At 53.9% G+C, this 57,671-nt stretch carries 52 protein-coding genes and 1 pseudogene (2 of these 53 only partly in view); 23 read left to right on the top strand and 30 right to left on the bottom strand.

The features are described from left to right. Together ACRDCA_RS22110 and ACRDCA_RS22115 are read right to left on the bottom strand one after the other, a co-directional pair. Nucleotides 1-256 carry the start of a fimbrial protein gene (locus tag ACRDCA_RS22110; protein ID WP_438691443.1) on the bottom strand. Its footprint begins 278 nt before the window's first position, so only the first 256 of its 534 coding nucleotides appear in the window; its start codon is at nt 254-256; the stop codon falls past the left edge of the window. Between the two features lie 69 nt (nt 257-325). Next, complete coding sequence (locus ACRDCA_RS22115) at nt 326-862, bottom strand: fimbrial protein (protein WP_024482986.1); 537 nt, start codon at nt 860-862, stop codon at nt 326-328. 759 nt (nt 863-1,621) lie between these two features. On the opposite strand from ACRDCA_RS22115, the gene ACRDCA_RS22120 reads away from it, so the two are divergent. Next, on the top strand, nt 1,622-1,942 hold the full coding sequence (locus tag ACRDCA_RS22120; protein WP_438691444.1) for a FaeA/PapI family transcriptional regulator: 321 nt from the start codon (nt 1,622-1,624) through the stop codon (nt 1,940-1,942). A 109-nt stretch (nt 1,943-2,051) separates the two neighbouring features. Next, on the top strand, nt 2,052-2,822 hold the full coding sequence (locus ACRDCA_RS22125; RefSeq protein ID WP_438691445.1) for a LuxR C-terminal-related transcriptional regulator: 771 nt from the start codon (nt 2,052-2,054) through the stop codon (nt 2,820-2,822). 32 nt (nt 2,823-2,854) lie between these two features. Here ACRDCA_RS22125 and ACRDCA_RS22130 read toward each other — a convergent pair whose 3' ends face one another. The 5 genes from ACRDCA_RS22130 to ACRDCA_RS22150 all read right to left on the bottom strand — a co-directional run bounded on the left by ACRDCA_RS22130 (nt 2,855) and on the right by ACRDCA_RS22150 (nt 7,174). Further along, a complete protein-coding gene (locus ACRDCA_RS22130; protein WP_438691446.1) occupies nt 2,855-3,427 on the bottom strand; it encodes a type 1 glutamine amidotransferase family protein in 573 nt (190 codons plus the stop codon). A 174-nt stretch (nt 3,428-3,601) separates the two neighbouring features. After that, a complete protein-coding gene (locus tag ACRDCA_RS22135; RefSeq protein ID WP_438691447.1) occupies nt 3,602-3,907 on the bottom strand; it encodes a type II toxin-antitoxin system RelE/ParE family toxin in 306 nt (101 codons plus the stop codon). Then, nucleotides 3,907-4,161: a type II toxin-antitoxin system Phd/YefM family antitoxin gene (locus ACRDCA_RS22140; protein ID WP_438691448.1), complete on the bottom strand. Its 255-nt coding sequence runs from the start codon at nt 4,159-4,161 to the stop codon at nt 3,907-3,909. The genes ACRDCA_RS22135 and ACRDCA_RS22140 overlap by 1 nt, the downstream gene beginning before the upstream one ends. A gap of 131 nt (nt 4,162-4,292) precedes the next feature. After that, nucleotides 4,293-5,027: a DUF3142 domain-containing protein gene (locus ACRDCA_RS22145; protein ID WP_438691449.1), complete on the bottom strand. Its 735-nt coding sequence runs from the start codon at nt 5,025-5,027 to the stop codon at nt 4,293-4,295. Further along, nucleotides 4,997-7,174: a hypothetical protein gene (locus ACRDCA_RS22150; RefSeq protein WP_438691450.1), complete on the bottom strand. Its 2,178-nt coding sequence runs from the start codon at nt 7,172-7,174 to the stop codon at nt 4,997-4,999. The genes ACRDCA_RS22145 and ACRDCA_RS22150 overlap by 31 nt, the downstream gene beginning before the upstream one ends. 166 nt (nt 7,175-7,340) lie before the next feature. On the opposite strand from ACRDCA_RS22150, the pseudogene ACRDCA_RS22155 reads away from it, so the two are divergent. Further along, nucleotides 7,341-7,607: pseudogene (locus ACRDCA_RS22155) on the top strand (oligo-beta-mannoside permease IIC protein); the annotation flags it as partial. A gap of 39 nt (nt 7,608-7,646) precedes the next feature. Here the strand turns inward: ACRDCA_RS22155 and ACRDCA_RS22160 are convergent. Then, nucleotides 7,647-8,258, bottom strand: coding sequence for a response regulator transcription factor (locus tag ACRDCA_RS22160; protein ID WP_438691451.1), 612 nt, complete (start codon nt 8,256-8,258; stop codon nt 7,647-7,649). A gap of 377 nt (nt 8,259-8,635) precedes the next feature. On the opposite strand from ACRDCA_RS22160, the gene ACRDCA_RS22165 reads away from it, so the two are divergent. Both ACRDCA_RS22165 and ACRDCA_RS22170 read left to right on the top strand, forming a co-directional pair. Beyond that, a complete protein-coding gene (locus ACRDCA_RS22165; RefSeq protein ID WP_438691452.1) occupies nt 8,636-9,445 on the top strand; it encodes a winged helix-turn-helix domain-containing protein in 810 nt (269 codons plus the stop codon). A 4-nt stretch (nt 9,446-9,449) separates the two neighbouring features. Then, a complete protein-coding gene (locus ACRDCA_RS22170; RefSeq protein ID WP_438691453.1) occupies nt 9,450-9,926 on the top strand; it encodes a hypothetical protein in 477 nt (158 codons plus the stop codon). A gap of 28 nt (nt 9,927-9,954) precedes the next feature. On the opposite strand, the gene ACRDCA_RS22175 is transcribed toward ACRDCA_RS22170, so the two are convergent. Beyond that, entirely contained in the window at nt 9,955-10,851 is an 897-nt protein-coding gene (locus ACRDCA_RS22175) for a LysR family transcriptional regulator (protein ID WP_438691454.1), read from the bottom strand. Nucleotides 10,852-11,124: 273 nt separating this feature from the next. Here ACRDCA_RS22175 and ACRDCA_RS22180 point away from each other — a divergent pair, with 273 nt between their 5' ends. The 4 genes from ACRDCA_RS22180 (at nt 11,125) to ACRDCA_RS22195 (ending at nt 16,600) form a co-directional block, all read left to right on the top strand. After that, nucleotides 11,125-12,441 (top strand): M20 family metallo-hydrolase, encoded by a 1,317-nt coding sequence (locus tag ACRDCA_RS22180; RefSeq protein WP_438691455.1) that lies wholly within the window; start codon nt 11,125-11,127, stop codon nt 12,439-12,441. Continuing rightward, entirely contained in the window at nt 12,438-13,889 is a 1,452-nt protein-coding gene (locus ACRDCA_RS22185; protein ID WP_438691456.1) for a M20 family metallopeptidase, read from the top strand. Before ACRDCA_RS22180 ends, ACRDCA_RS22185 begins: the two co-directional genes overlap by 4 nt. Nucleotides 13,890-13,978: 89 nt before the next feature. Then, entirely contained in the window at nt 13,979-15,505 is a 1,527-nt protein-coding gene (gene abgT / locus ACRDCA_RS22190) for a p-aminobenzoyl-glutamate transporter (protein WP_438691457.1), read from the top strand. 276 nt (nt 15,506-15,781) lie between these two features. Next, nucleotides 15,782-16,600, top strand: coding sequence for a shikimate 5-dehydrogenase (locus tag ACRDCA_RS22195; RefSeq protein WP_438691458.1), 819 nt, complete (start codon nt 15,782-15,784; stop codon nt 16,598-16,600). Between the two features lie 35 nt (nt 16,601-16,635). Here the strand turns inward: ACRDCA_RS22195 and ACRDCA_RS22200 are convergent, their stop codons facing one another. Beyond that, the gene (locus tag ACRDCA_RS22200) at nt 16,636-18,825 is read right to left on the bottom strand and encodes a TonB-dependent siderophore receptor (protein ID WP_438691459.1); all 2,190 of its coding nucleotides are present in this window, start codon (nt 18,823-18,825) and stop codon (nt 16,636-16,638) included. A 412-nt stretch (nt 18,826-19,237) separates the two neighbouring features. On the opposite strand from ACRDCA_RS22200, the gene ACRDCA_RS22205 reads away from it, so the two are divergent. Further along, on the top strand, nt 19,238-20,221 hold the full coding sequence (locus ACRDCA_RS22205; protein ID WP_438691460.1) for a colicin-like pore-forming protein: 984 nt from the start codon (nt 19,238-19,240) through the stop codon (nt 20,219-20,221). A 16-nt stretch (nt 20,222-20,237) separates the two neighbouring features. On the opposite strand, the gene cui is transcribed toward ACRDCA_RS22205, so the two are convergent. The 3 genes from cui to exbB all read right to left on the bottom strand — a co-directional run bounded on the left by cui (nt 20,238) and on the right by exbB (nt 22,474). Beyond that, on the bottom strand, nt 20,238-20,765 hold the full coding sequence (gene cui / locus ACRDCA_RS22210; RefSeq protein ID WP_438691461.1) for a colicin immunity protein Cui: 528 nt from the start codon (nt 20,763-20,765) through the stop codon (nt 20,238-20,240). Between the two features lie 290 nt (nt 20,766-21,055). After that, entirely contained in the window at nt 21,056-21,478 is a 423-nt protein-coding gene (gene exbD, locus ACRDCA_RS22215) for a TonB system transport protein ExbD (RefSeq protein ID WP_025119906.1), read from the bottom strand. A 3-nt stretch (nt 21,479-21,481) separates the two neighbouring features. After that, nucleotides 21,482-22,474 carry a tol-pal system-associated acyl-CoA thioesterase gene (gene exbB / locus ACRDCA_RS22220; protein WP_438691462.1) on the bottom strand — a complete coding sequence of 331 codons (993 nt, stop codon included), beginning with the start codon at nt 22,472-22,474 and terminating at the stop codon, nt 21,482-21,484. A gap of 591 nt (nt 22,475-23,065) precedes the next feature. On the opposite strand from exbB, the gene ACRDCA_RS22225 reads away from it, so the two are divergent. Continuing rightward, nucleotides 23,066-23,722 carry a DedA family protein gene (locus ACRDCA_RS22225; protein WP_438691463.1) on the top strand — a complete coding sequence of 219 codons (657 nt, stop codon included), beginning with the start codon at nt 23,066-23,068 and terminating at the stop codon, nt 23,720-23,722. Nucleotides 23,723-23,736: 14 nt separating this feature from the next. Here ACRDCA_RS22225 and ACRDCA_RS22230 read toward each other — a convergent pair whose 3' ends face one another. Then, nucleotides 23,737-24,642 carry a LysR substrate-binding domain-containing protein gene (locus tag ACRDCA_RS22230; protein WP_438691464.1) on the bottom strand — a complete coding sequence of 302 codons (906 nt, stop codon included), beginning with the start codon at nt 24,640-24,642 and terminating at the stop codon, nt 23,737-23,739. A 105-nt stretch (nt 24,643-24,747) separates the two neighbouring features. On the opposite strand from ACRDCA_RS22230, the gene ACRDCA_RS22235 reads away from it, so the two are divergent. Continuing rightward, complete coding sequence (locus ACRDCA_RS22235) at nt 24,748-25,770, top strand: zinc-dependent alcohol dehydrogenase family protein (RefSeq protein WP_438691465.1); 1,023 nt, start codon at nt 24,748-24,750, stop codon at nt 25,768-25,770. Here ACRDCA_RS22235 and ACRDCA_RS22240 read toward each other — a convergent pair. Next, the gene (locus tag ACRDCA_RS22240; RefSeq protein WP_438691570.1) at nt 25,767-26,651 is read right to left on the bottom strand and encodes an AraC family transcriptional regulator; all 885 of its coding nucleotides are present in this window, start codon (nt 26,649-26,651) and stop codon (nt 25,767-25,769) included. The genes ACRDCA_RS22235 and ACRDCA_RS22240 overlap by 4 nt on opposite strands. A gap of 221 nt (nt 26,652-26,872) precedes the next feature. Between ACRDCA_RS22240 and yqhD the strand changes: the two genes are divergently transcribed. The 4 genes from yqhD to ACRDCA_RS22260 all read left to right on the top strand — a co-directional run bounded on the left by yqhD (nt 26,873) and on the right by ACRDCA_RS22260 (nt 30,891). After that, nucleotides 26,873-28,036: an alcohol dehydrogenase gene (yqhD, locus tag ACRDCA_RS22245; protein WP_438691466.1), complete on the top strand. Its 1,164-nt coding sequence runs from the start codon at nt 26,873-26,875 to the stop codon at nt 28,034-28,036. A gap of 141 nt (nt 28,037-28,177) precedes the next feature. Then, nucleotides 28,178-29,224 (top strand): NADPH-dependent aldehyde reductase Ahr, encoded by a 1,047-nt coding sequence (ahr, locus tag ACRDCA_RS22250; protein WP_438691467.1) that lies wholly within the window; start codon nt 28,178-28,180, stop codon nt 29,222-29,224. An 87-nt stretch (nt 29,225-29,311) separates the two neighbouring features. Continuing rightward, nucleotides 29,312-30,127 carry a 2,5-didehydrogluconate reductase DkgA gene (gene dkgA / locus ACRDCA_RS22255; RefSeq protein ID WP_438691468.1) on the top strand — a complete coding sequence of 272 codons (816 nt, stop codon included), beginning with the start codon at nt 29,312-29,314 and terminating at the stop codon, nt 30,125-30,127. A gap of 158 nt (nt 30,128-30,285) precedes the next feature. Further along, complete coding sequence (locus tag ACRDCA_RS22260; RefSeq protein ID WP_438691469.1) at nt 30,286-30,891, top strand: transglycosylase SLT domain-containing protein; 606 nt, start codon at nt 30,286-30,288, stop codon at nt 30,889-30,891. Nucleotides 30,892-31,022: 131 nt separating this feature from the next. On the opposite strand, the gene ACRDCA_RS22265 is transcribed toward ACRDCA_RS22260, so the two are convergent. Continuing rightward, entirely contained in the window at nt 31,023-33,188 is a 2,166-nt protein-coding gene (locus ACRDCA_RS22265; protein WP_438691470.1) for a YgiQ family radical SAM protein, read from the bottom strand. 87 nt (nt 33,189-33,275) lie between these two features. After that, nucleotides 33,276-34,010 (bottom strand): GntR family transcriptional regulator, encoded by a 735-nt coding sequence (locus tag ACRDCA_RS22270; protein ID WP_438691471.1) that lies wholly within the window; start codon nt 34,008-34,010, stop codon nt 33,276-33,278. A 222-nt stretch (nt 34,011-34,232) separates the two neighbouring features. Between ACRDCA_RS22270 and ACRDCA_RS22275 the strand changes: the two genes are divergently transcribed. The 3 genes from ACRDCA_RS22275 to ACRDCA_RS22285 are packed head-to-tail and all read left to right on the top strand — an operon-like array spanning nt 34,233 to nt 37,581. Beyond that, entirely contained in the window at nt 34,233-35,249 is a 1,017-nt protein-coding gene (locus tag ACRDCA_RS22275; protein WP_438691472.1) for an ADP-ribosylglycohydrolase family protein, read from the top strand. An 8-nt stretch (nt 35,250-35,257) separates the two neighbouring features. Then, complete coding sequence (locus tag ACRDCA_RS22280) at nt 35,258-36,655, top strand: purine-cytosine permease family protein (protein WP_438691473.1); 1,398 nt, start codon at nt 35,258-35,260, stop codon at nt 36,653-36,655. After that, complete coding sequence (locus tag ACRDCA_RS22285) at nt 36,652-37,581, top strand: PfkB family carbohydrate kinase (RefSeq protein WP_438691474.1); 930 nt, start codon at nt 36,652-36,654, stop codon at nt 37,579-37,581. Before ACRDCA_RS22280 ends, ACRDCA_RS22285 begins: the two co-directional genes overlap by 4 nt. A gap of 36 nt (nt 37,582-37,617) precedes the next feature. Here the strand turns inward: ACRDCA_RS22285 and ACRDCA_RS22290 are convergent, their stop codons facing one another. Both ACRDCA_RS22290 and xapA read right to left on the bottom strand, forming a co-directional pair. Further along, nucleotides 37,618-38,877 (bottom strand): nucleoside permease, encoded by a 1,260-nt coding sequence (locus tag ACRDCA_RS22290; protein ID WP_438691475.1) that lies wholly within the window; start codon nt 38,875-38,877, stop codon nt 37,618-37,620. Between the two features lie 72 nt (nt 38,878-38,949). Beyond that, nucleotides 38,950-39,771 (bottom strand): xanthosine phosphorylase, encoded by an 822-nt coding sequence (gene xapA / locus ACRDCA_RS22295; RefSeq protein ID WP_024529143.1) that lies wholly within the window; start codon nt 39,769-39,771, stop codon nt 38,950-38,952. 128 nt (nt 39,772-39,899) lie between these two features. Between xapA and ACRDCA_RS22300 the strand changes: the two genes are divergently transcribed. Then, entirely contained in the window at nt 39,900-40,814 is a 915-nt protein-coding gene (locus tag ACRDCA_RS22300; RefSeq protein ID WP_438691476.1) for a LysR family transcriptional regulator, read from the top strand. Here ACRDCA_RS22300 and ftsP read toward each other — a convergent pair. The 3 genes from ftsP to parC form a co-directional block, all read right to left on the bottom strand. Continuing rightward, on the bottom strand, nt 40,811-42,226 hold the full coding sequence (gene ftsP, locus ACRDCA_RS22305) for a cell division protein FtsP (protein WP_438691477.1): 1,416 nt from the start codon (nt 42,224-42,226) through the stop codon (nt 40,811-40,813). The two genes, ACRDCA_RS22300 and ftsP, sit on opposite strands and share 4 nt — an antisense overlap. Nucleotides 42,227-42,452: 226 nt before the next feature. Beyond that, nucleotides 42,453-43,184 (bottom strand): 1-acylglycerol-3-phosphate O-acyltransferase, encoded by a 732-nt coding sequence (locus ACRDCA_RS22310; RefSeq protein WP_438691478.1) that lies wholly within the window; start codon nt 43,182-43,184, stop codon nt 42,453-42,455. Between the two features lie 233 nt (nt 43,185-43,417). Then, nucleotides 43,418-45,691: a DNA topoisomerase IV subunit A gene (gene parC, locus ACRDCA_RS22315; RefSeq protein ID WP_438691479.1), complete on the bottom strand. Its 2,274-nt coding sequence runs from the start codon at nt 45,689-45,691 to the stop codon at nt 43,418-43,420. Between the two features lie 284 nt (nt 45,692-45,975). Here parC and ACRDCA_RS22320 point away from each other — a divergent pair, with 284 nt between their 5' ends. Continuing rightward, on the top strand, nt 45,976-46,557 hold the full coding sequence (locus ACRDCA_RS22320) for an NAD(P)H-dependent oxidoreductase (protein WP_025119932.1): 582 nt from the start codon (nt 45,976-45,978) through the stop codon (nt 46,555-46,557). Between the two features lie 45 nt (nt 46,558-46,602). Then, nucleotides 46,603-46,908, top strand: coding sequence for a putative quinol monooxygenase (locus ACRDCA_RS22325; protein WP_438691480.1), 306 nt, complete (start codon nt 46,603-46,605; stop codon nt 46,906-46,908). Nucleotides 46,909-47,094: 186 nt separating this feature from the next. Here the strand turns inward: ACRDCA_RS22325 and ACRDCA_RS22330 are convergent, their stop codons facing one another. The 8 genes from ACRDCA_RS22330 to nudF form a co-directional block, all read right to left on the bottom strand. After that, a complete protein-coding gene (locus tag ACRDCA_RS22330) occupies nt 47,095-48,753 on the bottom strand; it encodes a ShlB/FhaC/HecB family hemolysin secretion/activation protein (protein WP_438691481.1) in 1,659 nt (552 codons plus the stop codon). Between the two features lie 71 nt (nt 48,754-48,824). Next, nucleotides 48,825-50,969, bottom strand: coding sequence for a two-partner secretion domain-containing protein (locus ACRDCA_RS22335; RefSeq protein ID WP_438691482.1), 2,145 nt, complete (start codon nt 50,967-50,969; stop codon nt 48,825-48,827). Between the two features lie 385 nt (nt 50,970-51,354). After that, entirely contained in the window at nt 51,355-52,254 is a 900-nt protein-coding gene (locus ACRDCA_RS22340) for a LysR substrate-binding domain-containing protein (protein WP_438691483.1), read from the bottom strand. A gap of 92 nt (nt 52,255-52,346) precedes the next feature. Further along, a complete protein-coding gene (parE, locus tag ACRDCA_RS22345) occupies nt 52,347-54,242 on the bottom strand; it encodes a DNA topoisomerase IV subunit B (RefSeq protein WP_438691484.1) in 1,896 nt (631 codons plus the stop codon). Nucleotides 54,243-54,331: 89 nt separating this feature from the next. Continuing rightward, nucleotides 54,332-54,907 carry an esterase YqiA gene (gene yqiA, locus ACRDCA_RS22350; protein WP_438691485.1) on the bottom strand — a complete coding sequence of 192 codons (576 nt, stop codon included), beginning with the start codon at nt 54,905-54,907 and terminating at the stop codon, nt 54,332-54,334. Beyond that, complete coding sequence (gene cpdA / locus ACRDCA_RS22355; RefSeq protein WP_438691486.1) at nt 54,907-55,734, bottom strand: 3',5'-cyclic-AMP phosphodiesterase; 828 nt, start codon at nt 55,732-55,734, stop codon at nt 54,907-54,909. Before cpdA ends, yqiA begins: the two co-directional genes overlap by 1 nt. A gap of 27 nt (nt 55,735-55,761) precedes the next feature. Next, nucleotides 55,762-56,187 carry a DUF1249 family protein gene (locus tag ACRDCA_RS22360; RefSeq protein WP_021179514.1) on the bottom strand — a complete coding sequence of 142 codons (426 nt, stop codon included), beginning with the start codon at nt 56,185-56,187 and terminating at the stop codon, nt 55,762-55,764. Next, on the bottom strand, nt 56,188-56,820 hold the full coding sequence (gene nudF / locus ACRDCA_RS22365) for an ADP-ribose diphosphatase (RefSeq protein ID WP_438691487.1): 633 nt from the start codon (nt 56,818-56,820) through the stop codon (nt 56,188-56,190). It lies immediately after the preceding gene. 283 nt (nt 56,821-57,103) lie between these two features. Between nudF and tolC the strand changes: the two genes are divergently transcribed. Then, nucleotides 57,104-57,671 carry the 5' portion of an outer membrane channel protein TolC gene (tolC, locus tag ACRDCA_RS22370; protein WP_438691488.1) on the top strand. 842 nt of this gene lie beyond the right edge of the window, so the window shows 568 of its 1,410 coding nt (coding positions 1-568); it begins with the start codon at nt 57,104-57,106; the stop codon falls past the right edge of the window.

A 57,671-nucleotide genomic window follows, 5' to 3' on the forward strand; every position in this document is an offset into this window, starting at 1 on the left:
CGTTGCTGTGCTTGAGCGTGCAGTTCACCAGCCGGATACTGAATGGCCGTGCCAATGCCTGACTGTCATTGACAATCCGATCGAAGGGCAGCGTGCCCATATCAACGGTCTGGTCGCGGCTGGTAGTATCAATATCGCAAGCGGTGGCGACTATCGCCCCATTCATACTGAGTTGGCTTCCCCCCCAAACCGGCAGCGCAGTGATGGCACCCACCAGTAAAAACAACGAGGTTGCCGTATAAATATTCACCGACATCCCTGGCTCCCATAATCAACAAGGACAGCAAAAACTGCATGCGGGATCCGCATGCAGTCAAACCGACTATTAGTTGTATGCCAGGGTAAAGTTAGTGGTCGAGGTGAAGTCACCTTCCTCGATATCCGCCAATGTAGTACCTGCATGGCCCTGCAGATAGGCGGAGAAGCTCAGAGTGTTGTTACCCGCGATCAGGTTCTGGACGGTAGTCGCAGTACCCAGGGTGATCGGTTGGTTAGAACCATCAAACATCGCGATGCTGGCACCTTTTGCCACACCAGTGATAGCCAACAGGGTGTTAGTGGTACCCGTTGCGCCGCCATTAGGACCTGCGAAGGTGACCTGTACTTTGTTCTTGCTGGAGATATCGCAACCTTGCAGTTTGATATCAAAGTTCAGCACGCTGGATTTGCCACCATTAACCAGAGCCACATTCGCTACCTGGCCAAAACTCTTGGTCTGGTCAAGGCTTTCTGGAGCGATAGAGCAAGGCGCATCAATGATTTTACCTTCGAAATTTACCTTGCCAGAACCTGCATCAGCGTTAGCCAGAGATACCATACCCAGAGACAGAACCGTAGCCAGCGCAATGTTAGTCAGTTTCATGTTTTCTTTATCCTTAAAACGTTAATTTAACGAGAAATCCAGATATATCTATCCGCCCAATAAAGCCGGTGCCCATCAGCACAACGCTGTTTTATTTTGACGGTTATTGATATAGCAGGCAGCATCCTTTCATTTGGTTTAAAAGAAGGCATCCTTTTCCTTCCCCTTATTTGCGAAGGGGTAGCTCGCCAGAAAAGACAACACTTTCCCGGCGCTTCATCCGATGAATAAAGCGAATTATTAAAATACAACTTTATACGACAGCCTTGAATAGATAGAATCGCAATCACAAACCAGCCACGCATCAATTAAAATATTGATCAAGAGCCTTTATGATAGGGAAATTCTTAGGCCACTCCATCGGACAACCTCATCTCCTGTCGCCAAAAAATTATTGCAAATACCTTTAAAATTTGAAAGCGTTGTTTCTCGAATGGCGCAATTTCGCCATAAAAAACTTAAATATATACAAGAATATTCTTATTGCGACGACTTTGGTCGCAAAAACGATTTACCCAGTATTTTATGCTACAAAATGCCATATTTGCGAACTCATTGATCGTAAATTTGATTTTCACGAAACAATAGTCCGTGATAGCTTAGAATGGTAAACTGACGCCTCAGCAGGAAGAACTGGGGGTTGTGATTCTGACAGTATTCCCCTGTGATCGCCTAGAAAAAGTAGTAAGAAAAACCAGCAGCGTAAGATTATTCCATTTCGAATCGCCCCATCAAGACACATTAAAAGGAGGTAGTGACATGTCTTATCGCACCAATAAAGAAAGGGAAAATCAACTTAATAATGTTTTTAGTGCTCTACAAGCCCTTTGCAAGCGAGACATTCATCACACAGGCGTTCCGCCACAAACTCAATGGCCAAAAACACGGGAAATAGCAGAATATTCAGAAACAACAATATACCTTGCTCGTTACTATCTGCTGCGATTAGTTGAAAACAAAAAAGCTTATGTTACCTCCGGCGCTCTGAATAACAGTTTACGCTGGTATATTGCTGAACCCTCTCTATCACCTAAACATCCAGCCAAAAGGGAAAAAGAATCCGTTGCAGCAGAAGGTTAAACAGGCCCTCTAGTGACCACCGTTTGACATTTTTCCACTGACATTTATCTCTGTGTCTGTCACTGCGACTTACGTAGGGCGGACACGTTGGTTGAAAGGAACTCAGGCCATGAAACAAGCTCTTTCCATTATGATCATCGACGCTGACCGATATTTTACCTATGGTCTGGGCCTGGGGCTGCAAGCCTTTTTTCAAGCCCGCCAGCAGGAAATCCGTCTGCTTGAGGAAACCCAGAGTGACAGCGATATCGATATCCTGTTTTTAGGCGATCTGGTTACCAGCTACCCATGGCATTATCGCTTACATCAGCGGAAAAACTACCCGCTGGTGTTCTTTATCACCGAGCAGGGACGCAACAAGAACCAACTCAAGCCAAGGGTGAATTGCGAAAGATGCAATACCAGGGCGCTGTACCGTCATCAGTCTCTTGCCACATTATACCAACGGTTGGATAGCGTGCTGTTTTCGTCCGGCGAGTCACCAGCAGCGCCCAACCACGGCTGCTCATGTATGTATCCGTTGACCTCACGGGAAGAAGAAGTGTTGCGGTGTATACATAGGGGTATGAACGGGCAGGATACCGGCAACTATCTGCACATCAGCAATAAAACCGCCAATGCACACAAGCAGAACGCCATGCGCAAGCTGAATTTCAGATGCAATCAGGAGCTGTATCAATGGCTGCTGCAGGGAGGAGGACACTATCTGAACGAACGCTCTTCGGCCAATCAGCCGGATTTGCCGCAGCAACCCAAGGTGCCCGCAGAGTCCAGCCTCATCTCTGCGGTACAACTAGTAGGACGGCCCCGCTCTTATGCAGCCTTGTCGGCACATAAACAACCCGACCTCCTCGGCCAGCGAGAGTCAATCTCCACGTGAGGTGGCGCCTGGACACTCTTTATCACAGCGGTTTAACCTGGCTTGCGGTGCTCTGCGGCATGCATCGCAAGGTAGGCAGCAAGATTTTCATCCCCTATTGCCAAAGTACGCAATATTGCGGCCATAAAGCTGACCGGTGCGGTACCGGGTGCCGTAATAACCCGCCGATCGGCGACGGCATAAGGCACATCCTGGTAATACGCCGCCCCGCCATAGTTCAAGCTCGACAGGTTCTGTGCCGAATTGGAGGTATGGCGAACCGCATCAAGCACCCCGGCCTGCGCCAATACTCGAGTGCCATCACATATCCCTGCAACGACGGCCTGATTTTGATAGGCCGCAGCCACCAAAGCGGTGACATCCGGCGCTTGGTCGGTTTGCCAGATAGTGCCCCCGCAGACAATCAGCAGGTCGATATCATTGGGTTGGATGGCTTCTATTGCCAGATGAGGAGAAACCCGCATACCGCCGGAAGAGGTAACAACGGTGCCGCCAGGGGTAGCAAAACGGCAATCAAAGCCGTAATAGCCGCGCCCCGCCGAGTTGATTAAAGCGGTTTCCCAATCGGAAAAATTTTCGGTAAGCAGAGTCATCGCACGTATCATCGCGGTTTCCTTGTCAGTGTTTTTCAGGATTGTCCTACCCGTAAAAACCAACAATAACCTGCGCTAATGACAGTTTCTGGCAGTAAGCTGCTGGATAATGGGTGCTGATTACATCGTGTTTTTAGACAAGAGTATGAGCAATAGAATGATACCGGGTAATGTTACACCCTATGCTCATATACGGCGATTTAATAACAGCTTAGGTAGGCGACTCTGGTGGACAACGCCGATGATAGCAATCCCATCAGCGGCGCTTTGATAATAGATCGTATGGCTCATATACGGAAAACTCCATATATCCAGCTCTAAGCTTTCCACTTCATTCGTGCCCATACCCGGCATATTAGCCAGATGTTGCATAGTGACACGCATGCCAGCCAAGTATTCCCGTGTTGTCAACGTACCAAACTGCCTCAGAGAAAATGCCTTTAATTCGCGCAAATCCTCTCGCGCATCGTCAGTCAGTTTGTAGTTAGCCATTAGAGATCCTTCATCAGTTCATCAAAAACTTGATCACCCTCATGCAACTGGCCAGCCTGAGCCTGAGCAATGGAATGTGCAAGCTTGGCGCGCAGGCTTTGCATCTTAAGCTCTTCAAATGCGTTGTAGTCCTCAACAGACATGACCACCACGGAAGGTTTACCGTTTTTGGTAATGCTGATCGGCTCACGTTGAGCTTTAGTAATCATTTCGCCAAACTGGGTTTTGGCCTGGTTGGCCGTAAAACTAATCATGGCAATCTCCTCAGTCGCTCAAATAGGTATTAATCGAACGATTCATACCTATTTTAGACCAGTTAACATCCTCATGCTAGTCTAAGCAAATAATTGTATTATCCATTTGATATTTTTATGTAAAATAAATTTTACTGGTTGGTATTCAACAGGAAAACCACCTCGCCGCGATAATAAGGCGATGCGGCCAACCGCTGTTGCCACTTGGGGTTCCAGTCCCCCTGCTGCACCAGACCGATTTTGAAGGGGATTTGTAGCTTAAGCAGTGCTGGGAGATAGCGTTCATACTCCGTGACAGTACGCCGCCCTTGATAGGTTTGGATCACCAGCTCATCGATCGGCAACGCATTCAACTGGCCGACGTTGCCAGTCTTGGCCCAATCGAGCAGGCCGGTGACTCCCAGTGCATATTCTTTCGGTAACTGGCCGCGCAGTTGGTCGAGAAACGCCGCGTACTTGTCCAGTTGGTAGGTTGCCGCATCAAAGTCGATCTGTAGCCCCACTACCCGATTGCCTGCCGCAGCCCAACGCGCAGGCAAACGCACCGCCGAGGCCAACACCTCGTCGGACATATCCAGGGTAGCGACACGTACGGTGATCCAGACGGCAGGAGCCTGGAGCTTGCTCAGCGGCAGCCCTAACTTCAGGAAACGAGCGCCCTGGCGGCCAGTGACAATCTCACCCTGATGAAGATAGAGCAGCTCGGCCTGCTGCAACGCAGGCTGTGCCAATACGCCGGACCACAGCCAGAATGCGCGGTAATCATGTGCGTTCACCGACGACGCCGCTGCGGTGGTTGCAGCAAACGGCAACCACAGCAGCAGCCATAACCGCATCACCAATAGTATTTGAGCCTTTGTTCCCATTGGTTACCTTTATACTGGCTCTTCAACAGGCTGAACCAACGCTGGCGGGTTTTCTGTGAAATCTCCTGCCGATCGCAGCTGTTGTAGCCTGAAGGAGAGAAACACATCACCGCCCGGTAGAGCGCATAGGTTTTATCTTCCGGCTCGGCCTTGGGATCGGCGATCACTTGCTGATAATATTTTAATCGGCCATGGGCTTTATCTTTATCCAGCTCGGCCCGTGCCAGCACATCCAACTGTTCATTGGCCCCCATTTCCGCTTCGGTATTAATATCGGCAAAGGTGGTACGCAAGAACTCTGCCACGCAGTTCATGGCGTGCGGATCGGTCTTGTTCTTCGCCAATACGGCAACGTTAGAGTCCAGGGATGCACAGAAATACCCAGGTTCGGTCTGACTGCCGTTCCAATCGAACACACTCAGCGCTACGTCGCCAAATACCTGCGGGTCTGGCGTTTGCTTGATATTTTTTTTCAGCTGACTGTCGTCAATAAACCCTTGATAGTCGCCCACCATCAAATCCTTGAACAACAGCGTATGCAGAGCGATGGTCTTTTCTTCATCGTTGGGCGCACTAGCGGCTTGCTGTTGCAATAACGCTTTGTTCGCCAGGGTCTTGAGCACCACGGAGCGGTAACGCAGGTTGTTGATTGGGCTGTCTGACGTAAAAATAGCGGCAGCTTTATTTTCATGCACCAGGGCGGTGGCCAACATCAGCTGCATATACTGTTGCTGATAAGGGGAAAGCTTCAGGCTGAGCAGATGACGCCAATGGGCTTCAGCACCCGACCAATTCTCCTGCATCACCAGGGCATCGCCATAAAGGATCTGCTGGCTGAACGCGATGAGATCGTTTGCTGCCAGTTGCGCCGCTGGCTGGATCGCCGTGATTACCGCCGCATAATCCTTTTGCTGATAGAACAGCCAGGCGTTATGCATATATTCCCAGAGCGGCAGCTGATTGGCGGCCACAAACATCGGCTTGTAGCCTTGCAGCAGTTCATCGGTCACTTTCGGCATCGCCGGGTTGTCGAGATTATATTGGCGCAGCCACTTCATGGTCTGGATAAAGGTTAACAACGGGGCATCGGCGCTGCTGATAAAGGGTTGCTCTGCGCTGTCATAGGGAATATAGCGGCTCAGCAGGATTTGATCCCCTTCATCAACCATCGCACCAAGCGTATTGATCTCGGTGACAGCGGTTATCTCACTTTCATAGAGCTGCGCCAGGCGCGGCCAGTCAGACAGATACCAATTCACCCGGCGCTGTAATCCCTGTACGGAATCCACATATTCGCCTTGAGGATAAGCGGCCAGATAGGCCTGTGCGCGTTGCAATGCCTGAGCGCCCGCTTCTTTATTGGCCCGCTGCGGATCGAACATGCCGTACTGATCGTCGGCATTTTCGGTGATCTGGTTCAAGGCGACTCGGAACAACATGTAAGTGGCGGTTTCTGCCACCCACTGTTGATCCGACTCTTTCAGCCGCTGGAATCCGGTATCCGCGTCGGTAAATTGCCCGTGGTAAAACTGTTCCGCGCTGCTCAGGTAGTCTCTGAACGCCGCTGCATGAGAACCTGCGGCATAGTTCTCCATCAGCGGTAAAAATTGCTCCGGCTGTGCCTCACCCCGGTAAATTTTGGCTCGGCGTAGCGCCAGCAAATCGCGTTCGGCCTGATCCAACTGCCGATCGTCCAGTAACGCCTGGAAAAATTGGCTGAGTGACAGCGGATTATTGGAGATCCAGCGGCCTTCGTTCTCGGCTGAAAAACCGCTTAGTCCCGACGGTTTAATGCCCAGGCTTAATGCCTGCGCATCGAGCGGATTATCCTGTGTAACGGTGGTTTGGCCTGGTGAGGTGGCCTGATCGGCTGCAGGCGTGGCTTCACCAGAGAACACACCAAAAGTGTATCCTCTGCTGCGGCCAATCTCTTGCGGTACTGACGACAGCACCATGGGCAAATTACGCATTCCCGCCGCCAACATCAGCAGATTGATACGAGTATCATTTTCGGCAGCCAGATAAGGCACGCCACTCATTGCGCAGTAGTCGCTCCAGCGGCAGCTGATTTCATCAAAAGAGGCCATGACGGTGGGGCTGGTGCCAGCGGTGGCGGCAACCAGCACAGCCAAGAGGAGTTTTTTCAAAGAATGTCCCTACCTGTATCCGGTACTCACTCCGATCCTGAGTGAATTTTGCCTGAGATAGTGTCGCAAGCATGCGGAAAAAACAAGCGGGTGAAAAACCGAAATTAGCTGCGCGGCTCCTTAAGGCAGCGAAGGTTACATACTGTCAGCCACGGCTTCGCATAACAGCGCTATGGCAACCGGGTTGGTGGCGCCACCTGCCGGGATCGCCCTGCCGTTTACTACGCTGATCGTGATTAGCGGCTATCTGACCACCGGCGGCCATATCTCCGGTGCGATCCTGCAGATCGTCAACCTGGCGATTTCGCTGGTGATGTACTATCCGTTCTTCCGCGTATGGGACAACCTGAAGTTCCGTGAGGAACAGGCCAGCCGCGCTGCCAGTACGCAACAAGAAGCACTGGTTTCCAGCCGTTTAGCCGCAGGGGATTAATTTTAACTCCCGGGGTCTGCTATGCAGGCTCCGGTATTTTTATCGCGTACTCTTTTCCAGCTCCAGCCTCCCTTGCCGCAACCAGTAATATAATTCACTATTTCGTTTGAAGCCCAACTTACGCATCGCCGTGAGTTTATGGGTGCTGACGGTCTTAACGCTAAGCGACAGTTTATTGGCGATTTGGCTGGGCGTAAGTTCCTTGCTAATCCCCTGCAAAATATCCCGCTCACGCGCTGTCAGTTGCAGTCTAAAACGCGCTCTTTCCTTTATCGCCTGCAAATGCAGCAAGCACGCCCGGTCAAACATCTGCTCTAGCAAATGCACCACCGCCTCGACCCTTTCCCTGCGGCCTAATACACTGGAACCATTATGCTCAGGCTTGTCGGGCTTTATCCCCTTAATGACGCTTTCCCGTACCACAATCGTGCCAAATAGCCCGCCCATTTTTTGATCCCATAGGCGGTTGGCCAGCATAGGCCCATGGTGGGATTCGGCCCAAACCATCAGATCAATCGTCGCCTCTGAGGCAAGCGACACAAAACCTAACGTACAGCCTTTTGCCTGGAAATAGGCCTGCAAGATATGTTGGATGCCGAAGGCAAAAAAACGATTGGTATCCTGAATGGCAATAACAATATGTGGTTTCATTTTATTCCCTTAAAGCAAGCCAAGTTCATTGAACTCATTTATCTACCACCAAGAATCCCATTTCTGACGGCGAAACCATGCTATAGACCAAAAGAAAATAAAGCAAAATAACCCAAATAATGGCAATTAATTAGCATTTAATTTTAAAAATTACAAAATAACACCTCATTAACTCTTAATTGCATAAGATAACACCAGTTGATAAGCAGGTAATTCTGGCTAATTTTCAGTAGATTAATTTGGCTTAAAAAATTATTCAGACAAAGGTTGACTCTGGGTGCAGATCCCAACTAAATTCCCCTTAAATTGATTTAACAAGACTATTCTTATTGTTGAGCACAACACATAGCCAGTACCAAGGACGTTAGACTATTACCATGAAATATATAATAAATCTTACAGTGACGTTTGATCCGGACAATAGATTATTAATCTTAAAAAGCGATACGCAGCAGTCTGTTGAATTATCCAAACCGGCTACCCGACTGTTAAATGAGCTGATAAATAACAATAGGGTCAATCTGGTTCGCGATGACATCCTGAAAAACGTGTGGGAGGACTATGGCTTTTCACCGTCCAATGCCAGCCTGAACAACCATATTAGTGAGCTAAGAAAGGCCTTCAGCAACCTTGGCATTAATAAGGATATTATTTTCACCGTACCCCGAGTGGGGTTTAGAATGGACGCGGAGATCCACCCGATCCAAAAAGGTATCACCGAGCAAACGCCAAATGATAATGTACCCGCCCTTAATGAAGGGTTAACTGTTTCACCAGAAGGTACGTCACCTGACATCGACGAGCACAAGGATGGCAGTTCAATCTATCGGTCGCTAAAAAAACACCGCATGCTCTCTTTCGTGCTGGCCCTGTTACTGTTATTGACCACGCTGATCGGCATGACGACACTGATACACACCAAAAAGGAGAGCATCAGCTTCCTGCTGACCCATGAAAAGTGCAGTATCTATAACTTAAATGACAATAAGCCAAATAAAGCTTATACGGCTAAAATCATTAAAGAGATGGCAGAGGAAGGCATAGACTGCTCGCGGGAAGATCTGGATATATTTTATGCCGAGGCGCACCCTGATAACGAACGCCTCAGAGTCCGGCTGCTCGCAGCCTGTAGTAAAATTGACACTACCAGGTATAAAAATTGTTTAAATTACAAAACAGTAGAGTAATAACATGAAAAAGATCATCCTCGCCCTGCTGTTAATTATCAGCCTATGCGCCATTCTTTTTTATGTGTATCAGTATGCCTCCCGTAAGCCGTTCCATTGTGATGCTCAGATGTTCGCGCACCTGAAAGTCAGCGACAATAACTCAGTTGAGGTCAATACCCATGTCGACGTCATATTAATTTCGCCGCATGATGGGATCATGAAGTTTTCAGGTTCGGTCAAAAATAACGGGGCTAGCTATGTCCTGAGAAGAACCGTCTACTTTACCATCACTCCATCCGAGTTGGAAAACGTGAACAAAGTCGTCTTTACCCGTACAGAAAGCCACCCCGTGGATAACACGCCAACAGACCTTTGGCAGAACAGAGTGTTACCGCAAACCCCGGGCATCGGGTTCTATTCAAAGATCAGAGCATTAGATAAAGATGCCATTATTATCAAAGGCTTCTCCAATCCATTGCTGGTCTGCATCCGCCGCTAACGACACTCATGGCACCATGGATGGGCCACTATCGGCAATACTGCCGGAACAGGCGGGCCAGATAAGTCCCCATCGGCGTCAGCGTCGTGTCCTTACGCTGGATCAGATAGAAAGTGGCCCGCGGTAAGGCTTCTTCCAGTTCCAGCGCCACCAGATGGCGGCCCAGGATAGGATCGGAGATCACATCAACCGACAGAATGCTGACAAAATCACTCTGCGCCACCAGGCTGGTACAGGCCATAAAGGTTTCGCAGGTCACGCTGATCGACGGAGCCATCCCCATATCGCCAAACAGCTCATGTAACAGGCGGTAGTAGCTCCCATTAGGGGTTGGCATGGTCCAGTCGCAATGTTGCAACTCCTTGAGCGTGCGGGCACTCTCACAAGGGTGCCCCTTCCGTACCACCACCTTGTATTCCCTTTCCATCAACCGCTCAAAACTCAGCTCATTGTCCATGCTGCTGGGATAGTAGGTATTAATGGTAAAATCCAGCTCCCCCTGGCGTAACTCCGGGATCATCGAGACCAGTTGTCCTTCCACGATCCGCACCTTCACGTTGGGATATTCGCGATGAAACTGGGTGATGACCTGCGGCATTACCGTGCGGGCAACGCTGCCCCCGACGCCGATATTGACCGAGCCTCCCGCTAGCCCCAACCGCTGTTGAATATCCTCCTGTGCCACCCGCAGCTCTTCCAGGATCAGGCTGGCATGCTGGAAAAAGTTATCACCGCAGTCGGTTAATACCACTCCTTTACTGCGACGGACAAACAGCTTGGCACCCAGCACCTCCTCCAGCTCCTGAATCGATTTGGTCAAGGCTGGCTGGGAAAGGTTACAGCTGCGGCTGGCGGCACGGATGCTTCCCTGACGGCTGACTGCTACAAAGGCGCGTAATTGATGCAATTTTATCGAGGCAGGCATAGGCGATTGATGATAACCATTGTTTATCAGTAGCAAGATATTGGCATCTTATTTAACCCAATACCATTGTGTACATTCGAAAAAAACATAATAAATAACCAAATCGTCATTTCGCTTATTTAGCCGCAATATCGCCGCTGATAAGCCCCTTTCACGGCTTTTTTATTAACTAAATAAGTAAAGATTAAATTTTAATTTAATTGCCTGACCCTTGTCAGTGCACTACCGCTGCCTGAAAAATCTTCAAGGCGTGATAACTAATGGAAAACCACTATGAACAACCCGCTCTCAACGTTGGTGACCGATCTGTATCCGCAACTGCAAGCCTGGCGGCGTGACTTTCACCGCCATGCCGAATCTGGCTGGTTTGAATTTCGTACCGCTTCGCTAGTAGCCGAGGAGTTGGATCGTTTAGGTTATCAGTTACAACTTGGTCGCGAAGTGATCAAGGCCGAAGCCCGCATGGGACTGCCTGCTGCACCGATCCTGGCAGCACAAGAACAGCGCGCCATCGAACAGGGTGCCCTGACAAAATGGTTGCCCTTCTTCTCCGGCGGTTTTACCGGCATTGTCGCCACGCTGGATCCCGGCCGCCCCGGCCCAACCATCGCCTTTCGCGTCGATATGGACGCGCTCGATCTCAACGAACTGCTACACCCCGACCATCAGCCCTTCCGTGAAGGCTTCGCCTCCTGCAATAGCGGCATGATGCACGCCTGTGGACATGACGGGCACACCACTATCGGCCTGGGCCTGGCACGGGTATTCAAAGACCTGGAGCCGCAGTTGCATGGGCGTATCAAACTGATCTTCCAACCGGCCGAAGAAGGGACTCGCGGAGCCAAATCAATGGTGGAAGCAGGCGTGGTGGATGACGTCGATTTCTTTACCGCCGTGCATATCGGTACCGGTGTTCCAGCCGGGGAACTGGTGTGTGGCAGCGACAGCTTTATGGCGACCACCAAACTGGATGTCACTTTCCGCGGCGTAGCCTCCCACGCCGGAGCCAAACCTGAGGATGGCCGCAATGCTCTGTTGGCGGCGGCGCAGGCCAGCATTGGACTCTATGCCATCCCTCGCCACAGTGAAGGCAGCTCGCGCATTAACGTCGGCGTATTGCAGGCGGGTAGCGGCCGTAACGTCATCGCTGACCATGCCTTTATGAAAGTAGAAACCCGGGGCGCTACCAATGAGATTAACGAATTTGTCTACCAGCAGGCGCTCAACGTAATACAAGGGGCCGCCATCATGCAGGGGGTGGAATATGACATATCCCTGATGGGCGCAGCGCAAAGCAGTCAGCCGACTCAACCTTGGGTGGAGTACATCCATCGCCAGGCGCTCGACATCAGCGAGCTGAGTTCAGTGGTCGATCGGCGCGAACAGGCGGCAGGTTCAGAGGACGCGACCTACATGATGGAACGGGTGAAATCTCACGGCGGGCAAGCAAGCTATGTGATCTTCGGCTGTGAGCTCAGCGCCGGGCACCACAATGAGAAATTCGATTTTGACGAACGCGTCATGGCGGTAGCAGTGAAAACGCTGGCCACTCTGGCACTGAACCTGCCTACTTTTGGGAGCAAAGTATGAAACAGACGGAACTGGTCTCTTTTATCCACCATTACATCGATAGCCACCAGGCCCGTTTCAGCGCCCTGAGCGATGAGATCTGGGATCACCCGGAAACCCGCTTTACCGAAACCCACTCCGCCGAGCTACTGGCAAACGCACTGGAGCAGGAAGGTTTTCAGGTTGAACGCGGCGTCGGCGGCATCGAAACGGCCTTTATCGCCAGCTTCGGCAGCGGACATCCGGTGATCGCCTTATTGGGTGAGTATGATGCGCTGGCCGGTCTGAGCCAACAGTCAGGTTGTGCCATACCGGCCCCGTTGATGGAAAACGGCAATGGCCATGGCTGCGGCCACAACCTGCTAGGTACTGCTGCGTTAGCCGGCGCCTTTGCGGTGAAAGCCTGGATGGAACAGCAACAGCTAACCGGCACGGTACGTTTTTACGGCTGTCCGGGAGAAGAAGGAGGATCAGGGAAAACCTTTATGGTACGTGAAGGGCTGTTCGCCGATGTGGATGCCGCCCTTACCTGGCACCCGGAAGGTTTCAGCGGCATGTTCAACACCAGCAGCCTGGCCAACATTCAGGCCGCGTTTCGCTTCAAAGGGATCGCCGCTCACGCGGCCAACTCGCCGCATCTCGGCCGCAGCGCCCTGGATGCCGTGACGCTGATGAATACCGGAGCCAACTTCCTGCGTGAGCATATCGTGCAGGAAGCCCGGCTGCATTACGCCGTCACCAATACCGGCGGCAGTTCCCCCAACGTGGTGCAGGCCGATGCCGAAGTGCTGTATCTGGTACGCGCCCCACAGCTCGATCAGGTTCAGGACATCTACCAGCGTCTGGTCAACGTTGCCAAAGGCGCAGCGCTGATGACCGACACCCAGATGACGGTGCAGTTTGAAAAAGCCTGCTCTAACTACGTCCCCAACCGCCGCCTGGAGAAGGCGATGTATCAATACGTATGTGATTTTGGCTTGCCAGATTACAGCGAGGAAGAACGGCGTTTTGCCACGGAGATCCGCCAAACGCTCAGCAAGGATGACCTGCGCAATGCCAAGCTGAACATTTCACGTACCGGCGGGGAAGCCGGACAGCAATGGGTACGGCAGTTGGGGGATAAAGTGTTGATGGACGAGGTCGCCCCCTATGTGGAATCACAAGAATTACTGTACGGCTCTACCGATGTCGGCGACGTCAGTTGGGTTACGCCGACGGCACAGTGCTTCAGCCCGTGCTTTGCTTTGGGGACACCGTTACATACCTGGCAGTTGGTCGCCCAAGGCCGCACCTCCATTGCCCATAAAGGTATGTGCCTGGCGGGTAAGGTGATGGCAGCCACCGCCGTCGCCCTGCTAAGCGATAACGCCCTGCTGGACGCTTGCCGGGAGGAGTTCCATCAGCAACGCGCCGAACAGCCTTATCAATGCCCCATTCCTGCCGGGGTGAAACCATCTCCATTGAAGTAAAGCCCGACCGGCCTGGCTCCCGTTCCGAGCCAGGCAACCCTGACGATAAAAAATAATAAAAATCTCAAACCGGACACGAGGGTCATATCATGAGTGAGGTCACATCTTCCGCCAATAAAAGCCCTGGACGTATTTTTTACTGGGTAGAACGCATCGGTAATAAAATTCCCAACCCGTTCCTGTTATTTGTTTATTTGATCGTGGTGCTGATGATCGCCACCGCGCTGATTTCCTGGCTGGGCCTGGTAGTAAAAAACCCGGCCACCGGGGAAATGATCCAGGTGAAAAACCTGATGAGCGTGGAGGGGATGCAATGGATTTTCCCCAATATCATCCACAATTTCAGCGGGTTTGCTCCACTGGGGGCGATCCTGGCGCTGGTGATCGGCGCCGGTCTGGCGGAGAAGGTCGGCCTGTTACAGGCGCTGATGTACAAAATGGCGTCCCACGTCAGCGCCGGCTACGCCAGCTATATGGTGTTGTTTATCGCCTTCTTCAGCCATATCTCTTCCGATGCCGCGCTGGTAGTGATGCCGCCGCTAGGAGCATTGATCTTCCTGGCCGTCGGGCGTAACCCGATTGCCGGGTTACTGGCCGCGATCGCCGGTGTCGGTTCGGGTTTTACCGCCAACCTGCTGATTGTCACCACCGATGTGCTGCTTTCCGGCATCAGTACCGAAGCGGCCAAAGCGGTGGACGGCGCAATCCACGTCAGCGTGATCGACAACTGGTACTTTATGGCCACCTCGGTGATCGTGCTGACCATTACCGGCGCGTTGCTGACGGATAAATTCGTCGAACCCCGTTTGCCAAAGTGGCAAGGTACCGCCGAAGACAAGCTCGAAGCGCTCACCCCATTACAAAACCGTGGCCTGCTGATGAGCGGTATCGCCGCGCTGGTGTTTATCGCCGTGATGGCCGCTCTTGTGGTGCCAGAAGGCGCGCCGCTGCGCGATCCGCATACCGGCTCGGTGATCCCCTCACCCTTTATTAAAGGCATTGTGCCGATCATCATCCTGTTCTTCTTCACCGTCGCCATCACTTACGGCGTGGTCACCAAGAGCATTCGCCGCCCGGACGATATCCCCAATCACCTGGTTGAACCGATGAAGAACATGGCGGGCTTTATCGTCATGGTGTTCCCGCTGTCGCAGTTTGTGGCGTTCTTCAACTGGAGCAACATGGGCAAGTTCATGGCCATTGGCCTGACGGATCTGCTGGAAGCGGCCGGGATGAGTGGCGCACCGGCGTTCCTGGGCCTGATGTTCCTGTCCGCCTTCCTGTGCATGTTTATTGCCAGCGGTTCTGCGATCTGGTCGATACTGGCCCCGATCTTTGTGCCGATGTTTATGCTGTTGGGCTTTCATCCGGCCTTCGCTCAGATGATTTTCCGCATCGCTGACTCCTCCGTGCTCCCCCTGGCACCGATGTCGCCGTTCCTGCCGTTATTCCTTGGTTTTTTGCAACGCTATCTGAAGGATGCCAAGCTCGGCACCTACTACGTGCTGATCATGCCGTATCCGCTGGTGTTCTTCGCCGTCTGGATCCTGTTGCTGTTGGTGTGGTACGCGCTGGGGTTGCCTATCGGGCCAGGCGTTTACCCGAAACTGGGATAAGCCCCTCACCCTAACCCTCTCCCACAGGGAGAGGGGACCGATCGAGTTCGTTGACTTTTCAGCGTAATGCCTTGTTTTTCCTTTTCTTACCCTTTGCTTTTCGAAGCTGTACGAGCTAATTACTCGCTTCGGACTGTACAGGGAGAGGGATGGGGAAGGGGAAGGGGAAAAATTTGTGCTCAATAGCATGACTTTTGGCGTAAGCTGAACCGATTATCCTCGCCGGATGCTTACCAAGCAGCGAGGTCGTTTATTTCAATGTGCTAAGGGCCCGTCATGAGTCGTGAAATCAACAAAGATACCCAACTGTGTATGTCACTGGCCGGTCGGCCAGGCAATTTTGGCACCCGTTTCCACAACTATCTGTATCAGGAACTGGATCTGAACTTCATCTACAAGGCGTTCACAACCAAAGATATTCAGGCTGCGGTCGGTGGGGTACGTGCCTTGGGTATTCGCGGCTGTGCGGTTTCCATGCCGTTCAAGGAAAGCTGTATTCCGTTCCTTGATGAGCTGGACCCTTCGGCCACGGCAATTGAGTCGGTCAATACCATCGTCAACGACGACGGCTTCTTGCGGGCCTATAACACCGACTATATCGCCATCACCAAACTGCTGGCGAAATACCAAATCCCCCCGGCCACCTCGTTTGCCCTGCGTGGCAGCGGTGGTATGGCCAAGGCGGTCACTGCCGCCCTGCGCGATGCCGGATTCAAAAACGGCCATATCATTGCGCGCAACCCACAGGCGGGCCAGGCGCTGGCAACGCAATATGGCTATCAGTGGCAACCAGAAGTAGGAGATCTACAGGTTGAGATGGTGATTAACGTCACGCCGATTGGTATGGCTGGCGGCAGCGAAGCCGAGCAGTTGTCCTTTCAGCCTACCACCATCAAGGCTGCCAAAATTGCCTTCGACGTGGTGGCGCTACCGGCAGAAACCCCGCTGATCCGCTACGCCCGTGAGCAAGGTTTGCAGGTGGTTACCGGTGCCGAAGTGATTGCCTTACAGGCTCTCGAACAGTTCGTGTTATATACCGGCACACGCCCCACCGATGAGCAAATCACCCGTGCAGCGGCACATGCACGCGGGTAAATGATCCCCTCGTGAGAGGGGATATCCGTAGTAGATTAGAATGACAGGGTCAGGCCTGCATAATATGCCCGGCCCGGTTCGTTGTAGGTCGAAGCGCCCTCGTTTTCACGATAGATCTGCTTGTCGAACAGGTTGGTGACGCCGGTTTTCAAGCTCAGATCCTTCATCAGATCGTAATTGACGCCAATGCCCACCACCGAATAAGCCCCAACCTCCTGAGTGGAGAGCGTGCCAGCTTCATTGCGGATCTCGGCATATTCACGCGGTTTCTGTCGGCCATACAGCGTCCAGTTCAGGTTGGTAGACAGCTTATCGGTGACCTGATAATCCAGCAGGGTATTCACCGTGTATTTCGGGATCACCGACAGAGGGTTGCCGGTGTCCTTGTTTTCGGAGGTGATCATATAGGTCGCGTTGGTGCGCCAGGTGAGCATATCCTCAACCACGGGTACCACCAGGTTAGCCTCCAGCCCTTCAACCAACGCCTTACCGCCGTTTTCCCAACGCAGGATGTTGTAACCGTTAGAAGCAATGCCGACAATCTCGGTGCCTGCCACGATCTTGTTTTTATAATCGTTGCGGAAGTAGGTAATACCGGCATCGTAACCCGCCCAGGTAAATTCCAGGCCGATCTCTTTGTTGACGCTGACTTCTGGCTCCAAATCGTTATTGCCCAACAGATAGCAACTGCCTGAAACAATGTCCTTCGGGCACCCATTGCCACGGGTAGATAACAGATAGCCTTCGCTGGACTGGTATAGATTCGGTGCTTTAAATGCCCGGGCAATACCGGCTTTCAGTTTGAAATACTCGCCTAATTCCTGCGACACGTTCAGGCTTGGGCTCCAGTTGGCACCAAACTTGTTGTGATAGTCAAAACGCAGGCCGGGGATCACGAAGGTGCCTTCTATCGGCTCAATGTTATCTTCGAAATAGAGTGCGCCGATCTCCGCACTATTCTTAGCGCTGCGCTCAGAAGGAGCGCCAGAAACGCCATTAATGACCACCCCGCTGACATCTGTCATCTGCATAGACGATGGATCGTTGAGCGCCTCACGGTTCCACTCAGCTCCTAGCGTGACGTTTTGCTCGAACAGCAGATCCACCGGGAGGTTCAGTTCGCCCCCGACGCGATAATTCTCCAGCCTGCTGGTGTTATAGGTGTCATCGTTGATCATGCCCTCAACGCGGCCAGTGGTGCCTTCTGCCAGACGGGTATTATTGGTTTTTTCATAGTTGAAGTTCAGGCGGGATTGGCCCCAGTCCCAGATACCATTATGGGTAATGCCATAGGTCTGGCGATACAACCGGTTGGTTTCCTGGCCATACAATGAAGCCACCAGATCGCCCGGGCTGAGGTTGCCATTGCTGTACTGGGTATCGCCTGCGTAGATATTGCCCTGGCGGCTGTAGGCATAGTCAAAGTTGAGGATCTGCTGCGGATTGATTTTCCAGGAGAGCGAGGTGTTAATGTCTTTATTTCTGACCCCTTCGCGGCCTGCGGCATAGGAGCCATTTTGCTGGGTGTTGATATCATAGGCATCAGCATCGGTTTTATTGATGTTACCGAATAGGCGCATAGTCAGCACATCGCTGACCAATGGACCACTCAGGCTGAAGTTGGCGCGGTTGGTTGCCCCCTCCTTGTTGTTTTCTGGCTGGTTGGTAAACAGCGAGAGCGTGCCATGCCAATCTTTGGTGGGGCGTTTGGTAATGATATTAACCACGCCCCCTGCTGCACCTGAGCCATATCGAGCTGCCGCAGGGCCACGTAATACCTCAATGCGGTCAACCATCTCTGCGGGCACCCAGTTGGTATCGCCACGGGTGTCCCTCTCGCCACGCCAGCTATAACGCACCGAATCACGTGACGTTGCCGGAACACCGTCGATCAGGATCAAGGTATTCTCTGGCCCCATTCCCCGGATATCAATCTGCCGGTTATTGCCCCGGCTACCGCTGGCGCTGTTACCGGTGAGGTTTACACCCGGCATTCTGCGGATGATGTCGGAGAGATCGTTTACCGGTGGCGTTCTGCGTATATCCTCGGCGGTGATAATCGAAACCCCTGGTTGTTGCTTCAATTCCTCCGCCGCTGTGGCACGAACTACCATGGTTTCGTTGTCCTCTGCCGGGACTTCCTCTGCCGCCATCCCACCGGTACTGAAAAGCCCCGCCAGCAGGATCGCACAAGGTCGCAGTGGGCGCTGTCTCGTTATAACCATCGTAATAATCCCTTTTATTTAAAGTAGTTAATAATAATTGTAACCATTTTTGTAATTACGAATTGTAATGATAATTATTAACATTTAAATACAGGAAAGCGTAAATTCACAATTTCTCCATACTTCCCCCAGGTTGATGAACCCGCTGGGAAAAAATATTTTTTTAAGTAAATACAATTAATTAGTTAAAAATCGCAGTATGGGCAGGATTTTTCATTAGGGGGAAAGCTTTAAAGCTGCGAGGGGATACTTGGCAAAGCCAAAACCCGTCAGTTTTGTGTCACTTACAGAACAACTGATAATCATTATCATCAATTGCAGAGCCATTTGGAAACGAATATCATTCTCAATAATGTATATAAACACAGTTATACAGGGCTTAATCTAATCGCGAAGAAAAAGAGGAACTCATATGATTGATGAAATTGTTGGCTACGATCCCTACAGTTGGAATAATGGAGTAGCTCCAGAACCAGGGCTAGCATGGGACGGTGGCGCATGGGGTTGGCCTACAACAGGTATTGACTCTGGCGACCTAATGATTGTTTGGCCTGCGGGTGATAACTCAGTATCTGACCAGACCAAGGAGTTATTAGGCAATGATATTTGCTTGCGCTGCGGACAGAAAAATTGCCCCTACATAAAGAATGGAAAAGATTATAAAGAACTCAGAAGTGCATTGAGCAAAGGTAATATACCTTTAGCCAAAAAAGTATACATGACTCGATTTGCTCAATTTGGTGGAATGAATAAAGGCACGTTTAAAGAGGCACTTAAAAAACAAAAGGAGGCAAAGGCCAAAGCAGAAAAAGCGTTTTTACTGAACATTTCGACTATCGTTTCCAGCTCAGCAGAAGGGATCAGTAAACGTATAGGTAAAAATTACCAACTTGCAGCGGATGAAATTGCAAATAACATTAAGAATTTCCAAGGAAAGAGGATAAGAAACTTTAATGATGCGATGGCATCTTTAAATAAAATCATGTCAAACCCCGCGATGAAAATCAACAAGGGAGACAGAGATGCTCTTGCTCAAGCATGGAGATATACGAACGTTACCGATATGGCAAATAAGCTCAGTAATTTTGGCCGATTCTTTAAAGTCGCAGACCTGGTGATTAAGGCTGAGAAAGTCCGCGAAAAAAGTATAGAGGGCTACGAAACAGGAAACTGGAAGCCACTGATGTTAGAGGTGGAGTCTATGGTGTTGAGTGGGGTCGCGTCTAGTGTTGCCTTGGCAGTGATTACTGGATTATTTTCTTTTTTCACCATACCCGCATTGCTATTAACTGCCTCAATTATAAGCGTAACCATAGGTATTAGTATTGCCTCATCCTACATTGACGCTTCACTGGCTGAAGAGTTGAACAACAAACTCATTAGTTTGTTGAATTAGCATAAACCCGACGATTTTATCGTCGGGTTTTATATTCTGATGGAAATCTCACTAAAAACCATAAAAAAAATGAGGTAAGCAAATACAAACCGGTAAAGGTAATCACGTAATAGATAAAAAGAAAATAATCATTAGAAGATAAAAATTTAAGTAGTCTGTTGCCATGTGATACATCAAGCGAGTAAAAAATAAACATAGAAATATAAATAGCGTAAACGATACAGAAGAGAACAAACCTGACTATTATCGAATACAAACCGACGCCACTAAGCTTAAGCCTTAGATGATTTCTGTATTTAATGACAAAGTAAGCGGCAAAAAATAGCGCTAATTTGCAATACAACCCTAAGACTGAACTTAATAACATATTATTAGAGGATATATTAATCGGGTGGACTTTGGCTATCTCAACGCCAAGTTCAAATAATTGGGCTGTTGGGTCTAATTTAAAGTAACAAAAAAGTAACAACAAGGGACATAGCCCAACAGCTAATACCTCAAACAGCTTTCTCGAAGCAAAACCCCCTTCCTCTTCTTGCATCATTCCTCCCGCACCTTGCTGTAAATACTTTATCGTCTCTATCTCGTCAAAGAACGAGCCTTAATTGATAAAGATTATCATTATCAATTGAGGTATACCAGGCTTTCAGCAAAAAAAACGATACCAAGCACCTCTCAACCTACGGTGCATTTTATAGCCACTACTGGCGTTGAATAAAAGCAGGTACTGTGATTCCGACTACCAAGTCGTGAGGACTTTAAGGTTGAAACCTAGATAAGGCAAAGGGGCTAATAATTAGCCCCTCAGGATGTTTTCAACCGCGAGATTAAGCGTTACTTGGCCACGCCTTCCATCCCTACCAGCCCCACTTTCAGGTAACCGGCTTTGCGTAGCGTATCCATCACGCTCATCAGCGTTTCATAGTCTACGGTCTTGTCCGCCTGGAAGAAGATGGTGGTTTCTTTATTCGACTGCGTGCGTTGATCCAGCACCGCCGTCAGCTGTTCCGCCGTCACCGGCTCATCACCAACATAAAGCTGCTTGTCTGCCTTCACCGACAGGAACACCGGTTTTTCCGGACGCGGCTGTGGTTTAGCGGTAGAAGCGGGCAGATCGACACGAATATCTACCGTCGCCAGCGGCGCAGCCACCATAAAGATGATCAACAGCACCAGCATGACGTCGATAAACGGCGTCACGTTGATTTCATGCAGTTCGCCGCTGTCGTCCAGATCTTCATTTAAGCGCATCGCCATAACTCACCCCACCCGCAGTTGATGCGCATGCTGGGAACGTTTGGCGTCGGCCGAAGCCGCCAGATCCAGATCGCGGCCCAACAGCAGCAGAACCTGTGCCGCCACATCACCCACCTGAGCACGGTGGCCGCCGATAACGCGAGCAAAGATATTGTAGATCACCACAGCGGGAATGGCCGCAACCAGACCGAGTGCGGTGGCCAGCAGGGCTTCCGCAATGCCCGGCGCAACGACCGCCAGGTTGGTAGTTTGCGAGTGGGCGATACCGATAAAGCTGTTCATGATGCCCCACACGGTGCCGAACAGGCCGACAAACGGTGAGATGGCACCAATGGTTGCCAGGAAGCCATTGCCACGCCCCAGTTGACGCCCATAAGCCGCTACGCGACGTTCCAGACGGAAACCGGTACGCTCTTTAATCCCGTTGTTGTCGTTGGATGCCGCCGACAATTCCAGCTCGTTCTGCGCATCTTGCAGCAGCACCGCACTGATGCTCTCTTCCGAGAAGCTTTGTGCCAGTTCAGAGGCATCATCCAGTGAACGCACATCGGCCAGCGCCAGTTGCTCACGGCGCAGACGGCGTTTGGAACGGAACAGCTCACTGCCTTTGGCAAACAAAATGGTCCAGGTGACGATAGATGCCAGCACCAGACCAATCATCACGATTTTCACCACGATATCGGCGTGCTGGTACATACCCCAGACGGAGAGGTCCATGCCGCGAGTTTCTGGCGGTTGGATAGTCGGTTCAGGATTCACCGGGGTAATATTTTCCGGGGTGCTCGCCAGCGGGGTCACCGCGGTTGGCGTAGCCGGTGCCGTTGCCGCAGCAACGCTTTCAGCAACTGCTGGTGCAGTGGCCGGTGCCGCCTGAGCGTTACCCGCCAACCCCACCACCAACACCAGTGAGGCGATCACGCTGCGCCCCAATGCGCCCCATAGCCCACGGCCTGCGCCCTGAGCACTTTGATTTGTCATTTTGCCAGCCGTTTTCACGCTGTGCCTCCACCCATTTCAACATTTAAGGAAGAATTCAGCGTGCGATCATATCAAACCAATCAGGGATTGATAGTAGTTATCATTATTATTTACGCAATAATGTTTCGGCAGGTAAAAAATGATACAACCTCAGTCACTATCAGGGTTTGTGCCCTACTTAGGCATAACATTGCTCACCCAAAATACTAACAACCCCCCCCCTATTCCCCTCACCCCAGCCCTCTCCCAATGCACAGGCCGGAGCTATCATGGACACTTGTTGAGGGAGAGGAGGCCAGTCCTGAGTCGCGAGCTGGTACAGGAGTCAACCTGTGGCACATTCGGTCCCCTCTCCCTTTGGGTTAGCGTGAGGGGGCATGTAATACGGTATATTGGCTTGGGCAAACCACCGGTCACCTGTATATTTTCCGAGTTTACAGCCTTTGACACATTTCTTTGTTCTGTTTAATGTCCGCTTAAGCCAATAGCGGTACACTATAGCTGTGCTCCAGGGTGTGCCTCATGTGCATGTCCTAAATTCATTCGTGAGCATGGCTATAAAAGCACGGTAGCCTATAGAAAGTGAGCCCAGGCACCCCAGGACAAATAATGGATGTATTAAGAGAGATTGTTCACGCACTGTGGACGCAGGATTTTACTGCACTTGCCGATCCCAGCGTGATTTGGGTGGTTTATGCCGTCCTTTTTACCACTTTATTTTTGGAAAACGGCTTATTGCCCGCCTCCTTCCTACCCGGCGATAGCCTGCTGCTGTTGGCCGGTGCCTTGATTGCCAAAGGCGTGATGAGCTTTATCCCCACGCTGATTATTCTGACGATTGCCGCCAGCCTCGGCTGTTGGCTCAGCTATCTGCAAGGGCGATGGCTCGGCCACACCTCGGTGGTGAAAGGCTGGTTGCTACAGTTGCCGGCTCAGTACCATCAACGAGCACACATGTTGTTTAACCGCCACGGTTTGATGGCGCTGCTGATTGGTCGGTTTTTGGCATTTGTCCGCACCCTGTTGCCCACCATGGCCGGGATCTCTGGCCTCAATAGCGCCCGTTTCCAGATATTTAACTGGCTCAGCGGCTTGCTGTGGGTAGGTTCTGTGGTCACACTGGGCTATGCCTTTAGCCAAATCCCGTTGGTCAAACGCCACGAAGATCAGGTGATGGCCGGGCTGATGATCCTGCCAATGGTGCTGCTGGTTGCTGGACTGTTGGGCGTAATGCTGGTCATTTGGCGCAAAAAGCGCGCGGCTTGAAGCGGATGTCACGGCTATAGCGTCATCCGAACAGGCAGTTGACTGACCAACGCATCCACCGCCAGCCGCACTTTCAAGGGTAAATGCGGCGTTAGTGGCCAGACGGCATGCATCTCAAAAGCTTCCCCCGGCACTGCCCCCAAGACCCGTTGCAAATGGCCTTGCATTAATGGCTCGCGGATTAACCAACATGGCAGCCAGGCAATACCAAAACCGGCCACTGCCGCATCGGCAACCGCCTGCAAATCGTCCATCAATAAACGTGTTTTTGGCATGACCTCCCGGGTTGTGCCGTCCGCCTGCGGGATCAACCAACTGCGGATCGCCTGGGCATAGCGGTAACAGATAGCGTCGTGCCGTGCCAGATCGTCAACGTTGTCCGGCGTACCGCAACGGGCCAGATAATCCGGTGAAGCACACAAGGTCATACGATTGTCCCCCAACTTTCGCGCCACCAACCCGGCGCTGTCTGGCAAAGAACCATTACGCACCGCCAGATCGAACCCCTCCTCAACCAGATTCATCACCCGATCGCTGAACGACAGATCGAGTTCCAACCCGGGATGTTCTCGCGCCAACCCGGTTAACACCGGGGCGATATACATGCGGCCAACCAGCACCGGCATAGAAACCCGTAAACGGCCACTAACCTGCTGCTTGCCGCTTTCCAGCAGGCTCTCGGCGGTGCGGATCTCCTCCAGCGCCCGCAGGCAACGCTCATAAAACAGCGCACCATCGTCGGTCAGGCTCAGGCTGCGGGTGGTTCGATGAAAGAGCCGCACGCCCAGCCGCTGTTCTAACCGAGCGATGGTTTTCCCCACCGCCGAACGGGAAAGATGCAGCCTGCTGGCTGCCAGCGCAAAGCTGCCCGCCTCCACCACGCTAACCAGTACCGAGATGCCGCTTAATCGATCGTTCATCTTTTGTATCCTTTTAGGAATCAATCCTGGGAAATCTTATCGCCACTGGCGATTTTAAATCAACGCTATTATCTCCAGACACAGTCAATCAATCTGGAGTACATCATGGCCGAAACCATGCAACATTGGACGATGAATGCCGTAGGGCGTGAACATCTGCAATTAACCGAAAGCGCCATTCCACAACCCGGCCCGCATCAGGTGCGGGTGAAAGTGAACGCCGTGGCGCTGAACTACCGCGATAAGATGGTGATCGAAGGCACCATGCCACTGGATCTGCCGCTGCCGTTTACCCCTGCCTCGGATATGGCTGGCGTGGTGGATGAGGTAGGCAGTGGCAGCACACGTTTTCGTCCTGGCGATCGGGTGATCTCGACTTTCAACCCCGACTGGATCGATGGAAAACCTAACGGCGATGCCCGCACCCCACCTTATCATTCGCTAGGCGGTTTTTATCAGGGGATGCTGGCCGAATATGTCGTAGTCGATGAAGCCTGGCTAAGCGCGTCACCCACAACCTTGGACGATGCCCAGGCCAGTACCCTGCCCTGCGCCGGGCTGACAGCCTGGTTCGCACTGGTTGAGCGTGGCCATTTGCGTGCGGGAGAGTCGGTGCTGGTACAAGGCACCGGTGGCGTTGCGCTATTTGCGCTGCAGATTGCCAAAGCCCACGGGGCACAGGTCTTTATCACCTCCGGCAGCGAAGAGAAGCTGCAGCGTGCCAAAGCGTTAGGTGCCGATCACGGCATTCACCGCCTGCAAGAGGATTGGGTGGAATCGATATACTCACTGACGCAGGATCGCGGTATCGATCATATTGTCGAAACCGTCGGCGGCAGCAATCTGGTCAACTCACTACGCGCCGTGGCGACACATGGCCGTATCTCGGTCATTGGCGTGCTGGAGGGCTTTGATATTGCCATCCCCGCTAGCCTGTTGCTGCTGAAGTCTCCTCAGATCCAGGGCATCGGCGTAGGCCACCGCCGAGCACTGGAAGATCTGGTGCGTGCGGTCGACACCAACGGTATCAAACCCGTCATCGACCAGCGGTACCGTTTCGATCAATTGCCAGCGGCGCTCGATCACCTCGATCGCGGCGCGTTCGGCAAAATCGTGCTGACGCGTTAACCCTGCATTAATACGCTATTGTCCCGCAGCCGGGCGATCTCATCGCTCGGCGTGGTGCCAAACAGCCGTTTAAACTCGCGGCTGAACTGCGAAGCACTCTCATAGCCCACGCGGATCGCCGCCGTGCTGGCCTTCAGACCATCATGCACCATCAGCAAACGCGCCTTGTGCAGGCGATAGGACTTCACATACTGCAATGGCGAGGTGTTGGTCACCGCCTTGAAGTTATGATGAAACGCCGATACGCTCATGTTCACCTCATACGCCAACTGCTCGACGTTGAGGTTCTCCGCATACTGGTTTTCAATCCGCCGTAATGCCTTGGCGATCTGGCTAAAATGGGTATGCCGGTTAACCAGTTCCTGCAACGAAGCACCGCAACTGCCACGCAATACATAATACAGCAGCTCGCGCACAATCTGCGGCCCCAGCACCCGGGCATCCAGTGGTTTCTCCATCACATCCAGCAGACGTTCGGTTGCACACAGCATTTCATCGCTAAGCGGTGAGAGGTTTACACCACTGCTTTCGCCCCTGGGCTGCATTAAGTAATCGTCATCACCGATATCAATCAGCAGATCCTGTAGCATTTGGGTGTCGATATTGACCGCCAGCCCCACCAGCGGCTGTTCCGGGCTGGCAAAGGTTTCACACTCAAACGGCAGCGATACCGTCATCAGTAGATAATTGCTCGGATCGTATTGAAACATCTTGCTGCCGCAGTAGCCCACTTTATGGCCCTGAAAGATGATCACAATACCGGGCTCATACATCACCGGCTGACGCGGGCAATACTCGTCGACATACAGAACCTTCACCATCGGTACAGACGTTGAGCTATAGCCTTTGGCGGCGGCAAAGCGCAGCGCCTGTTGCGCCATACGACTGCGCAGTTCTACGTTCTCCATCGGCAAGCCCTCTAGTCGTGTGAATAATTCGACACGGATAATAACCATAAAGATGCATTTTCTACAGTGTAGTGTAGGAATAGGCAAGACACCGGCAGAAATGTGCATTGTGCGATCGGGCCAGGTTACTGACAATAGACTCCAGTTATTTTTGCGCTTCTGGCGCTTCCCTGATGCCAATAGAGAGTACAAGCATGCAAAACTTCATCCTCCATACCCCAACCAAAATCCTGTTTGGTAAAGACCAGATTGCCGAATTAGGCAAACAAATCCCGGCGGACGCCCGCATCCTGATCACCTATGGCGGTGGCAGCGTGAAGAAGAATGGCGTGCTGGATCAGGTGTATTCCGCGCTGGCTGGCCGCAACGTGCAGGAGTTCTCCGGTATCGAACCGAACCCGACCTATGAAACCCTGATGAAAGCGGTTGAAATTGTGCGGGCAGAAAAGATCGACTTCCTGCTGGCGGTAGGCGGTGGCTCGGTAGTTGATGGCACCAAATTTATCGCAGCGGCAGCCGATTACCAGGCGGATCGCGATCCTTGGCATATCCTGAAAACCGTGGGCAGCGAGATTGTCAGCGCGGTACCAATGGGCTGCGTACTGACCCTGCCAGCGACCGGTTCCGAATCCAACAGCGGTGCGGTGATCACCCGTAAGAGCAGCGGTGACAAACAACACTTCTTCTCCCCGCGGGTACAGCCGCTGTTCGCCGTACTGGATCCGGTAGTGACCTACTCACTGCCACCACGCCAGATCGCCAACGGCGTCGTGGACGCCTTTGTCCACACCATCGAGCAATACCTGACTTACCCGGTCGATGCCAAGGTGCAGGATCGCTTTGCCGAAGGCCTGCTGCTGACGCTGCTGGAAGATGGCCCACGTGCACTGGCAGAGCCGGAAAACTACGCGGTACGTGCCAACGTGATGTGGAGCGCCACCATGGCCCTGAACGGCCTGATCGGTGCCGGTGTGCCACAGGACTGGGCAACGCATATGCTCGGCCATGAACTGACCGCCATGCACGGTCTGGATCATGCGCAAACCCTGGCCGTCGTCCTGCCAGCCCTGCTGGAAGAGAAGAAAGCCCAGAAGCGCGAAAAACTGCTGCAATACGCCGATCGCGTCTGGGGCCTGCGTGAAGGTTCCGAAGAAAGCCGTATCGACGGTGCAATTGCCGCCACCCGTGCCTTCTTTGAACAAATGGGGGTGCCAACCCGTCTGTCTGATTACCAGCTCGACGGCAGCTCCATCCCTGCGCTGCTCGACAAACTGCATCAGCACGGCATGACCGCATTGGGTGAGCATCAGGACATTACGCTGGAAGTCAGCCAACGCATTTACCAGGCGGCACGTTAATTCATCGCAACATCACAGTTTCCTGCTAGGCTTTAGTTTCTACTTACCGTGCCCGACCGATCATCGGGCACGGTTCTGCGCCTTATCCGCGCTTTCGATCGCATCGCATAACATCGTCTCGTTAACCCATGGGAGAATTTTATGGCGAACCATTCCAGCCCCGCATCCGACAATCACATACGTGCCTGGGCCGCGCCCGGCAAGGGACAGCCGCTAGAACCCTTTACCTTCGACGCCGGTGCCTTGGGCGACGATGAGATTGAAGTCGCCATCGATTACTGCGGCGTCTGCCACTCCGACCTCTCCATGCTCAATAACGAATGGGGCATGACCCACTACCCGTTCGTGCCCGGCCATGAAGTCGTGGGCAAAGTCACCAAACTTGGTGCCCATGCGCAGAACAAAGGGCTGAAGGTGGGCCAGGTGGTGGGCGTTGGCTGGAACCGTGGTAGCTGTATGCACTGCCATCCTTGTATGTCCGGCGATCAGCATCTGTGCAACGAAGTGCAGCCAACCATTATTGGCCGCCACGGTGGCTTTGCCGATCGCATCCGCAGCCACTGGGCCTGGGCGATCCCTCTGCCGGAAGGCGTCGACGTCACCAGCGCCGGGCCACTGTTCTGCGGCGGGATCACGGTCTTCAACCCGTTATTACAATACGACGTACGCCCGACCCAGCGCGTTGGCGTGGTCGGCATCGGCGGCCTGGGCCATATGGCGATCCGTTTTATGAACGCCTGGGGCTGTGAAGTCACCGCTTTCACCTCGTCCAACAGCAAGCGGGACGAAGCGCTTGCGCTAGGCGCACACCGCGTAGTCGCCAGCAACGACAGCGCCGCGTTGCAAGCCATCGCCAATCAGCTCGACTTTATTCTGGTGACCGCCAGCGCCTCGCTGGATTGGGACGCCTTTATCGGCACCCTGGCTCCGAAAGGCAGACTGCACTTCGTTGGAGCGATCCCAGACCCGGTACCGGTTCAGGTATTCTCGTTTATCAGCAAACAGGCCGAGCTTTCGGCTTCGCCTACCGGTGCCCCTTCCCGTCTGGCCGACATGCTGGCGTTCTGCGCCCGGCACGACATCGAGCCGCAGGTGGAGCATTTTCCACTGAGCAAGGTCAACGATGCCATCGCGCATCTGGAAGCGGGCAAGGCCCGTTACCGTATCGTACTGGATATGCACGCTTGAGTTCGCAAACACGGCAAACACTGAGGTTGCGAACTAAAATTCATGTAAACAGGCCTTGGCCTGGAAGTAGTCATAAGGAGATAGCGCATGCAACCCATCATCAAACTCCACGATGGTAATCTGATGCCGCAGTTGGGTCTCGGCGTATGGCAAGCCAGCATTGAAGAAACCACCCAAGCCGTTACCAAGGCACTGGAAGTCGGATATCGCTCCATCGATACCGCCGCCATCTACAAAAACGAGGAAGGGGTGGGTGCCGCACTGCAATCCACCAGCATTCCGCGTGAAGAGCTGTTTATCACCACCAAGCTGTGGAACGACGATCAGGGCGACCCACAGGCCGCGCTGGAAACCAGCCTGAAAAAGCTGCAGCTTGATTACGTCGATCTCTATCTGATCCACTGGCCGAAACCGGCACAGGATCACTATGTCGACGCCTGGCGCGGTTTGATCAAACTGCGTGAGCAAGGGCTGGTGAAAAGCATTGGCGTCTGCAATTTCCACACGCCACACCTGCAACGCCTGTTGGATGAAACCAACGTCGCACCGGTGATCAACCAGATCGAGCTGCATCCACTGCTGCAACAACGCCAGTTGCGCGCCTGGAACGCCACGCACCATATCGCCACCGAATCCTGGAGCCCGTTGGCCCAGGGGGGCGAAGGCGTCTTCGATCAACCGCTGATCAAGAAGCTGGCGGAGAAGTACAACAAGACGCCCGCACAGATCGTCGTGCGTTGGCACCTGGACAGCGGCCTGATCGTGATCCCGAAATCGGTCACGCCAGCACGCATTCGTGAAAACTTTGAGGTGTTTGACTTCAAACTGGATAAGGATGAACTGAGCGAAATCACCAGGCTGGATATCGGCAACCGCCTGGGGCCGGATCCCGATTCGCTGTAATCTTGGCGGGGCCGCACTGCCGGCCCCGTTGCTTTATAGTTGACAGCCTCATGCAAGTAGCGGTGATGATCGCGTTAATTGGCTTTTAACCCAAGATCTTATTGGGCACTGGCGCTATGATATGGCGCAGCAACCCGATCACAGCAGCTTGGAGTTTCATGACCTTCTCTTTCTTATCTTTGCCGCGCTTAAGCATGGTGTTAATGCTGGTGGTGTTGGCGGGCTGTTCCAGCAAGCACCAGCGGACCAGCCACGATCCTCACGCCTATGACGATGAAATCGAAGACGCAGCCGACGAGTATAACGTCGATGAAAAGCTGATCGCCGCCATTATTCAGGTTGAGTCCGGCTTCAACCCCAAGGCCGTCAGCCCTTCCAATGCGATCGGCCTGATGCAGCTCAAGGCCAATACCGCCGGTTGTGATGCCTATCGGTTTAAAGGTAAGCGCGGTTGCCCTGATGATGACGATCTGTTGGATCCAGAAACCAATATCGACCTGGGGGCGGCCTATATCGGGGCGCTGCAACAGCAGCAGTTGAAGTGGATTGACGATCCGGTTACCCGCCGCTATGCCACCGAAGTGGCCTATGCCAACGGCGCGGGTGCCTTGCTACGCACCTTCTCCAGCGATCGCAAGAAAGCTATCAGCATGATCAACAGCCTGTCACCGGAAGCCTTTCACTGGCATGTGCGCCAGTACCATCCTTCACCGCAGGCACCACGCTATATGCTGAAGGTCGAGGCGGCGTATAACAGTTTGTAGCCTGGCAATAGCTAGCTCCATAGAGTCTTTCCTGAAAGGGATAACAAAATAATATCCTCACCAAGGGATAATTTATGGAATATCCCCTCTAGGGGATAAAAGAAAGGGAGCCACTTGGGCTCTCTGCTCTATCAGGCCTTACCGTTGCGGATAGGCTTGCGCGGTGGCTTGTTGGACGGCGTGCGCTGGCGGGTAATGTCCGTGTGCTTGGTCAACGCCGGGCGGGTATGCCGCTGTAGGCGCCTGGCCTCGCGCTGCTCATCAAGGCTCGGTGCTGGCACCAGGCATTCACGACGGCCCCCAATCAGGTGCTTCATCCCCATCTCTTCCAGCGCAGTACGGATCAGCGGCCAGTTGAGCGGATCGTGATAGCGCAGCAATGCCTTATGCAGACGGCGCTGACGATCGCCCTTCGGAATAAACACGTCCTCGCTCTTATACCCCACCTTACCCAACGGGTTCTTGCCGCTGTAATACATGGTGGTTGAGTTCGCCATCGGCGACGGGTAGAAGTTCTGTACCTGATCGAGACGGAAACGGTTTTTCTTCAGCCACAGGGCCAGATTCACCATGTCCTCATCACGGGTGCCCGGATGCGAGGAGATGAAATAAGGGATCAGATACTGCTCTTTACCCGCCTGCTTGGAATACTGATCGAACAACTGTTTGAAGCGATCGTAGCTGCCCATCCCCGGCTTCATCATCTTGGATAATGGCCCCGTTTCGGTATGCTCCGGTGCGATCTTCAGATAGCCGCCCACGTGGTGGGTCGCCAGTTCCTTGATATAGCGCGGATCTTCCACCGCCAGATCGTAACGCACCCCAGAGGCGATCAGGATCTTCTTGATCCCTTCCAGCTCACGGGCGCGCCGGTAAAGCTTGATGGTCGGCTCGTGGTTGGTATCCATGTAAGTACAGATTTCCGGATACACGCAGGAGGCACGGCGGCAGGTTTGCTCCGCACGCGGGTTGGTGCAGCGCAGCATATACATGTTGGCCGTTGGGCCACCCAGGTCGGAGATCACCCCGGTAAAGCCCGGCACTTTGTCGCGGATCTCTTCGATTTCCCGCACGATCGAGTCTTCTGAACGGCTCTGGATGATGCGCCCTTCATGCTCGGTGATCGAACAGAACGAACAGCCGCCGTAGCAGCCGCGCATGATGTTCACCGAGAAGCGGATCATGTCATAGGCCGGGATGCGCTCTTCGCCATAGGAAGGATGCGGCACTCGCTGATAGGGCAGGGCAAACACGCTGTCCATTTCCGGCGTGCTGAGCGGGATCGCCGGTGGGTTGATCCACACATAGCGATCGCCATGTTTTTGCATCAGCGCACGGGCACAGCCAGGGTTGGTTTCATGGTGCAGGATGCGCGAGGTATGGGCATACAGCACCTTGTCCGCCTTCACTTTCTCGAAGGAAGGCAGCAGCACGTAGGTTTTCTCCCACGGCTTGGGCTTGGCGGCACGCACGGTGACGGGTTTGGCCTCTGGCTCTGGCGTGCTGCCATCGGCACAGGGCAAGTCTTCACCGTAAGGGTTAGGGATCGGCTCAATGCGGCCCGGCTTGTCCAGGCGAGTGGAATCCACCCCGCTCCAGCCCGGCATGGCCCCTTTACGCATCACGGCCGTGTTACGGATATCGTGGATATCCTGAATTTTTTCACCCGCAGCGAGGCGATGCGCCAACTCCACCAGCGGGCGTTCGCCGTTGCCGTAGATCAGCATATCGGCTTTGGAATCCACCAGCACCGAGCGGCGCACGGTATCCGACCAGTAATCATAATGCGCAATGCGGCGCAGGCTGGCTTCGATGCCGCCCAAAATAACGGGTACATCTTTATAGGCTTCTCGACAGCGCTGGCTATAGACCAAGGTGGCGCGATCCGGGCGTTTACCGCCCAGGTTACCAGCGGTATAAGCATCGTCATGACGTAGCTTACGATCGGCGGTATAGCGGTTGATCATCGAATCCATATTGCCAGCGGTCACGCCGAAGAACAGGTTCGGTTTACCCAAACGCATAAAGTCTTCTTTGTTGCTCCAGTCCGGCTGGGCAATGATCCCCACGCGGAAGCCCTGAGCCTCCAACATGCGGCCAACGATCGCCATGCCAAAGCTTGGGTGATCGACGTAAGCGTCCCCGCTGATCACAATCACGTCGCAGCTATCCCAGCCTAATTGGTCCATCTCCGCACGCGACATCGGTAAAAACGGCGCGGGGCCAAAACATTCGGCCCAATAAGGCTCGTAGGAGAACAGTTCACGTTCAGGTTGGATCAGGCTGGTAGTGCTCATTCGGGTGCTCTTGTGCAGGTTAATTTATCGCCGGGCGGCGATTATACGCACTCCCAACCAAAAGAGCATGGTTATTTCTCGGATTAGTTAACCATGCACCTCAAACTCGTACACATCGCTGCGGCATAGCGTTTCGCTGAACTCCAGCACTTCCCCTTGAGCATTGCGGCTGGTCTGGACAATGCGTAATAGCGGCGAACCACTTAGCACATTGAGCAAACTGGCGTTTTCGTCACTACAGGCAATCGCCTTCAACAAAAAATGCCTGCCCTCCGGCACAATGCCGCGCGACTGCCACAGGGCGTACAGCGAATGTTCCAGCTCTTCAGGATCGGGCAGGAAGCGGGTCGGAATATAGGTGGTTTCCAGTGAAACCGGGTTGCCATCCATCAAGCGCAGGCGGCGCAGCTTGACGACAATGCTACCGCTGGCCAACTCCAGCGCTTTGGCCACCTCTTTAGGGGCCGGCATGGTAGTTCGCAACAGCCATTGGTTACTGACGCTGCTGCCACTGCGCAACACCTGTGCGGTAAAGCCGTTATCCTGATTGAGAGAATAACCGATGTGCATTGCCACGCGCGTGCCGATGCCCTGCTGGCGTGAGACCAGCGCCTTTTCCTCCAGCAATTTCATTGCCTTGCTGACAGTAACGCGGGACAAATCCAATGTTTCAGCCAGCACTCGTTCCGGCGGTAAAAAATCACCCACCGCCAGCATGCGCTGTTTGATGGCAATTTCCAGGGTATTCGCCAGTTGGATATAACGTGGCGCCGCCGTTACCTGAGAAAACTGCTGACGCAGCCAGGCAATAAAATCATTCATCGGACCTGCCTTCTCAAATGTGTTCGCATTTCTCTACCTACCGCCTCGTTTTTACCATATTTGTCACATTCAGGATAATGACATCATATCCACTTACATTGGACTTGGATTGGAGTCACATTTTTCACCTATTGGACTTCAATTGGATCCGTTCCGCAGGTAACATTAGCCCCACTGATGTTTTACATCGGTATGCACCAACACCAGGGAACACCCATATAAATGAAAAATATAAAAAATCCTCACCACGCCATACTCGGGGCGCTTTATGGGCAAGCCGTGGGCGATGCGATGGGGATGCCGTCAGAACTGTGGCCGTTACAAAAGGTTAGTGATTATTTTGGATGGATCACTCACTTTCTGCCTGGCCCGGCAGAAAATAGTGCCGCAAACGGCTTTATCGCCGGGGAATACACCGATGATACCCAGCAGGCAGTCGCCTTAATGGACGCGCTGCTGGCCGCCGCGGGCCGGGTCGAACCGCAACGTATCGCTCACCACATTACGCTGTGGGCGGAACGGATCGGCGCCTTTGAGAAAAATATCCTCGGCCCCAGCTCCAAAGCCGCGCTGTTGGCCTTCCGCGCCGGGATTCCGGTGGCAGATATTACCGCTAACGGCGTAACCAACGGGGCTGCCATGCGTGTGGCTCCGTTAGGTTGCCTGCTGCCAAGCGGTGATTTGCCCGCATTTATCGAGGCGGTTCGGCTGTCATGCAGCCCGACCCACAAGTCGGATATTGCCGTAGCCGGTGCTTTTGTCATTGCCTGGGCCGTTAGCCGGGCTATCGAAGGCGCGGATTGGGCCACCATCAAGCAAGAGCTGCCTACACGGGTGGAACGGGTGCAACAGCAGCACATCACCACCTTCAGCCCCTCGCTCAGCCGTCGCTTGGTGTGGGCATTGGAATTCACCGCTAACCTTGGCCGTCGGCAGGATAGCGAAGCATTGGCGGAGCTTTATCACACCGTTGGTGCCGGGATGGACACCATCGAGTCAATCCCGATGGCGTTAGCCCTGGTTGAGCTGGCAGACACCGATCCACAACGGTGTGCGATCCTGGCAGCCAATCTGGGTGGCGATACCGATACCATTGGTGCCATGGCAACGGCAATTTGCGGAGCCTTACGCGGCATAGCCGCCTTCCCGGCGGAGTGGATTGCCACGATCAATAGCGCCAATCACATAGATTTTGAGCCCTACGCGGCCGCTCTCCTCAGGCTGCGACAACTGGAATAAATCGCACCATGAGTGAAATCAACCGCAGTGAGACATGGAAAGTAGAAAGTACCGGGATCGATCGCGTACCGGACGCCGAGCAAACCGGTAAACCGCTCGAACTGTTCTGGATATGGTCCGCCGCCAACATCGGCATTCTTGGCGTGGTCTACGGGGCAATTATTGTCGCGTTCGGCCTGTCCTTTATCCAGTCAATCCTGGCCGCACTGGTCGGCGTAGCCAGCTTTGCCTTGGTGGGTTATACCAGCTTCGCCGGGAAACGCGGCCGTACTTCCACTCTCACCTTATCGCGGGTGATTTTTGGCCTGAAAGGCAACATCGCCCCCACCACCTTCAGTTGGATCAACCTGATGGGTTGGGAAGCGGTGAACGTTATTACCGGTACGCTCACTCTGGCGGCGCTGTTCCAGGCGGTGGGCCTGGGTGAAAGCCACTCCCTTACCGCCTTCAGCCTGTTGCTGTTTGGCGGCCTGACCATCGTGGTCAGCCTGCTGGGCCAGAACACGGTCGTCTGGATGCAGAGCTGGTTCAGCCGGATATTCGGCACCATGACGCTGATCGTGGTGCTGTATATCGTCTTCACCACCGAGTGGGGCAAAGTGCTGTCACTGCCATCCGGCAGTTGGCTGACCGGTTTCCTACCCGCCGTTTCGGTGATCGCCGCCGGTACCGGTATCAGTTGGGCGATTGCCGGGGCCGATTACAGCCGCTATCAAAGCCCGAAATCTTCAGATAGCAGCATCTTCGCCGCCGTGGTAGGTGGTGCCTGCCTGCCGCTGATCCTGCTGATGTTCACCGGCATTTTGCTGTCGGTCCAACTGCCGGATCTGGCCAGCGCCGCCAACCCGATTGCGTTAATCGGCTCGGTGCTGCCAAAGTGGATGGCCATCCCTTATCTGTTGGCCGCAACCGCCGGTATCGTCACCATTGCCGTGCTCAGCCTCTACTCCGCCAGCCTTAACCTGCTAACGCTAGGAGTGAAGGTGAAACAGTCGCTGGCGGTCTCCATTGATGCCGTGGTGATCCTGGGTATCGCCATCTATGTGCTGTTTATCTCCGGCGATTTCATGGGGCCATTTATCTCCTTCCTGGTGTTCTGCGGGGTCTTCCTTGCCGCCTGGGAGGCCATTTTCATTCTCGATTATGCTAAAGTGCGCCGTCATCATGGTTACGACGGTAATGCCCTGTACGGGCTGAACGGCCAGAACCGCGGCGTGCGTAAGGTGCCCTTGTTCTGCTGGTTCCTCGGCGCGTTCTGCGGGCTGCTGGTGACCAAAACCGGCTTTATCGATGGCCCATTAGCCAAAGGCCTGTTCGCTGATTCCAGCCTGGGGCTGTTCGTTTCCTTCCTGGTCAGCCTGATTGCCTATGGCCTGTACCTGGCGAGTCAAAAAGGACGTCAATGAGTGAATTTGTCGCAGTAAAACCGATCCTGGTGGTAGGCGGTGCCGTGGGGGACGTGGTTCTCACACTGCCAAAGCTGCCCACCAGCGGTGAAGATATCGAAGCGCAGCCGCAAGAGCGGCAGATTGGCGGCTGTGCCTTCAACGTAGCACGGGCGCTACGCCGCCTGGATGTCCCGGTGATCAACGGTATGCCGGTTGGCAACGGAGATTGGGGAGCAGCCATCGAAGCCGCCATGCAGGAGTTGGATTTACCGGTGCTGCTCCGCCATGGTCAGATGGACAACGGTTGGTGTCTGGCGTTGGTGGAACCCAACGGTGAACGTACGTTTGTTACCATAACCGGTTGTGAAGCCCAGTGGAATAAAGCGCAGTTGACTACCCTGCCGCTAACGCCGGAAACGGTGGTTTATGCCAACGGTTATGAACTGGTGGGAGAGCCGGGTGAAGCACTACGCGACTGGCTGACCCGCCTGCCGTTCGATCAATGGCGGCTGCTGGATCCCGGCCCACGCGTCAGCCAATTGGGCGAAGAATTTTTTGCCATGCTGAGCGACAGCCACACCTTGCTCACCCTTAATCGTGACGAAGTCGCAATCCTGTGTGGAGAGGGCGACGCAGTCAGCGCCGCGCAACGTTATGCCACAACGCATAACATTACGTTGATTTGTCGGCTGGATCGAGACGGTGCCTGGATTTGTGATGGCCGTAATGCACCGCAGCATGTGCCCGCTTACCCGGTTGAAGTGGTCGATACCATCGGTGCAGGTGATGCCCACTGCGCGGGGTTGTTAGCCGGGCTTTCCGCGGATCTGCCGCTGGTGCAGGCCGTCGACCTTGCCAACCGCGTAGCCGCCTGCGTGGTGGCCAGCCGTGGCGCCGCCGGAGCACCAGACTGGCAACAGCTGCAACAGCGTTTTCCTGCCTGATACTACAGGGGCTGAACTCAGCCCCTGAACCTCCCCTTAATGCGCTTTCTGCAAATCGCCGTTCATCTCTTCCGGACGATGTTGATAGTTGAACGACAGGGCAAAAATCACTCCCAACACCAACGTATAGGCGGCAAACACCAGCCAGATACTCTGCCAATCCTTTACGCCATTATCGGTGAAGAAGTCTACGACCTTGCCGCTGGCGATGGCTCCGACGTAAGCTCCAATACCGTTGACCATGGTCATAAACAGCCCCTGGGCACTGGCGCGGATGCGGTGGTCGGTTTCCTTTTCCACAAAGATGGCACCGGAGATATTAAAGAAATCAAACGCACAGCCGTAAACAATCATCGACAGCAGTAACAGCAGGAAGCCGAACCCGGCAGGCGTGCCGTAAGCCAGGAACAGGAAGCGCAGCGTCCAGGCCGCCATGCTGATCAGCATCACCTGCTTGATACCGTATCTACGCAGGAAGAACGGAATGGTGAGGATGAAAAACACCTCTGAGATTTGCGACAGAGAGAGCAGCACCGAAGGATAGCGCACGCTCAGGCTGTCCTGATACAGCGGGTTAAGCGAGAAATCGTGCAGGAACGGATTGCCGAAGGTGTTGGTGATTTGCAGCGCCGCGCCCAGCAGCATGGCGAACAGGAAAAACACCGCCATACGCTTTTGCTTGAACAACACAAACGCATCCAGCCCCAACAGGCTGACCCAGCTTTGCGAACGTTTCACCTTGTTGGTCGGGCAGTTTGGCAGCGTCAGGGAGTAAACCGCCAACAGCAGCGACACCGCCGAAGCCAGGTACAGCTGCATATTGCTCAGTTCAATACGGCTAAAGCTAATCAGCCACATTGCCAGAATAAAACCCACCGTGCCATAGACCCGCACCGGCGGGAAATCCTTGACCGTATCAAAGCCGTGTTTTTCCAGGCAGAAGTAAGAAATGGCGTTGGAAAGCGCCATGGTCGGCATATAGACCATCGCGTTGAACAACATCACCCAGAACATCACCATCGGCTGATCGACCTGCGCGGCGTAGTACAACGCCACGGCCCCCAGCAGATGACACAGGCCATACAGATGGTTGGCCTTGATCCAGCGATCGGCAATGATCCCGGCCAGGCTTGGCATGATCAGCGCGGCGATCCCCTTCGAACTGTACACCATGCCAACCTGCGCTCCGCTGAAGTGCAGGGTGTTGATCATGTAAGAACCTAACGTCACCAGCCAGGCGCCCCAGATAAAGAACTGGAGAAAAACCATCACCTTCAATCGTGTTTTTATTGCCATTACCATCACCTATTGTTGTGATTTACGCGGCAAGGTAGGGCTTGCCGCGGGGTAGTCGGATGGAAATAAGGATCACAGCGTTTTGAAGAACTCGCGGATCAGGCGCATAAAGTCATCTGCGGCCAGCGCGGCACAGCTCAGCGTCTGCTCATGGGAAAGCGGCGTATCAGATAACCCTTCGGCATAGTTGGTCATCGCCGACACCACCAGCACTTTCAGGCCGCAGTGACGCGCCGAAAGCACTTCGGGCACGATCGACATCCCCACCACATCGCAGCCCAGCGTCTGCATCATGCGGATCTCGGCAGGCGTTTCGAAGTTCGGGCCGGTGTAGGCCGCAAACACCCCTTCGGCCAATGGAATACCAGCCTTGGCCGCAACTGCCGCCAGTTGCGCACGCAGATCGCGATCGTAGGCGTTGGCCAGGCTGAAGAAGCGTGGACCAAAACGCTCGTCGTTGGCCCCCACCAGCGGGGATTCCGGCATAAAGTTGATGTGGTCAGTCAACGCAACCAGGCTGCCCGGCGCTACCGATTTGCGCAGTGAACCGGCGGCGTTGGTCGCCAGCAGGAACTCACAGCCCAGCAGTTTGAAGGTGCGCACGGCGGTGGTCATCACCTGCATGCCACGGCCTTCGTAGAAATGCCCACGCCCTTTCATGCACAGCACCGGCACGCCTTCCAGCCAGCCCGCCACCAGTTGCCCTGCGTGGCCCACTACGCCGCTCACCGGGAAACCCGGCAGTTCGGTATAGTCGATGGTCACGGCGTCGGTCATTACGTCTGCCAGCGCTCCCAGTCCAGATCCCAGAATCAATGCGGCGCGAGGTTGAAAGCCTGGTAGTCTGGTTCGCAGCACATCGGCACAAGAAAAAGCATCGTCTTGATTAAACATAGTATTCTCTTCTGTAGGGGGTTAATCCCCATAGTAGAGAGCGACAGAGGGTGGCGGCCAATACATTGTTGCCCGCTGATTTATTCTGTTTACCTATAAATACCCTGCATCGGGAGGCCCGAAAAACCATGAAAAAGCCACTACCCGACCCTAGCCGGATCAACTTTCGTCTCCTGCACTATTTCCGCGTGGTGGCGGAGGAGATGAACTTTACCCAGGCCGCACAGCGGCTGAACATGTCCCAACCGCCGCTCAGCAAGCATATCAAAGAGCTGGAAAACCAACTGGGGGTGGAGTTATTCAAGCGTACCACCCGCTCGATGGCGCTGACGCAGGCCGGCCGCACGCTGTTTCATAACGTCGAGATGTTGCTGGATCAGGCAGGCAATGCCCTCAATCAGGTGCAGCAACTGGGCCGTGGGGAAGCCGGCCATATGGTGATCGGTATGGTAGGCACTTCGGTCTGGGGCGGTTTGATCCCGGCACTGAAACGCTTTACCGGTCAGGAGGAAAAGGTCACCTGGACGCTGAATGAACAGACTCCCAGCCAGCAAATCATTTCGTTGCAGAAACGGCATATCGATATCGGGGTCTGGCGTGAAGCCAAACAACAGGCGCTGCCAGGGTTAGCCTGCCAACTGTTGGCGCGGGAGAAAATCTCGGTGGTACTGCCGACGGAGCATCCACTGGCAACGGGGGAAGCGATCCAACTACAGGCCCTGGAACATGACAAATTTATCGTGCTGCCGCCCAACGAGGCCAGCCTGGGGCTTTATCTGCACAACCTGTGTCTGCAACATGGCTTTGCGCCGGACATTGTTCATCAGGTCAATGAACCGCAAACCTTGATGGCGCTGGTAGCGGAAGGTTTCGGCATTACGCTACTGCCGGACAGCTATGGGCGCATCCCGTGGCCCGGTGTACGTTTCTGCCCGTTGCAGGCGGCCCCTTCGGCGGATCTCTATGCGATCTATCACGCCGAAAGTGCCACGCCGGTGGTGAAGGCGTTCCTGAAAATGCTGCGCACGCCCGGAGCGACTTAAGCGGAAGCCTGGACCACAAACTGGCCGGTCGATCCGCGATCGGCCATTTCCAGCGTCTGGCTGTAGAACAGGAACGGGAAGTGCTCCGAGGAAACCTGGTTGAAATACACCAGCAGTTCCACGTCACCATCAACCCAGACGGTATCCTTCCAGCCGCGATCTTCTGCCATCGGCTGCGCGCCGTTGACGCGCTTCACCAGGAACTGCACGCCCTGAATGTGGAACGCCTGCGGGGTGTCGGCATGGATATTCCAGCGCTCCCAGGTACCTTGCATGGTTTGTACGTCGATGCGGTTCATATCCCAGATGGCACCGTTGACCCCAGCCATCTTGTCCCCCAGCCGGAATTCACGCGTACGGCTGACGTTACCATCCAGCAGTTGATCCGCCAGCAGGCGCATTGGCAGATTGTCGGTAACCAACGGTAACAACCCAGTCGGTTTCAACGTCAGTACCTGGGTGGACACCAGCATGCTGGAAGGCTCAAACAGGCCGCGCAGACGATCCATGATCCCTGCCGCTTCGCCGGCGGTGAGGGTAACCTCAGCCCCCTGCGACATGTCGATCAGCACTTCGCGGCGTTCGCCCGGAGCCAGAGAAAGTTGCTGTACCGCAACCGGCGCAGGCAGGAACCCCTGATCGCTGGCGATCACGTTGATCGGCCGCCCATCGCTCAACTGCAACGAATAGCGCCGTGAGTTTGAGGCGTTCAGCAGGCGCAGACGCACCCAGCCGCGTGAGACTTCGATAAACGGGTTCTGCACGCCGTTAACCAATAGCGTGTCGCCAATAAATCCGCCCTGCGCCGGAGGATCGTATTCCGGCGTGCCGAAGTTATCCAGGCGCTTGTCCTGAATGATCAGCGGGAAATCATCGACGCCATAATGGTTCGGCAGCGGCAGATTTTTACTGATTTCATCCTCGACCAGCCATAGGCCGGCCAGGCCGTTGTAGACATGGGGCGCCATCCGGTTCGGCGTGTTGGCGTGATACCAACACGTTGCCGCCGCCTGACGGATCGGGATCACCGGCGACCAGTCAACGTTAGGCGACATCATGCGCGGCGCACCGCCCATCAGGGTACCCGGCACCTGCAGCCCGCTGACGGTCATCGATACCGGCTCGGTCAGGCGGTTGCTGTAGATCAGTTTGACGTCGTCACCGTTGTAGACCCGCACCGTCGGCCCCAGATACATGCCATTGACGCCCCAGACGGACGCTTTACGGTTGTCCATAAAGGCCCAATGGGCACGTTGCAGGGTTAAAAACAGCGGCTGTCCACGGCGGGATTCCAGCAGTGGCGGGATCGGTAACGGAGTTGGCATCCCGCTCGCTTCAGCTCTCAGCGGCACGGTTCCTGCGCACAGCGCCAAGCCCGATGCCTGAATAAACTGACGTCGACTGAGTGACATATCTTCTCCATGAAAACAAAGCTAAACCGTGTGCAAAGCCCCGCCAAAGCGGGGCATAAACGGCGTGACGCCGTATGAAAATATCGAACCTTATACCCTATGGATTTCAAGTTGCAGCTAGGCGACAAGCTTGTTCATCCCCAGGAGCTTACTTTTGGGTAAGTGACTGGGGTGAACAAGTGCAGGTAACAACGCTGCAGCTTGAAAGACGACGGGTATACCTATGTTATTTTTTGGCGGCGTTAAGTTGGGCTACTTCGGCATCCAACTGGTCAATCTTCGCCTTCATCAACTCGCGGCAATGGGCCGCCAGCTCACGTACCTGCTCTTTACTGTAGTTGCTGGTATCGACCGGCTCCAGGATCTCGACAATCACGTGGCCGTTATTCCAACGGTTCAGCTTAACCTCGTTGGTGGAGGAAACGCAGATCGGCACAATCGGCACACCGGCTGAGATCGCCGCGTGGAACGCACCGGTTTTAAACGGCATCAGGCCACGGCCACGGCTGCGGGTTCCTTCCGGGAACATCCAGATCGAGATGTCTTGTTGCTTGAGGGCATCAACCACCTGGGCAATGGTGCCGTGGGCTTTAGCGCGGTTATCCCGGTCGATCAGCAGGTTGCCGGTCAGCCAGTAAAGTTGGCCAAAGAACGGGATCCACACCAGGCTTTTTTTACCCACGGTCACGGTGCGCGGCTGTACCGCATTGGAGGCCGTTACCATATCGTAGTTGTTCTGATGGTTGGCAATGTAAATGCACTTGCCGTTATTGTCCGCGTCAGCAGGCTTACGGAGTTCAAGCTTGATGCCGAACACGGTCGACAGGCGGCCAAACAGATGACCAAAGGTCGCGACATGGCGGGGATTACGCGGGCTGAACAAGCAGTAAAGCGAACCGAAAAAACTCACCAAAAGGCAATAGATCGTGACAATGATCGCACGTAATATCAATAACATAACAACCTCATTAGCACACTGCCAACCCAAGCGCAGAGCGGTCGGGAAGATTTCTTTTTGTATGAGCAGCACAGGCGAAACCACACCGCGCTACTGCTAAGTTCTCTATTTTCCCGCCAGCCAGCGATCGGCACAATAAATTTATAGCCGGAAAAATTAATAGATTGAAATAATAGATAAAAATAAAAAAAGTGGGCGCAATTTTTTGCGCCCATTCGGGATCATGCAATAGCTTACTCTTCGCTGTCGCCCAACGATTCGCGCTCTGGCATATCCACCTCAACCCGATCGATACGTTGCAAACCACGCGGTAGCAAGGTGCCTTTACGGCCCCGCTCGGCGCGGAACTTCTGCAAATCTTCCGGGCGCAGTTTCAGTTTGCGCTTGCCCACATGCAGAGTGATCGAGGTCTGCGGCGGCAGTACGAACAGCCAGGCCAGCTTATCTTCACCGCTGGCAGCCTGCGCCGACGGTATCGAGATAATCTTGTTGCCCTTGCCCTTCGACAGCTGTGGCAGATCGGCGACCGGGAACATCAGCATACGGCCTGCGGTGCTGATCGACAGCAGCATATCGTCACTGCCGTGGATTTCCATCGGCGGCAGTGCCTTGGCGTTGTCCGGCAGGGTGATCATCACCTTACCCGCGCGGTTGCGAGCAACCAGATCGTTGAAGGTACATACGAAGCCGTAGCCCGCATCGGAAGCCATCAGCAGCTTCTGATCGTCGGCTGCCATCAGCACCTGCTCGATGGTGGCACCCGGCGGCGGCGTCAGCTTACCGGTTAACGGTTCACCCTGACCACGTGCCGAAGGCAACGTCAGCGGATCGAGTGCATAGCTGCGGCCAGTCGAGTCGATAAACACCACCGGCTGGTTGGTCTTGCCGCGCGCAGCGGCGAGGAAGCTATCCCCAGCCTTGTAGCTCAGGCCGCTCGGATCGATATCGTGGCCCTTGGCGCTACGTACCCAGCCCATTTGAGACAGCACGATGGTGACCGGCTCAGAAGGCACAAAGTCGTGCTCGCTCATCGCCTTGGCTTCTTCACGTTCGGTCAACGGTGAACGACGATCGTCGCCATAGGCCTGGGCATCGGCCTGAATTTCTTTCTTGATCAGGTTATTCAGCTTGCGCTCGGACGCCAGCAGCGCTTGCAGATGATCGCGCTCTTTTGCCAGTTCATCCTGCTCACCACGGATCTTCACTTCTTCCAGCTTGGCCAAATGGCGCAGCTTCAGTTCGAGGATCGCTTCAGACTGGGTATCGGAAATGCCAAACCGCTGCATCAATACCGGCTTCGGCTCATCTTCGCTGCGAATGATGTGGATCACTTCGTCGATGTTGAGGAATGCAACCAGCAAACCTTCCAGAATGTGCAGCCGCTTGAGCACTTTTTCCAGGCGGTAATTCAGGCGGCGGCGCACCGTATCACGGCGGAAGACCAGCCATTCGGAGAGGATCTCCACCAGCCCTTTGACCTGCGGGCGGTTGTCCAGACCGATCATGTTCATGTTGATGCGGTAGCTGCGCTCCAGATCGGTGGTGGCAAACAGGTGATTCATCACCTGATCCAGATCGATACGGTTCGAGCGCGGCACGATCACCAGACGGGTCGGGTTCTCGTGGTCGGACTCATCGCGCAGGTCTTCCACCATCGGCAGCTTTTTGGCGCGCATCTGGCTGGCGATTTGCTCCAGTACCTTGGCACCGGAAACCTGGTGCGGCAAGGCGGTGATCACCGCGCTGCCGTCTTCTTTCTTCCAGATGGCACGCATGCGTACCGAGCCACGGCCATTCTGGTAAATTTTGCGGATCTCGTCGCGCGGGGTAATAATTTCCGCTTCCGTCGGGAAGTCCGGCCCCTGCACAAATTCCAGCAGATCGTCGAGCGAGGAGCCCGGTTTGTCGATCAGGGCTACCGCTGCGGCGGCCACTTCACGCACGTTATGCGGTGGAATATCCGTTGCCATCCCTACCGCGATGCCGGTCGTCCCGTTGAGCAGGATGTTCGGCAAACGCGCAGGCAGCATTTTCGGTTCTTGCATGGTGCCGTCAAAGTTAGGCACCCAGTCCGTGGTGCCCTGGCCCAGTTCACCCAGCAGCACTTCGGCGTATTTCGACAGGCGCGATTCGGTATAACGCATCGCAGCGAAAGATTTAGGATCATCCGGTGCCCCCCAGTTCCCTTGGCCATCCACCAGCGGGTAGCGGTAAGAGAAGGGTTGCGCCATCAGCACCATCGCTTCGTAACAGGCGCTATCACCATGCGGATGATATTTACCCAGCACGTCACCAACCGTACGGGCAGATTTTTTGAATTTGGCGTTATTGCTAAGCCCCAGTTCCGACATGGCATAGATGATGCGACGCTGAACCGGCTTTAAACCATCGCCGATATACGGCAGCGCCCGATCCATGATGACGTACATGGAATAGTTCAGATAGGCGTTTTCAGTGAATGTGTGCAGCGGTAGACGCTCAACACCGTCATGAGTCAGTTCGCTCATTACTCAGATATCCTCAGACGACAAAGGGTCGATTCTGCCCGCGATAGTAACTCATCTGCGGGGTGGCTGTCACAGATGCTGCATGGATCGCCCCCTGATGCGGGCAAACTTGCTGGTTTATGCGAAATTCAGCCATTGGCCAGCGGTTTTGTTGACTCGCAGTCAACACTGTTGTGCGCCAGATCGCATTTCTCCCAGCTTCAGGAAGGATTACACTCCATTTCAGCGATATGGCTTACGCACTTCGGCCATACATTTTAAATTCTGACAGGAGCCTTACCTCCATGAGCAATATCCTGATTATCAACGCCAAGAAGCAATTCGGCCACTCCAACGGTGAACTGAACCAGACCCTGAGCGACGTAGCGGAAAGTTTCCTGCGCGATGCCAAGCACGATGTGCAGGTTACCGTCGTCGATGACGGTTATGATATCGACGCCGAAGTGCAGAAATATCTGTGGGCCGATACGGTGATTTACCAGATGCCAGGCTGGTGGATGGGCGAACCCTGGATCCTGAAAAAATATATCGATGAAGTGTTTACCGCAGGCCACGGCACCCTGTATGCCAGCGATGGCCGCACCCGCTCCGATGCCAGCAAAAAATACGGTTCCGGCGGGCTGCTTCAGGGTAAAACCTACATGCTGAGCCTGACCTGGAACGCGCCACTGGAAGCCTTTACCGATCCAGACCAGTTCTTCCACGGCGTGGGCGTAGACGGCGTTTATCTGCACTTCCATAAAGCCAACCAGTTCCTGGGAATGGAAGCGCTGCCGACCTTTATCTGTAACGACGTGATCAAACAACCGGATATCGCCAGCGATATCGCACGTTTGCGCGCGCATCTGGGCGAAGTCTTTGCTTAACTGTGATGGGTTTTATCCATCATGCTGTGAACCAATGAGGCCATAATGATCACCGTAATTGCAGAAATCAGAACCAGACCGGGCCATCGTGAAAGCGTACTGAAAGCGATTGAGCAACTGTTGCCAGCGGTGTTGGCAGAAGAAGGCTGTGGCGGCTATCAGCCGATGATCGACGCCGTTACCCAGGCACCGTGGCAGAAGCGTTCGCCAGACTCCATCTTTATGCTGGAGAAATGGCAGAGCCAGGCGCATCTGGAACAGCACTTGCAAATGGATCACATGCTCAAGCATCGTGAAATCATCAAGGACAGCGTGCTGGATACCACGATTTACGTGTTGAATAACGCCTGAACGGCGGCCCTTAATACCGCGACACCTAAAGCCTGAGGCAGGTGGGGATGATGCAGGTTAGACGACCGTTGAGCGCATGGATGCGCGATTGCGAGCCCCCATGGACGGGTTTACGGCGTGTCGGCGTTCTGCGTCATCCCCACCTGTTGCACGATTACCTGCAGCTATTCCCTGGTAGATATTCGATCAAAACTGCCACTGAACGGTGAACCCCAGACTCACCGGGCTGGTGACGAAATTATCCGGTTTGGCGATAGGCACGCCAACAAAAGCATCATAGCTGACCACACCTGCCCCACCTCTGACACCAATAACGCCACCTGCCAGATGGCCCTGAGTAAAGTTGTTGCTGTTGCCCGTCACTTTGCCGTAATCAAGCCCGGCGTAGAGCTGTTGCCGCAGCTTAGGCAGGTTCAAATTGATATCATTACGTAAGAAATACCCCTTATTGGCCGACAGATTGAATTCCCCGTCAAAGCCACGCACCGTCCAGCGGTTACCTATGCTGAACTGATCCTGCGTTGCCAACCGGTCCGGGCTGTATTGCTGCTGATAGCGTGGTTGATAACTCATGGATTGCCCAAACAGGCTAAAAGGGATCAAAGCGCTCACATCAAGGCTGACAATACGGCTTTGCGAACCGGTTCCCGCCTGTTGTTGGGCACCCAGCCACGACATGTTGCGCTGAAAGCCCACCATTGCATCGATAATTGACTGACCGAGGTAATGCCGGTGATTCAGCCTGGCGATCAGGTTAGTGACATCGCGCTCCTGAATTTCAATTTCAGTATCGTTCAAATAGTAGTGCGAGTTGTTCTTGAGCAGTTGGATGCTGCCCGTGGTTTTCTGATTTTCATTGCGATACAGCAACCGGTTCACTTTGAGGCTCAGGTTGTCACTTTTGCCCTGGTATTGAAAATCGGTCAAGGTACCGGAGATTTTCTGTAAATATTCACTGTGGCTGGCATACATATCCACCGACCAGAAACCGTAGGGAACGGAGTAATACAGTGAGCCATTCTTTGCATTACGCGACTTTTGAAAGTGCAAATCACGCCCGACGGAGGCATAGAACAAATCGTTCATTGAAGTCGGATTATCCAGATAGAGCGCCACACCGCTTTGATAACGCCCGGTATACTTGCTGCCGGCATCATCAAACCACCCGCCGATGCGCCAGGACGAGGGCTGGGTACGCTGGATTTCAATGTCGGTTTCTCCGGCATGCTCACCCGGCCGCAGGATCACGTTAGCGTCGGCTCCAGGAACGCGCTGGATATTCTCCAAACCCTGTTCAATGGCCCGGAGATCCAGAATATCGCCTGAACGCCCGGGAAAAGTGGTGTGCAGATTGACGTATTTGTCGCTGTCAGCGCTTAAAGAGACATTGCCGATAGCGCCGGGCAATACCACCAGCGTCAGCACGCCATCTTTCAAGTCCTGCCGGGGCACGACCACTCGCGTAGTAATGTAGCCATGACCAATCAGTTTGTTCTGTATGGCGGTGGCTAACGTGCGAATACCTTCGATCCCCAGGCAGCGATCTTCTGCCTGCACGGTGAACTTGTGTAATGGTAACCACTGAGGAATTCTACCGTCCTTTTCAAGGATCACCTGACGGATTTGAAAACAGTTGGCTTCTGCGGGAAAAGCAATCTTGGAACTTTGCGGATCGCTGCCGGCAGCGCGCACGTCTTTGCCCTGAGTTTCTAATTGTTGGTAACGCGCCTTTTCCTGCTCCTGTTGATGGTTTACCTGTTGTTCTATCAGTTGAACATTTTCCGCTCCATGAGCGCTGAAAATCATTAATGCCAATAATCCGGAGCCGGAAAAGCGAACGAGCATATTTCTATATCCTTATAGCGCGGGTATCACTCTGGCAGGCAGCCTCTGTCCAGAGGCTGCCGCTCTGCTAATTACTTAACCGATGTGATGGTGATAGGGCCTTGGATCGTGCCGCTATTGGTGAAGGTGCCTGGCGTGGCAAGGACCAAATTCAGCCCTGATGGACTAGTGACAACCGCGCCGCGCTGGTTGTAGAAGCTGCGGGTATTCACCATCGTCTGGCCATTGGTGGATGTCAAAGTGCCGTAGTTATAGACGTAGCCTTTATCCGCGTTGATATTGACCCCTTGCTTACCGCTCAGGTTACCGTAATGGCTGTAGTTGCCGGAAAGCATCAGGGTCGCTTGCGCGTCGGCGTCGATACTCCCCGCGCTGTTAGCAATCGTGGTGGCAGTAATGACGGTATCTTTAGCCGATTCAATCAAGCCATAGGTGTTATCAAGGCTTCTGGTTGTAATAACGATGTTGCTATCACTGTCGATCAGGCTGTAGCTATTTTTCAGCAGAGTAGAGGTATTGGTGACAATATCCCCCTGCGAAGTAATCTTGCCATAGCTGTTATTGATCGTGCTGGCAATCAGCGTCATGCCACCCGAACCGCTGGACAACTCGGCATCATAGGCACCTTTGGTCAGGCCCGCGTTGGTGATAGTGCCGCCATTGGTATTGATATCCAGGTAATTGTCCGCCAATACGCGTCCGGCCGTGTTATTCAGGCTGGAGCTATTAATGTAGACGTTTTTGCTACCGCGGATCGCTCCTTTGGTATTGGTCAATGTTTGTTTATTGGTATTGATGGTCATGTTTTCTTTGGACTGTATCAGCCCTGAGCTGTTGTTCAGCATACTGGTATTCAGCTTCAGCTCTTTGCCCGCGTTGATCGTCCCGTTAAGGTTGGTCAACGTATACCCGGCCGTATTGATATCGACAGCGCCGTTGGCAGAATTGATCATGCCATTGGTGTTATCAAGGGTGGAAGAGGACAATAAGACGCCTTTTTTGCCATGAATAACGCCACCAGAGTTGCTCAACGTGCGGATATAGCCATACGCGTAAGGGTCAATACGTGTATTGACCACGCCCACACCTTGAATAGTGCCATACTTATTATCAATGCCCGCACTGACAATATTAATATTACCATCAACCTCACCTTCCCCCGTTGTCATGATGGTGCCACCGCCATTACTCAACTGACTTTTGGCAATGTCGATATTGATATTGTTCTTGGCTTTAATGATGCCGTTGGCCGAGTTATTTAGCGCACGCCCATAAGCATAATAATAGCCATTACCCGCTTTTCTTCCGCGCGTGGTGTCGATATTAACATCGTTTGCAGCCTCGATAGTTCCCTTGTTCTCCAGGATGCCATCAGTCGTGATGCGGACGTCACCGACCGCAGCGCCAATGGTGCCCGCGTTACGTACGCCGACACCACGATCGGTGCTTACCAGGGTAATTTTGTTGGCATACATCCCGCCCAGCTTGGCAACATCAATCGCCAGCGTAGGAGCAACACCGGCAGGCGTCAGTTCACCAATCTGGGTATTATCGGCATTCACGTTGTTGCGCCCGGTGGTCACTTTGAGATCTTTGGCGCGAATGTCTGCGTTAATCTGTACGGCACGGGAGATCACGTCGGTATAGTTGCTATCCCCGGTTTTCAGGCCGTTGCCGTTAATGATGATAGTCCCTTTATCCACGGTATAGCCAAGCAGCGTGCCATTGGCCACCTGCGCTTTACCGGTGGTTAAGGTGGCACGTTCGGTGTTGATAAAGCCACAACCGCTACAGGTGATCCCTGACGGATTAGCCACAATAACCTGTGCCTTCTGGCCGGCAACTTCAATCATGCCGTTCAGTTGACTGGCCTTGGTGGAATTGACTTCGTTGAGGATGATTGAGGCAGATCCCCCCGCCAGATTGGCGTTACCGGCGATATTACCGGCAAGCTGCGAGGTGGAATTAGCCGCACTGTTGTTAAGGACAACGCCACCTTTATCTACATCAAACTGCGTGTAGATATTGTGGGAGACGCCGCCGTTACCCGCCGCATTGATATTTATCACGGTGCTGCCATTGGCTCCGGCATTAACAGCTGGCCCTCCTACAGCCGCTGGAGCGATTGCGGCATGTGCTACAGCCCCCCAGGCAACCAGGCTAAAGAAGCAAATAGGCTTGAGTTTGGCAATCAGTTGTTTGCTTTGTTTATTCATCAGAATAAATTCCTTTTTATTAATGGGTTATTGGCCATGCCGAAGCCGCACTTATAAAATAAATACTGTCTATTTAAATGAGATTAAATAATGGCCAACTGAATTATCCGCCATGCGGATTATTAGTACATTAACACGTTGAATTTACATTAATCAATGTTATTTAAATAATACGTTTAACCAATGGTTTTATTGTAAAAAGGATAGTAAGTTGATTATCTTACGACATTAAATATCGCAAGGTAATATGGTATTTTACTTACCAGCCATTTTAAAGTAACCAGAATAATTAAAATAAAACGTTATAATGAGAGATGAATATTATTAGCTGAGTAGGGTAATTGCCGGCAATAAGGGCATCAGACAGCCGCCCTCCCGTGCAAAACTACAAGCTCTGCGCATCGGTAATGTGCGCACTGACATAGTCCAGAAAACAGGTAATACGTGCGGCCAACTGGGCATTGCGATAATACACCGCGTTAATCGGCTGCCGTACATCCAGCGTTTCGGCCGCCAGTAACTGAACCAGACGCCCTTCCCGCAGATCTTCCCGCGTCATAAAATCGGCCAGTTGCGCGATCCCTTCGCCACGCAGCGCCAATTGCCGCAGCGTTTCACCGCTGGAAGCCGACAACGTTGGGGTAATGGCAAAGTGCTCTGCCTGCCGATGGCGCAGTGGCCATAGATTGAGCGATTCGGGTTGCGTAAAGCCCAGCAGGCTATGGTGGCTGAGTTCTTCAACACTCAGTGGTACCCCATGGCGGGCAATATATTCTGGGCTGGCAAGGATACGTAACTGGCTGGCCCCCAGCAGGCGCGCGTGGATGGTGGAGTCACGCAATGTGCCAATGCGAATGGCGATATCGGTGCGCTTCTCCAGCAGATCGATAATCAGGTTATCAGTGTTCAGCTCTAACTCAATTTGTGGGAAACGTTGGCGGAAACCGGCGACCAGCGGCACGATCACATGTTCCATAAAGGGCGCAGCAGCGTTGACCCGCAGCCTGCCCGCCGGGTTCAAGCGACGCAACGCCATCTGCTCCTCGGCATGTTCCACCGAGTTGATAATCTCCCGCGCATGGGCCAAAAAGCTCTGCCCTTCTTCGGTCAATTCCAGACGACGTGTAGTGCGGCGCAGCAAAGTCGTATCGAGCTTCTTTTCCAGACGGCTCAGCGCCCGGCTGATGCCAGAGGTGGTTTGGCCAAGCTGCTCGGCAGCGGCAGTGATTGAACCGCTGTCGATCACGGAGGTATAAGCCAAGAGTTCTTCGAGGGTAATTTTCATGCATTCCGCCCTGGGTTATCGGGCGCAGCACGCAGTGCGCCTGGGATGGCACAGTGTAAAAACTTGGGGCCGCAGTTGCGGCCCCACAGGCATCAGACGGAAAGCTCGGCGGTATCGCCCTTGTCTTGCAGCCAGTTGCGACGGTCTTCCGAACGCTTCTTCGCCAACAGCATGTCCATAATGGCCATGGTCTGATCGGTATTCTCGTCATCGATGGTCAACTGCACCAGACGGCGCGTGTTGGGATCGAGCGTCGTTTCACGCAGTTGCAGCGGGTTCATCTCACCCAGCCCTTTAAAGCGCTGTACGTTCGGCTTACCCTTTTTACGCTTCAACTGCTCCAGCACGCCGGCTTTCTCTTCCTCGTCGAGGGCGTAATAAACTTCTTTGCCCAGGTCGATACGGTATAACGGCGGCATGGCAACGTGCACGTGCCCCCCCTTCACCAGCGTACGGAAGTGGCGCACAAACAGCGCACACAACAGCGTAGCGATGTGCAGACCGTCGGAGTCCGCATCCGCCAGGATACAGATTTTGCCGTAGCGCAATTGGCTGAGATCTTCGCTGTCGGGATCGATGCCGATCGCCACGGAAATATCATGCACTTCCTGCGAGGCCAACACTTCGTCTGAGGAAACCTCCCAGGTGTTGAGGATCTTGCCCTTCAGCGGCATGATCGCCTGGTATTCGCGATCGCGCGCCTGCTTGGCCGAGCCGCCCGCCGAGTCCCCTTCGACCAGGAACAGTTCGGTCATGCTCAGATCCTGCGAGGTACAGTCCGCCAGCTTGCCCGGTAACGCAGGCCCGCTGGTCAGTTTCTTACGCACCACCTTCTTCGCCGCACGCAGACGACGTTGGGCACTGGAGATCGCCAGCTCGGCCAACTGCTCGGCCGCCTGAACGTTCTGATTCAGCCACAGGCTGAAGGCATCTTTCACCACGCCGGAAACAAACGCCGCGCACTGACGAGACGACAGCCGTTCTTTGGTCTGGCCAGCGAATTGGGGATCCTGCATTTTCACCGACAGCACGTAGGCGCAGCGATCCCAGATATCTTCCGCAGACAGCTTCACACCGCGCGGCAGAATATTGCGGAATTCGCAGAACTCGCGCATCGCATCCAGCAGCCCTTGGCGCAGACCGTTGACGTGTGTCCCGCCTTGCATGGTCGGGATCAGGTTGACGTAGCTTTCCGTCAGCAGCTCCCCGCCCTCCGGCAGCCACAGCAACGCCCAGTCCACCGCTTCGGTATCACCGGCAAAATTGCCGACGAAGGCCTTTTCCGGCAGAGTGATCAGGCCGTTCACCGCTTCCATCAGGTAGTCGGTCAGGCCGTCCTGGTAGCACCAGCGCTGCTCGGTATTGTTCAGCTTGTCGATAAAGTAGATTTCAACGCCGGGGCACAGCACCGCTTTGGCTTTCAACAGGTGTGAAAGACGCGAGACCGAGAAGCGCGGGCTGTCGAAGAACTGCTCGTCAGGCCAGAAGTGAATGCTGGTACCGGTGTTGCGTTTGCCGCAGCTCCCGGTTACCGCCAGATCCTGCACCTTGTCGCCGTTCTCAAAAGCGATGCCATAGACGTTACCGTCGCGCTTGACGCTGACTTCCACCCGTTTTGACAGGGCGTTGACCACCGAAATCCCCACGCCGTGCAGGCCGCCGGAGAACTGGTAGTTTTTATTGGAGAATTTACCGCCCGCGTGCAGACGACACATGATCAACTCAACCGCCGGTACGCCTTCTTCAGGGTGGATATCCACCGGCATGCCGCGGCCGTCGTCGATCACTTCCAGTGACTGATCGGCGTGCAGGATCACGTCGATGCGCTTGGCATGACCCGCCAACGCTTCATCGACGCTGTTATCTATCACCTCTTGACCGAGGTGGTTCGGACGCGTCGTGTCGGTATACATACCGGGACGACGGCGCACTGGTTCTAGACCGCTGAGTACTTCAATGGCATCAGCGTTATAGCTGGATTGAGTCATCGTTGATTATTTTTTCGTGGTTGAGGGAAGGTGCCGAAATCGCCCGCTGCCTGTTCAGTATATCTGTGATAGCTGAAGTTGCCGCGGCGTCATAGCCCTAAAAAATCCACAATCTGGGGGAAGTAGTGCTCGAAACCGACGAAAGCGTGGTTTCCACCCGACTCCACCGTTTGCCGGCAGGCGGCGTAATACGCCACTGCCTGACCGTAATCGAGAATTTCATCGCCCGTTTGCTGTAGCAACCAGATTAAATCCGGCGACTCCAAGGGATCGACCTGCATCACTTTCAGATCATAAACGTGGCGTGACTCTAACACATATTGCTGCCCGGTGTAGGGGTTCTCGTTGCGCCCGAGATAGTCGATCAGCAGCTCATATGGCTTCACCGCCGGGTTTACCACTACCGCTGGCAGGGAAAAACACTGCGAGAGCCAGGTGGCATAGTACCCCCCCAATGAGGAGCCCACCACGCCCATCGTCTGGCCCGCCCGCGCCATCACCATATCTTCCAGCATTTCCGCGGCCTCCGCCGGATAAGGCGGCAGCTGCGGCACCAGCATGTCGATATTGGGGTGATGTTCCGCCAGCCAGGCTTTGAAAGCCGTGGCTTTGGCCGAAAGCGGCGAACTGTTGAAACCGTGCAGGTAAAGTAAGGTTGAAGGCATCAGTAGCCATCCGAATCCATGTCGGGGCGGAAGTCATCGTTTTCCAGCCGGAATACCTGGGTTTCCACCCGGCCATCCGGCAACAGGTCGAGATAGCGCCAACCTGGGGAAACGTCGTCGATAGTAAAATTGGTGCAGTGCGGCTTGAATTGCACACAGGTAGACGGCGTAGCCAACAGCCGACGCCCGTGCCAACCCAGATCCAGTTCCTGATGGATATGCCCGCACAGCAGGGTATTCACTTTCGGGTAACGCCACAGCATGGCCGCCAGCGTATGCGGGTTGCGCAGACTGTGTTGATCGAGCCAGGTGCAGCCGGAAGGCAACGGATGATGGTGCAGTAACAGCAGCGTATAACGCTCTGGATTGGCCTCCAGGCAACGCTCCATCCACTCGAGCTGATAGTCGCTCAGTTCACCGTGCGGTACGCCAAACACCTGGCTATCCAGCAAGAGTACCTGCCAGTTGTCCCCCAGCAGCACCTGCTTTGAAGGCGAAATTCCGGCGGCGGCCAACGCGTCTACCATCGCAGGCTGAAAATCGTGGTTGCCCGGCAGCCAGACACAGGGCGCGGGTAAACGGGTAATGCCATCGGCAAAGTGCCGGTATGCCGCCTGGGAATGGTCTTGCGCCAGATCGCCGGTTGCCACGATCAGGTCACACTCGCGCTGCTGCGCGATCACCGCATCCAGCACCGCGTGATAGCTGGCATAGGTATTGATGCCGAGCAAGGTCTCATGCTTGCCAGCAAACAGGTGGGTATCAGTTATTTGTAGGATCCTGACCTTGGCCCCACTCGCCACGGGCAGTCTAAACAGGCTTTCCAAATAGTGTCCTTTGTTAACTCAGTCTGTCTAACAAGCCGGAACCGCCATTGCTCCATGCGCTAAACAGTAGCGCAACCAATCAGCAAGAAACTGGTTAATTTGATGCTTTTCGTCGCGTTGATGCAACTTTTTGTTCGGATAATCATAACGCGCTTTAAACCGATAGATCTGCTGGCTGGAACACACTTCCGCAACCATCGCGTCGTGGTACAGCCGCACCGTCATCGCAGGCAGACTCCAGTAGCTGACCGCAGGCGCGGTCTGCTCAATCTGCACCAGCGTGGTGTAACGGGTAGATTCAACAATAGTCAGACGATAATGGGCGCCATTCACCTGATAAGTCACGGTTTCATCGACTTCGTCGTTACGCGGCATCAAACGCCGCAATTGCGCGAAGTTGGTTTCACACAATCTCATCATTTCAGGGAAGTCAGGGGTATAGCGCTTTTGCATTTAGTTGGCCCATTCTGCTCTAAGCGATTCATGGTGCAACGCCAGCCACTGCAATGCAATCACTGATGCGGCATTATCAATCGCGCCTTCTTCAACCCAGCGGTAAGCCTGCTCGCGGCTGACCACGTGGACACGGATATCTTCATGTTCTTCGGGCAATCCGTGGATCCCTTCGGCCGTCAGGGCGTCAACCTCGCCGACCATAATCGACAGGCGTTCGCTGGTGCCGCCGGGGCTAGCCAGATAACTCAGCACCGGTTTACAGCGCCCTACCACTACGCCAGCCTCTTCCAACGCTTCGCGGCGGCACACGTCCTCAACGCTTTCTCCCGTCTCGATCATACCTGCAACCATTTCCAGCAGCCAGGGGGATGCTGAACTATCGATGGCCGGAATACGCAACTGCTCCACCAACACCACCTCGTCCCTGACGGGATCATAGGGTAGCAACACCGCCGCATGACCGCGCTCAAAAACCTCGCGAGTCACCTCACCGCTCATCTCACCGTTGAACAAACGATGGCGAAACCGGTAGAGATCGAGTGAAAAAAAACCACGGTATCGCGTCTCTCGTGCAATAATTTCTACATCATTTTTGTCGAAAGTAACGGGTGAAGGTTGCGAGCGGTTCATCTAAGGATTCTCCTGTGTGATTGTGCCGGTAAAATAAAGGGATTTGATGACAGAAACGGCGGGGTTATCTTCACCCGCTTTGTGTTAGATTGTGAACCATGATATCAGGTAGCGCCGATGCGAATAGACAAGTGTAAGTCAACGTAACGTCTACAAAGTTAAAAGTTCTGTGAGATGGCACATTAAGCCACCTTCAGCGATCGGCAGACTCTGCTAGAATTGGCAACTATTCGTCTATCGTCAGCGCTAACATAGCAATATTGCTGCACAACAAGGAATGCAAATGAAGAAACTGCTCCCCCTTCTTATTGGTCTGAGCCTCGCAGGCTTCAGTACCATGAGCCAGGCAGAGAACCTGTTGCAGGTTTACAAACAGGCCAGGGAAAGTAACCCGGATCTGCGTAAAACCGCTGCTGACCGTGATGCGGCGTTTGAAAAAATCAACGAAGCACGCAGCCCGTTGCTGCCACAGCTTGGCTTGTCTGCCGGTTATACCTATAACAACGGCTTTCGCGATGCCAACAACTCCAACAGCAACGTGACCCAAGGTTCATTAGGCCTGACCCAGACCATCTTTGACATGTCCAAATGGCGTGCGCTGACGTTGCAGGAAAAAGCAGCCGGGATCACCGACGTTACCTTCCAGACTTCATCACAGCAGTTGATCCTGGATACGGCAACCGCCTATTTCAACGTATTGCAGGCGATCGATGCCCTGTCCTACACCCAGGCCAATAAACAGGCGGTTTACCGCACCTTGGATCAGACCACCCAGCGCTTTAACGTGGGCCTGGTAGCGATTACCGACGTGCAGAACGCCCGTGCCAACTACGATACCGTGCTGGCCAACG

It is taken from the genome of Serratia sp. (in: enterobacteria) (assembly GCF_051654945.1).
Lineage (GTDB): Bacteria > Pseudomonadota > Gammaproteobacteria > Enterobacterales > Enterobacteriaceae > Chania.

Bases quoted from the DNA above. Each gene is read 5' to 3' on its own strand.
- ACRDCA_RS22195 (WP_438691458.1), top strand. From the start codon at position 15,782: ATGAGTCGTGAAATCAACAAAGATACCCAACTGTGTATGTCACTGGCC.
- ACRDCA_RS22325 (WP_438691480.1), top strand. From the start codon at position 46,603: ATGATCACCGTAATTGCAGAAATCAGAACCAGACCGGGCCATCGTGAA.
- ACRDCA_RS22145 (WP_438691449.1), bottom strand. From the start codon at position 5,027: ATGGGAACAAAGGCTCAAATACTATTGGTGATGCGGTTATGGCTGCTG.
- ACRDCA_RS22120 (WP_438691444.1), top strand. From the start codon at position 1,622: ATGTCTTATCGCACCAATAAAGAAAGGGAAAATCAACTTAATAATGTT.
- ACRDCA_RS22135 (WP_438691447.1), bottom strand. From the start codon at position 3,907: ATGGCTAACTACAAACTGACTGACGATGCGCGAGAGGATTTGCGCGAA.
- xapA (WP_024529143.1), bottom strand. From the start codon at position 39,771: ATGTTTAATCAAGACGATGCTTTTTCTTGTGCCGATGTGCTGCGAACC.
- ACRDCA_RS22330 (WP_438691481.1), bottom strand. From the start codon at position 48,753: ATGCTCGTTCGCTTTTCCGGCTCCGGATTATTGGCATTAATGATTTTC.
- ACRDCA_RS22290 (WP_438691475.1), bottom strand. From the start codon at position 38,877: ATGGCAATAAAAACACGATTGAAGGTGATGGTTTTTCTCCAGTTCTTT.
- ACRDCA_RS22205 (WP_438691460.1), top strand. From the start codon at position 19,238: ATGATTGATGAAATTGTTGGCTACGATCCCTACAGTTGGAATAATGGA.
- yqhD (WP_438691466.1), top strand. From the start codon at position 26,873: ATGCAAAACTTCATCCTCCATACCCCAACCAAAATCCTGTTTGGTAAA.
- ACRDCA_RS22260 (WP_438691469.1), top strand. From the start codon at position 30,286: ATGACCTTCTCTTTCTTATCTTTGCCGCGCTTAAGCATGGTGTTAATG.
- exbD (WP_025119906.1), bottom strand. From the start codon at position 21,478: ATGGCGATGCGCTTAAATGAAGATCTGGACGACAGCGGCGAACTGCAT.
- yqiA (WP_438691485.1), bottom strand. From the start codon at position 54,907: ATGCCTTCAACCTTACTTTACCTGCACGGTTTCAACAGTTCGCCGCTT.
- ACRDCA_RS22230 (WP_438691464.1), bottom strand. From the start codon at position 24,642: ATGAACGATCGATTAAGCGGCATCTCGGTACTGGTTAGCGTGGTGGAG.
- ACRDCA_RS22225 (WP_438691463.1), top strand. From the start codon at position 23,066: ATGGATGTATTAAGAGAGATTGTTCACGCACTGTGGACGCAGGATTTT.
- cui (WP_438691461.1), bottom strand. From the start codon at position 20,765: ATGATGCAAGAAGAGGAAGGGGGTTTTGCTTCGAGAAAGCTGTTTGAG.
- ACRDCA_RS22140 (WP_438691448.1), bottom strand. From the start codon at position 4,161: ATGATTAGTTTTACGGCCAACCAGGCCAAAACCCAGTTTGGCGAAATG.
- ACRDCA_RS22320 (WP_025119932.1), top strand. From the start codon at position 45,976: ATGAGCAATATCCTGATTATCAACGCCAAGAAGCAATTCGGCCACTCC.
- ACRDCA_RS22125 (WP_438691445.1), top strand. From the start codon at position 2,052: ATGAAACAAGCTCTTTCCATTATGATCATCGACGCTGACCGATATTTT.
- ACRDCA_RS22310 (WP_438691478.1), bottom strand. From the start codon at position 43,184: ATGTTATTGATATTACGTGCGATCATTGTCACGATCTATTGCCTTTTG.
- ACRDCA_RS22240 (WP_438691570.1), bottom strand. From the start codon at position 26,651: ATGGCGCAACAGGCGCTGCGCTTTGCCGCCGCCAAAGGCTATAGCTCA.
- ACRDCA_RS22160 (WP_438691451.1), bottom strand. From the start codon at position 8,258: ATGAAACCACATATTGTTATTGCCATTCAGGATACCAATCGTTTTTTT.
- ACRDCA_RS22335 (WP_438691482.1), bottom strand. From the start codon at position 50,969: ATGAATAAACAAAGCAAACAACTGATTGCCAAACTCAAGCCTATTTGC.
- ACRDCA_RS22185 (WP_438691456.1), top strand. From the start codon at position 12,438: ATGAAACAGACGGAACTGGTCTCTTTTATCCACCATTACATCGATAGC.
- ACRDCA_RS22300 (WP_438691476.1), top strand. From the start codon at position 39,900: ATGAAAAAGCCACTACCCGACCCTAGCCGGATCAACTTTCGTCTCCTG.
- abgT (WP_438691457.1), top strand. From the start codon at position 13,979: ATGAGTGAGGTCACATCTTCCGCCAATAAAAGCCCTGGACGTATTTTT.
- ACRDCA_RS22340 (WP_438691483.1), bottom strand. From the start codon at position 52,254: ATGAAAATTACCCTCGAAGAACTCTTGGCTTATACCTCCGTGATCGAC.
- ftsP (WP_438691477.1), bottom strand. From the start codon at position 42,226: ATGTCACTCAGTCGACGTCAGTTTATTCAGGCATCGGGCTTGGCGCTG.
- ACRDCA_RS22180 (WP_438691455.1), top strand. From the start codon at position 11,125: ATGAACAACCCGCTCTCAACGTTGGTGACCGATCTGTATCCGCAACTG.
- ACRDCA_RS22360 (WP_021179514.1), bottom strand. From the start codon at position 56,187: ATGCAAAAGCGCTATACCCCTGACTTCCCTGAAATGATGAGATTGTGT.
- ACRDCA_RS22270 (WP_438691471.1), bottom strand. From the start codon at position 34,010: ATGAATGATTTTATTGCCTGGCTGCGTCAGCAGTTTTCTCAGGTAACG.
- ACRDCA_RS22280 (WP_438691473.1), top strand. From the start codon at position 35,258: ATGAGTGAAATCAACCGCAGTGAGACATGGAAAGTAGAAAGTACCGGG.
- ACRDCA_RS22115 (WP_024482986.1), bottom strand. From the start codon at position 862: ATGAAACTGACTAACATTGCGCTGGCTACGGTTCTGTCTCTGGGTATG.
- ACRDCA_RS22175 (WP_438691454.1), bottom strand. From the start codon at position 10,851: ATGCCTGCCTCGATAAAATTGCATCAATTACGCGCCTTTGTAGCAGTC.
- parC (WP_438691479.1), bottom strand. From the start codon at position 45,691: ATGAGCGAACTGACTCATGACGGTGTTGAGCGTCTACCGCTGCACACA.
- ACRDCA_RS22235 (WP_438691465.1), top strand. From the start codon at position 24,748: ATGGCCGAAACCATGCAACATTGGACGATGAATGCCGTAGGGCGTGAA.
- ACRDCA_RS22285 (WP_438691474.1), top strand. From the start codon at position 36,652: ATGAGTGAATTTGTCGCAGTAAAACCGATCCTGGTGGTAGGCGGTGCC.
- parE (WP_438691484.1), bottom strand. From the start codon at position 54,242: ATGACTCAATCCAGCTATAACGCTGATGCCATTGAAGTACTCAGCGGT.
- dkgA (WP_438691468.1), top strand. From the start codon at position 29,312: ATGCAACCCATCATCAAACTCCACGATGGTAATCTGATGCCGCAGTTG.
- ACRDCA_RS22200 (WP_438691459.1), bottom strand. From the start codon at position 18,825: ATGGTTATAACGAGACAGCGCCCACTGCGACCTTGTGCGATCCTGCTG.
- nudF (WP_438691487.1), bottom strand. From the start codon at position 56,820: ATGAACCGCTCGCAACCTTCACCCGTTACTTTCGACAAAAATGATGTA.
- ACRDCA_RS22275 (WP_438691472.1), top strand. From the start codon at position 34,233: ATGAAAAATATAAAAAATCCTCACCACGCCATACTCGGGGCGCTTTAT.
- ACRDCA_RS22130 (WP_438691446.1), bottom strand. From the start codon at position 3,427: ATGATACGTGCGATGACTCTGCTTACCGAAAATTTTTCCGATTGGGAA.
- ahr (WP_438691467.1), top strand. From the start codon at position 28,178: ATGGCGAACCATTCCAGCCCCGCATCCGACAATCACATACGTGCCTGG.
- ACRDCA_RS22165 (WP_438691452.1), top strand. From the start codon at position 8,636: ATGAAATATATAATAAATCTTACAGTGACGTTTGATCCGGACAATAGA.
- ACRDCA_RS22265 (WP_438691470.1), bottom strand. From the start codon at position 33,188: ATGAGCACTACCAGCCTGATCCAACCTGAACGTGAACTGTTCTCCTAC.
- ACRDCA_RS22170 (WP_438691453.1), top strand. From the start codon at position 9,450: ATGAAAAAGATCATCCTCGCCCTGCTGTTAATTATCAGCCTATGCGCC.